The 55,923-nt window shown below is 67.9% G+C and carries 53 protein-coding genes, 6 pseudogenes and 2 CRISPR repeat arrays (1 of these 61 only partly in view); of the genes and pseudogenes, 24 read left to right on the forward strand and 35 right to left on the reverse strand.

The window, feature by feature from the left end; translation table 11 throughout:
* Positions 1-383: 383 nt before the first annotated feature.
* Positions 384-778: a CRISPR direct-repeat array (repeat unit 29 nt; unit sequence CGGTTCACCTCCGCTCACGCGGAGAGCAC).
* A 16-nt stretch (positions 779-794) separates the two neighbouring features.
* From cas2e to ACFYPA_RS34395, 7 genes are all read right to left on the reverse strand, one after another.
* Positions 795-1,097: a type I-E CRISPR-associated endoribonuclease Cas2e gene (cas2e, locus tag ACFYPA_RS34365; RefSeq protein ID WP_389136366.1), complete on the reverse strand. Its 303-nt coding sequence runs from the start codon at positions 1,095-1,097 to the stop codon at positions 795-797.
* A 54-nt stretch (positions 1,098-1,151) separates the two neighbouring features.
* On the reverse strand, positions 1,152-1,826 hold the full coding sequence (gene cas6e / locus ACFYPA_RS34370; RefSeq protein WP_389136368.1) for a type I-E CRISPR-associated protein Cas6/Cse3/CasE: 675 nt from the start codon (positions 1,824-1,826) through the stop codon (positions 1,152-1,154).
* The gene (gene cas5e / locus ACFYPA_RS34375) at positions 1,823-2,647 is read right to left on the reverse strand and encodes a type I-E CRISPR-associated protein Cas5/CasD (RefSeq protein WP_389136371.1); all 825 of its coding nucleotides are present in this window, start codon (positions 2,645-2,647) and stop codon (positions 1,823-1,825) included. Before cas5e ends, cas6e begins: the two co-directional genes overlap by 4 nt.
* Positions 2,644-3,819, reverse strand: a complete 1,176-nt coding sequence (gene cas7e, locus ACFYPA_RS34380) for a type I-E CRISPR-associated protein Cas7/Cse4/CasC (protein WP_389136374.1) — start codon at positions 3,817-3,819, stop codon at positions 2,644-2,646. Before cas7e ends, cas5e begins: the two co-directional genes overlap by 4 nt.
* A 25-nt stretch (positions 3,820-3,844) precedes the next feature.
* Positions 3,845-4,516: a type I-E CRISPR-associated protein Cse2/CasB gene (casB, locus tag ACFYPA_RS34385; protein ID WP_389136377.1), complete on the reverse strand. Its 672-nt coding sequence runs from the start codon at positions 4,514-4,516 to the stop codon at positions 3,845-3,847.
* A 60-nt stretch (positions 4,517-4,576) separates the two neighbouring features.
* Complete coding sequence (gene casA / locus ACFYPA_RS34390) at positions 4,577-6,154, reverse strand: type I-E CRISPR-associated protein Cse1/CasA (RefSeq protein ID WP_389136380.1); 1,578 nt, start codon at positions 6,152-6,154, stop codon at positions 4,577-4,579.
* A 65-nt stretch (positions 6,155-6,219) separates the two neighbouring features.
* Positions 6,220-8,946, reverse strand: a complete 2,727-nt coding sequence (locus ACFYPA_RS34395; protein ID WP_389136383.1) for a CRISPR-associated endonuclease Cas3'' — start codon at positions 8,944-8,946, stop codon at positions 6,220-6,222.
* Positions 8,947-9,692: 746 nt separating this feature from the next.
* Positions 9,693-13,990: a CRISPR direct-repeat array (repeat unit 29 nt; unit sequence GTGCTCTCCGCGCGAGCGGAGGTGAGCCG).
* 431 nt (positions 13,991-14,421) lie between these two features.
* Between ACFYPA_RS34395 and ACFYPA_RS34400 the strand changes: the two genes are divergently transcribed.
* The 4 genes and pseudogenes from ACFYPA_RS34400 (at position 14,422) to ACFYPA_RS34415 (ending at position 16,787) form a co-directional block, all read left to right on the forward strand.
* The gene (locus tag ACFYPA_RS34400; RefSeq protein WP_389136386.1) at positions 14,422-14,874 is read left to right on the forward strand and encodes a hypothetical protein; all 453 of its coding nucleotides are present in this window, start codon (positions 14,422-14,424) and stop codon (positions 14,872-14,874) included.
* 205 nt (positions 14,875-15,079) lie between these two features.
* Positions 15,080-15,790: a hypothetical protein gene (locus tag ACFYPA_RS34405; RefSeq protein ID WP_389136388.1), complete on the forward strand. Its 711-nt coding sequence runs from the start codon at positions 15,080-15,082 to the stop codon at positions 15,788-15,790.
* A gap of 227 nt (positions 15,791-16,017) precedes the next feature.
* Positions 16,018-16,176 (forward strand): annotated as a pseudogene (locus ACFYPA_RS34410) (ISAs1 family transposase); the annotation flags it as partial.
* A 53-nt stretch (positions 16,177-16,229) separates the two neighbouring features.
* The gene (locus ACFYPA_RS34415; protein WP_389136555.1) at positions 16,230-16,787 is read left to right on the forward strand and encodes an ISAs1 family transposase; all 558 of its coding nucleotides are present in this window, start codon (positions 16,230-16,232) and stop codon (positions 16,785-16,787) included.
* 389 nt (positions 16,788-17,176) lie between these two features.
* On the opposite strand, the gene ACFYPA_RS34420 is transcribed toward ACFYPA_RS34415, so the two are convergent.
* A complete protein-coding gene (locus ACFYPA_RS34420; RefSeq protein WP_389136391.1) occupies positions 17,177-17,575 on the reverse strand; it encodes a nuclear transport factor 2 family protein in 399 nt (132 codons plus the stop codon).
* 321 nt (positions 17,576-17,896) lie between these two features.
* Between ACFYPA_RS34420 and ACFYPA_RS34425 the strand changes: the two genes are divergently transcribed.
* The 5 genes from ACFYPA_RS34425 (at position 17,897) to ACFYPA_RS34445 (ending at position 22,930) form a co-directional block, all read left to right on the forward strand.
* Positions 17,897-18,853, forward strand: coding sequence for an ATP-binding cassette domain-containing protein (locus tag ACFYPA_RS34425; protein WP_389136394.1), 957 nt, complete (start codon positions 17,897-17,899; stop codon positions 18,851-18,853).
* Positions 18,850-19,530, forward strand: a complete 681-nt coding sequence (locus ACFYPA_RS34430; RefSeq protein ID WP_389136397.1) for a phosphatase PAP2 family protein — start codon at positions 18,850-18,852, stop codon at positions 19,528-19,530. The genes ACFYPA_RS34425 and ACFYPA_RS34430 overlap by 4 nt, the downstream gene beginning before the upstream one ends.
* 45 nt (positions 19,531-19,575) lie before the next feature.
* On the forward strand, positions 19,576-20,373 hold the full coding sequence (locus ACFYPA_RS34435) for an ABC transporter permease subunit (protein WP_359086955.1): 798 nt from the start codon (positions 19,576-19,578) through the stop codon (positions 20,371-20,373).
* Between the two features lie 151 nt (positions 20,374-20,524).
* On the forward strand, positions 20,525-22,189 hold the full coding sequence (locus tag ACFYPA_RS34440; protein WP_359086957.1) for a histidine kinase: 1,665 nt from the start codon (positions 20,525-20,527) through the stop codon (positions 22,187-22,189).
* A 99-nt stretch (positions 22,190-22,288) separates the two neighbouring features.
* Positions 22,289-22,930, forward strand: coding sequence for a response regulator (locus tag ACFYPA_RS34445; protein WP_389136400.1), 642 nt, complete (start codon positions 22,289-22,291; stop codon positions 22,928-22,930).
* Positions 22,931-23,069: 139 nt separating this feature from the next.
* Here the strand turns inward: ACFYPA_RS34445 and ACFYPA_RS34450 are convergent, their stop codons facing one another.
* The 3 genes from ACFYPA_RS34450 to ACFYPA_RS34460 all read right to left on the reverse strand — a co-directional run bounded on the left by ACFYPA_RS34450 (position 23,070) and on the right by ACFYPA_RS34460 (position 26,024).
* Positions 23,070-23,612, reverse strand: coding sequence for an SMI1/KNR4 family protein (locus ACFYPA_RS34450; protein WP_389136402.1), 543 nt, complete (start codon positions 23,610-23,612; stop codon positions 23,070-23,072).
* A gap of 147 nt (positions 23,613-23,759) precedes the next feature.
* A complete protein-coding gene (locus ACFYPA_RS34455; protein WP_389136405.1) occupies positions 23,760-24,347 on the reverse strand; it encodes an SMI1/KNR4 family protein in 588 nt (195 codons plus the stop codon).
* A gap of 27 nt (positions 24,348-24,374) precedes the next feature.
* Positions 24,375-26,024: an ISL3 family transposase gene (locus tag ACFYPA_RS34460; protein WP_389136408.1), complete on the reverse strand. Its 1,650-nt coding sequence runs from the start codon at positions 26,022-26,024 to the stop codon at positions 24,375-24,377.
* Positions 26,025-26,267: 243 nt separating this feature from the next.
* Between ACFYPA_RS34460 and ACFYPA_RS34465 the strand changes: the two genes are divergently transcribed.
* Positions 26,268-26,441, forward strand: coding sequence for a hypothetical protein (locus ACFYPA_RS34465; protein WP_389136410.1), 174 nt, complete (start codon positions 26,268-26,270; stop codon positions 26,439-26,441).
* A gap of 72 nt (positions 26,442-26,513) precedes the next feature.
* On the opposite strand, the gene ACFYPA_RS34470 is transcribed toward ACFYPA_RS34465, so the two are convergent.
* The 4 genes from ACFYPA_RS34470 to ACFYPA_RS34485 all read right to left on the reverse strand — a co-directional run bounded on the left by ACFYPA_RS34470 (position 26,514) and on the right by ACFYPA_RS34485 (position 30,139).
* On the reverse strand, positions 26,514-27,314 hold the full coding sequence (locus ACFYPA_RS34470) for a phosphotransferase family protein (protein WP_389136413.1): 801 nt from the start codon (positions 27,312-27,314) through the stop codon (positions 26,514-26,516).
* Between the two features lie 162 nt (positions 27,315-27,476).
* Positions 27,477-28,790: a radical SAM protein gene (locus tag ACFYPA_RS34475; RefSeq protein ID WP_389136416.1), complete on the reverse strand. Its 1,314-nt coding sequence runs from the start codon at positions 28,788-28,790 to the stop codon at positions 27,477-27,479.
* Positions 28,791-29,088: 298 nt separating this feature from the next.
* Complete coding sequence (locus tag ACFYPA_RS34480; RefSeq protein WP_389136418.1) at positions 29,089-29,610, reverse strand: ATP-binding protein; 522 nt, start codon at positions 29,608-29,610, stop codon at positions 29,089-29,091.
* Positions 29,603-30,139, reverse strand: coding sequence for a hypothetical protein (locus ACFYPA_RS34485; RefSeq protein WP_389136421.1), 537 nt, complete (start codon positions 30,137-30,139; stop codon positions 29,603-29,605). The genes ACFYPA_RS34480 and ACFYPA_RS34485 overlap by 8 nt, the downstream gene beginning before the upstream one ends.
* Positions 30,140-30,355: 216 nt before the next feature.
* Between ACFYPA_RS34485 and ACFYPA_RS34490 the strand changes: the two are divergent.
* A pseudogene (locus ACFYPA_RS34490) lies at positions 30,356-30,595 on the forward strand (XRE family transcriptional regulator); the annotation flags it as partial.
* A 96-nt stretch (positions 30,596-30,691) separates the two neighbouring features.
* Entirely contained in the window at positions 30,692-31,669 is a 978-nt protein-coding gene (locus ACFYPA_RS34495; protein WP_389136558.1) for an XRE family transcriptional regulator, read from the forward strand.
* Here the strand turns inward: ACFYPA_RS34495 and cutA are convergent.
* Both cutA and ACFYPA_RS34505 read right to left on the reverse strand, forming a co-directional pair.
* Positions 31,666-31,989 (reverse strand): divalent-cation tolerance protein CutA, encoded by a 324-nt coding sequence (cutA, locus tag ACFYPA_RS34500; protein WP_389136423.1) that lies wholly within the window; start codon positions 31,987-31,989, stop codon positions 31,666-31,668. The two genes, ACFYPA_RS34495 and cutA, sit on opposite strands and share 4 nt — an antisense overlap.
* A 616-nt stretch (positions 31,990-32,605) precedes the next feature.
* Positions 32,606-32,911, reverse strand: coding sequence for a restriction endonuclease (locus tag ACFYPA_RS34505; RefSeq protein ID WP_389136426.1), 306 nt, complete (start codon positions 32,909-32,911; stop codon positions 32,606-32,608).
* Positions 32,912-32,918: 7 nt separating this feature from the next.
* Here ACFYPA_RS34505 and ACFYPA_RS34510 point away from each other — a divergent pair, with 7 nt between their 5' ends.
* Positions 32,919-33,107, forward strand: coding sequence for a hypothetical protein (locus ACFYPA_RS34510; protein ID WP_389136429.1), 189 nt, complete (start codon positions 32,919-32,921; stop codon positions 33,105-33,107).
* Positions 33,108-33,330: 223 nt separating this feature from the next.
* On the opposite strand, the gene ACFYPA_RS34515 is transcribed toward ACFYPA_RS34510, so the two are convergent.
* From ACFYPA_RS34515 to ACFYPA_RS34525, 3 genes are all read right to left on the reverse strand, one after another.
* Positions 33,331-33,588 carry a hypothetical protein gene (locus ACFYPA_RS34515; protein WP_389136432.1) on the reverse strand — a complete coding sequence of 86 codons (258 nt, stop codon included), beginning with the start codon at positions 33,586-33,588 and terminating at the stop codon, positions 33,331-33,333.
* Positions 33,578-33,808, reverse strand: a complete 231-nt coding sequence (locus tag ACFYPA_RS34520) for a hypothetical protein (protein ID WP_389136434.1) — start codon at positions 33,806-33,808, stop codon at positions 33,578-33,580. Before ACFYPA_RS34520 ends, ACFYPA_RS34515 begins: the two co-directional genes overlap by 11 nt.
* A 199-nt stretch (positions 33,809-34,007) precedes the next feature.
* The gene (locus tag ACFYPA_RS34525; protein ID WP_389136437.1) at positions 34,008-34,865 is read right to left on the reverse strand and encodes an alpha/beta fold hydrolase; all 858 of its coding nucleotides are present in this window, start codon (positions 34,863-34,865) and stop codon (positions 34,008-34,010) included.
* Between the two features lie 176 nt (positions 34,866-35,041).
* Between ACFYPA_RS34525 and ACFYPA_RS34530 the strand changes: the two genes are divergently transcribed.
* Together ACFYPA_RS34530 and ACFYPA_RS34535 are read left to right on the forward strand one after the other, a co-directional pair.
* Positions 35,042-35,548: a MarR family winged helix-turn-helix transcriptional regulator gene (locus tag ACFYPA_RS34530; protein WP_389136440.1), complete on the forward strand. Its 507-nt coding sequence runs from the start codon at positions 35,042-35,044 to the stop codon at positions 35,546-35,548.
* 839 nt (positions 35,549-36,387) lie between these two features.
* Entirely contained in the window at positions 36,388-37,239 is an 852-nt protein-coding gene (locus ACFYPA_RS34535) for a MarR family transcriptional regulator (protein WP_389136443.1), read from the forward strand.
* A 186-nt stretch (positions 37,240-37,425) separates the two neighbouring features.
* Here ACFYPA_RS34535 and tpg read toward each other — a convergent pair whose 3' ends face one another.
* The 3 genes from tpg to ACFYPA_RS34550 form a co-directional block, all read right to left on the reverse strand.
* The gene (gene tpg, locus ACFYPA_RS34540; RefSeq protein WP_389136446.1) at positions 37,426-37,728 is read right to left on the reverse strand and encodes a telomere-protecting terminal protein Tpg; all 303 of its coding nucleotides are present in this window, start codon (positions 37,726-37,728) and stop codon (positions 37,426-37,428) included.
* A 70-nt stretch (positions 37,729-37,798) separates the two neighbouring features.
* Positions 37,799-38,560, reverse strand: a complete 762-nt coding sequence (locus tag ACFYPA_RS34545; protein ID WP_389136449.1) for a transposase — start codon at positions 38,558-38,560, stop codon at positions 37,799-37,801.
* Positions 38,561-38,604: 44 nt separating this feature from the next.
* Complete coding sequence (locus tag ACFYPA_RS34550) at positions 38,605-39,228, reverse strand: hypothetical protein (protein WP_389136452.1); 624 nt, start codon at positions 39,226-39,228, stop codon at positions 38,605-38,607.
* Positions 39,229-39,496: 268 nt separating this feature from the next.
* Between ACFYPA_RS34550 and ACFYPA_RS34555 the strand changes: the two genes are divergently transcribed.
* Positions 39,497-39,829, forward strand: coding sequence for a helix-turn-helix transcriptional regulator (locus ACFYPA_RS34555; RefSeq protein ID WP_359083154.1), 333 nt, complete (start codon positions 39,497-39,499; stop codon positions 39,827-39,829).
* On the forward strand, positions 39,826-40,647 hold the full coding sequence (locus ACFYPA_RS34560) for a hypothetical protein (RefSeq protein WP_389136455.1): 822 nt from the start codon (positions 39,826-39,828) through the stop codon (positions 40,645-40,647). The genes ACFYPA_RS34555 and ACFYPA_RS34560 overlap by 4 nt, the downstream gene beginning before the upstream one ends.
* On the opposite strand, the pseudogene ACFYPA_RS34565 reads toward ACFYPA_RS34560, so the two are convergent.
* Positions 40,639-41,088, reverse strand: a pseudogene (locus ACFYPA_RS34565) (transposase); the annotation flags it as partial. The gene ACFYPA_RS34560 and the pseudogene ACFYPA_RS34565 sit on opposite strands and share 9 nt — an antisense overlap.
* A gap of 53 nt (positions 41,089-41,141) precedes the next feature.
* Complete coding sequence (locus ACFYPA_RS34570; RefSeq protein WP_389136458.1) at positions 41,142-41,423, reverse strand: hypothetical protein; 282 nt, start codon at positions 41,421-41,423, stop codon at positions 41,142-41,144.
* Between the two features lie 221 nt (positions 41,424-41,644).
* Here ACFYPA_RS34570 and ACFYPA_RS34575 point away from each other — a divergent pair, with 221 nt between their 5' ends.
* The 4 genes from ACFYPA_RS34575 to ACFYPA_RS34590 all read left to right on the forward strand — a co-directional run bounded on the left by ACFYPA_RS34575 (position 41,645) and on the right by ACFYPA_RS34590 (position 45,785).
* Complete coding sequence (locus ACFYPA_RS34575; RefSeq protein WP_389136460.1) at positions 41,645-42,241, forward strand: hypothetical protein; 597 nt, start codon at positions 41,645-41,647, stop codon at positions 42,239-42,241.
* Positions 42,242-42,515: 274 nt separating this feature from the next.
* On the forward strand, positions 42,516-43,691 hold the full coding sequence (locus tag ACFYPA_RS34580) for a tyrosine-type recombinase/integrase (RefSeq protein WP_389136463.1): 1,176 nt from the start codon (positions 42,516-42,518) through the stop codon (positions 43,689-43,691).
* Positions 43,691-43,945, forward strand: coding sequence for a hypothetical protein (locus tag ACFYPA_RS34585; RefSeq protein WP_389136465.1), 255 nt, complete (start codon positions 43,691-43,693; stop codon positions 43,943-43,945). Before ACFYPA_RS34580 ends, ACFYPA_RS34585 begins: the two co-directional genes overlap by 1 nt.
* Positions 43,946-44,141: 196 nt before the next feature.
* The gene (locus ACFYPA_RS34590) at positions 44,142-45,785 is read left to right on the forward strand and encodes a tyrosine-type recombinase/integrase (protein ID WP_389136467.1); all 1,644 of its coding nucleotides are present in this window, start codon (positions 44,142-44,144) and stop codon (positions 45,783-45,785) included.
* Between the two features lie 96 nt (positions 45,786-45,881).
* On the opposite strand, the gene ACFYPA_RS34595 is transcribed toward ACFYPA_RS34590, so the two are convergent.
* Positions 45,882-46,205, reverse strand: coding sequence for a hypothetical protein (locus tag ACFYPA_RS34595; protein WP_389136470.1), 324 nt, complete (start codon positions 46,203-46,205; stop codon positions 45,882-45,884).
* Between the two features lie 116 nt (positions 46,206-46,321).
* Here ACFYPA_RS34595 and ACFYPA_RS34600 point away from each other — a divergent pair, with 116 nt between their 5' ends.
* Positions 46,322-46,906, forward strand: coding sequence for a DUF6262 family protein (locus ACFYPA_RS34600; RefSeq protein ID WP_389136472.1), 585 nt, complete (start codon positions 46,322-46,324; stop codon positions 46,904-46,906).
* 16 nt (positions 46,907-46,922) lie between these two features.
* Here ACFYPA_RS34600 and ACFYPA_RS34605 read toward each other — a convergent pair whose 3' ends face one another.
* On the reverse strand, positions 46,923-47,537 hold the full coding sequence (locus ACFYPA_RS34605; RefSeq protein ID WP_389136475.1) for a GNAT family N-acetyltransferase: 615 nt from the start codon (positions 47,535-47,537) through the stop codon (positions 46,923-46,925).
* Positions 47,538-47,674: 137 nt separating this feature from the next.
* On the opposite strand from ACFYPA_RS34605, the pseudogene ACFYPA_RS34610 reads away from it, so the two are divergent.
* Positions 47,675-48,166: pseudogene (locus ACFYPA_RS34610) on the forward strand (ATP/GTP-binding protein); the annotation flags it as partial.
* 257 nt (positions 48,167-48,423) lie between these two features.
* Here ACFYPA_RS34610 and ACFYPA_RS34615 read toward each other — a convergent pair.
* Positions 48,424-48,804: a profilin gene (locus tag ACFYPA_RS34615; RefSeq protein ID WP_389136478.1), complete on the reverse strand. Its 381-nt coding sequence runs from the start codon at positions 48,802-48,804 to the stop codon at positions 48,424-48,426.
* A 177-nt stretch (positions 48,805-48,981) separates the two neighbouring features.
* Between ACFYPA_RS34615 and ACFYPA_RS34620 the strand changes: the two genes are divergently transcribed.
* Positions 48,982-49,605 carry a site-specific integrase gene (locus ACFYPA_RS34620; RefSeq protein WP_389136561.1) on the forward strand — a complete coding sequence of 208 codons (624 nt, stop codon included), beginning with the start codon at positions 48,982-48,984 and terminating at the stop codon, positions 49,603-49,605.
* A 118-nt stretch (positions 49,606-49,723) separates the two neighbouring features.
* Here the strand turns inward: ACFYPA_RS34620 and ACFYPA_RS34625 are convergent, their stop codons facing one another.
* From ACFYPA_RS34625 to ACFYPA_RS34655, 7 genes and pseudogenes are all read right to left on the reverse strand, one after another.
* Positions 49,724-50,353 carry a class I SAM-dependent methyltransferase gene (locus ACFYPA_RS34625; RefSeq protein ID WP_389136481.1) on the reverse strand — a complete coding sequence of 210 codons (630 nt, stop codon included), beginning with the start codon at positions 50,351-50,353 and terminating at the stop codon, positions 49,724-49,726.
* A 698-nt stretch (positions 50,354-51,051) separates the two neighbouring features.
* Positions 51,052-51,288 (reverse strand): hypothetical protein, encoded by a 237-nt coding sequence (locus ACFYPA_RS34630; protein ID WP_389136483.1) that lies wholly within the window; start codon positions 51,286-51,288, stop codon positions 51,052-51,054.
* A gap of 426 nt (positions 51,289-51,714) precedes the next feature.
* Positions 51,715-52,329 (reverse strand): annotated as a pseudogene (locus ACFYPA_RS34635) (transposase); the annotation flags it as partial.
* Positions 52,330-53,054: 725 nt separating this feature from the next.
* The gene (locus tag ACFYPA_RS34640; protein WP_389136485.1) at positions 53,055-54,431 is read right to left on the reverse strand and encodes an ISL3 family transposase; all 1,377 of its coding nucleotides are present in this window, start codon (positions 54,429-54,431) and stop codon (positions 53,055-53,057) included.
* 28 nt (positions 54,432-54,459) lie between these two features.
* A complete protein-coding gene (locus ACFYPA_RS34645) occupies positions 54,460-54,660 on the reverse strand; it encodes a hypothetical protein (RefSeq protein WP_389136487.1) in 201 nt (66 codons plus the stop codon).
* 185 nt (positions 54,661-54,845) lie between these two features.
* Positions 54,846-55,070 (reverse strand): annotated as a pseudogene (locus ACFYPA_RS34650) (IS5/IS1182 family transposase); the annotation flags it as partial.
* Between the two features lie 79 nt (positions 55,071-55,149).
* Positions 55,150-55,923, reverse strand: partial view of a TIGR03620 family F420-dependent LLM class oxidoreductase gene (locus ACFYPA_RS34655; RefSeq protein WP_389136490.1) — the 3' portion only. It continues 108 nt past the right edge of the window; only the last 774 of its 882 coding nucleotides appear in the window; its start codon lies beyond the right edge, outside the window — the gene reads right to left on this strand; it ends in the stop codon at positions 55,150-55,152.

Below are 55,923 nucleotides of genomic sequence, written 5' to 3' on the forward strand. Positions count from 1 at the left end.
GCGCACCGGACAGCCCGCTCTTCCCCCTCATCACCGTCCAGGACGGCGAACAACTCCGCCTCACCGCAACAGGAATCCACTACAACCTGAAGTCCGCACCGGCAGAAGACAACACCGCCCGCCCCGCCCCCTACCGCCACGGCCCTGACCAGCGACCACACACCTCACGCTGTACCGACCGGCTACCAACTGACCTGCACCATCACCAAAAACATCAGCACCAAATCGGCACTCGTGTCACCACTCGAATCCCTGACCACAGCAAGCCGAACAGCAGAAACCCGATAACTACCGCACTGACATCACGATGCCGAACCACCACCGACAAAAACCCGCAGATCATCAGAGCACTAATCGTCTCCCTGCTCCGGCTGGCCGGTCGGCGGTTCACCTCCGCTCGAGCGGAGAGCACAGGTACATGCCGTTCGTGTAGACCTCCCACGGCGGTTCACCTCCGCTCGCGCGGAGAGCACAGGTACATGCCGTTCGTGTAGACCTCCCACGGCGGTTCACCTCCGCTCGCGCGGAGAGCACTCCGCAGCATCGACGAAGCCGGGGCCTACCCCCGGTTCACCTCCGCTCGCGCGGAGAGCACTCCTTCGCCTTGCGACCCTCTTCGATGAACGCCGGTTCACCTCCGCTCACGCGGAGAGCACGGAGTCTCAGCTCTGGCCGTCGCCGAAATCCTCGGTTCACCTCCGCTCACGCGGAGAGCACGGCCAGGATGATCCCGGTCGTCTGCGACATCACGGTTCACCTCCGCTCACGCGGAGAGCACTCTCTGACCTGGCATATTAGAAGAGATTTGCCATTTCTTGACTCTCCCGCTGAAAGGCGATCAGGGTAAGGGCGTCGAAATCGAGGGGTTCACGGCGGCGGGTACCTGCTGTGCGTAGTCGGAAGCCCTGTTCGTTGTCAGCAGGGTGGGCGAGCACGGCTGCGCCGTCACCGGCACAGGCGGCAGCGGCTGTCCAGAGTTCGTCGCGGACTTTGGCGGAGACAGTTCCGACATACAGCTCGGGTGTGACTTCGAGGAGCCAATGGGCGAGGGTGCCGCGCAACTGATCGGAGACCCCGCTGGCTGAGATGACGATCATCGAGGACGTGGGCAGTGTGCTTCAGGTGCTGTACCAGTCGTTCTAGTCCGTCGTTTACGACCGCTGGTGCATTGGCGCGAGCGTCAGTAGCCCGCATCCATATGCCTTGCCCCGCCCGATGCCGGCAGCGAGCCTCTCGCGAAGTAGGTCGGCGTCGAGGACTCGGGCGGTCCCGTCGAATTGTGTGCGGGAGTGCTGGACTCGCTGCTTTGCTGCGGGATCTTTGGGACCTCGGGAGCCGCGCACCGTGGCGAGTGGGTGGGCGTTGATGTGCAGTGGTTCCAAACCAGCTGCGGTGGACTGGCGTTCCCACCATTCAATGGCGGCGTTGCCGCTCAGGGCCACGACCGGTGGGAGCTTGTACGCCTCCCGCGCGGCGGCCCCGGGCTTGCGCACGGGACTGGCCACGCAGCGGTAGTTGACGACTGTCCCCTTGTGCAGGTTCGACAACATACCGTCGAGGGAGCGCGTTTCGACGTTGCCGTATGCGTCCGGCAGGCGTGTGTGGTCGGGCGCTTCGTGGCTCTGCAGGAGGATCTGCAGTCCACGTGGGGTTTCCTCGGCACGGAACAGGACTCCGAATGCGGCCCGGGCCGGGCCTTCGACCCCGTCGGGGAACATCTGCAGCATGCGTTGGTGCAGCCGGATGCCCTGGTCGTTGCCGCCGAGGTCCCGGTGGGCCTCGCGAGAACTGGGCGAGGGCACGATGCGGGTCAGCCACAAAGTCACCGGGGGTTCCTCTCCGGCTTGGCGAAATGGGTATCGATGTAGCTTTGGACCTTTTCCAGGTAGCCAGTGCCGAAGCCTTCGTACGTGGCATCCGGCAGGTGCACGGAACGCCGGTACAGCGGCCGGGGCAGATACTGGCGTTCCAGCGGTGCGAACGACATTGGTTCGTCGGTGACGTCGCCGCTGTGGTGGTCACCATCGCCCCGGTCTGGGGCATCGGAGCTCACCGTGAGAACTCCGAGGGGTCTGTCGCCGTAGAACTCGATCGGCTGCGGGCTGTTGCGCGGCCTTTTGGCTGCCAGTGGCATCCGTACCAGGTGGTGCAGCGGATCCTCCACAGTTCCGAGCAGTACCGGACCCTCTGGCGGACAGGACCGGCGGCCTAGAAAGAGAGGCCAGTGCGGGTCGCGCAGGGCAGCGGCGCACGCATGCAGCAGTTCTTCGTTGTCGGAGGTGAGTGTGAGGGTGAAAGCGGCGTCGGATAGGTACTGGCGCTTGGATACCAGAGTGCCCTTGGCCTTGGATCGGCGTTTCCCATCGACGGTGATCACTTTCTCATCGGCGGGTAGCCCACCACCTACCGTGTGGTAGTCGGACAGCACGACACCGGGTCGGTCGACTCGTACCGTCATCGACAGCGCCGTGAGGTCGGCCAGGGGTGCCTCGCGCTCCCGCCCGAGACCTGCGGCGAGCATGCCCACGACGCCGGATCGTGTGGGGAATCGGGCCGTGTCCCGCCGCATGTAGTTGCTGTGCGTGCCCCAGGACTGGAGTGGGCCTGCCAGGCGCAACAGCAGCCCGCGGGCGGGTTTTTCGGTCACTGCGGGGCCTTGGGGAGAGCCGCGTCGATGGAGGTGGTGACGAGAGCTTCGAAGGACGTGCGGCGCTCGCCCAGGTGCTCAAGCTTGTCGAAGTGGAGGGAAGCATGTGCCGCGTGCAGGACCCGCTCGGGTCCGAGGAGCGTGTTCGCGGCTTTGGAGTAGGCGTCGATGCCGGCCACGGAGCGTCCGACGTAGCCGCCGTGTGCGGCAGAACGTACGGGCTCCTCGAAGGCTGCGGCGAATGACAGGGGCCGGTCGGAGCGGACCGCCACGTGGACTAGGTGCGGGAGTGTGTGCGGGGCGGTGGAGTTCTTCTTCGCCTGTGGTAGCGATTCGATGAAGGAGAGCAGGAACTGGCCGGCGAGCTCGCGGGCTGCCTCAAGGCTGATGTCGTTGTCGTCGCTCAGATTCTTGCTGAGTTCCTTGAGATCGACTGTGGCGAACCTGTAGAAAGTGCCGGTGCTGAACTCGGCAGTGCCCATGTGTCCGCTGCCGGTTTCGTCGTCCTTCGCCGCGGTGACATCGTCGACAGCTGCGAAGTAGTCGAGTTCGACCTCGGTGGTGTGCGTGGTGAAGGCGTGCGCGACCTGGACGGCACCGTCGACACCGGCCTGGTCGACCTCGGCGAGCATGCGGCCGAAGAGGTTGATGACGCCGTTCCTCTTGAGGAGAACCTTGTCGATCTTCCCTTTCAGGAAGCTTTCGGGCTTGCTCTTTCCCTTGCCGGTGAAGTCCGTCGTGAGTGCGTCCCTGTGGGCTTCGGCGATGTCAGCCAGTTCTTCGACAGCGTCTTCGGGGAGGTAGATGAGTGCGTTGGTCAGGACCTTGTTCGTGATGGGCTGCTTGTCTTTCCCCTTGGCCACCTCCCACTTGATGCTGCTTCCCGCCGCAACATGCGCCCCCGCGCGCTCGGCAAGCGCCACATCCCACCCACGGTCGCGGAGCGCGTCGGCGACGCGCTCCCCGATGCGTCGTGTGCGCAGCGCGTTGTCGCCGAGTGCGTCCTGGAAGTGCTCGCGGATGGCCCGCTTCCAGGACTGGCTGGAGATGCGGGTACGCAGGGCGTCGCCGTACAGCATGGATTTCACCGAGTTGGTGTCGTCCCGGTTCAGGTTCGCGTAGGGAACGGGTTGGACGACGTGGATGTCGATGAAGCGGGGTTTGAGGTCCATCGGGGATCTCCTGTGGGTGAGAGGTTCAGTCCTGGTCGGCGCGGGCGGTGATGCGGTAGAAGTCCTGCAGCCAGCGGCGGCTGATACGCCCGGACTGGTACGGCCAGTCGACGAGGTCTGCCAGCAATTGCCCCCAGTCGATGGTGGCGCTGGTGGTGCGTACCTGGTTCACCGCTCCAGGCAGGTGCAGGTGGATGCCGCGGAGGCTCTGCCGCGTCAGGAGGTTGATGCGGCTCTCTGCGGCGCTCATCCGCATGGAGGCGCCCTTCGCCATGACGGCATGGCCCAGACTGGCACCGAATGAGGGGCCGTAGCGGGTGGGCTCGGGCGTGGCAGCCTCCTCGTCCGGTCCGTCCTCTTGAAGGACGTGCTTCTTGACCGTCCCTTGCTCGTCTGCAGCGTTTTCGTCGTCTTCCTGGTCGGACGCGAAGGCGTGTCGGGGCTGGGCCGCGATCAGGGCGGCCACTGTGTAGTGGGCCTGCGCTGTCTTGTCGTCGCAGCCCTCCGGCAGTCGCGGCGTCAGCAGCCGGTGCATGGCGCGGGTGCGCGAGTGGTCCAGGTCCCGGCGCAGACCCGCGCGCAGCGCTGCACGGGCGCCGGGGTCTGTGTGGCACAGGCGTTCAATGCGCGTGATGAAGTCGGCATACGTGGCGCGGGTGTTTGGGCGCTTGCTCGCTTCAGGGGGTTGGAAGGTCATGCCTGTCCTCGGATCGGCGGGCGGCGGTCACGAGTCCTTGGCCGCCCTTTTCGTCTTCGCTTACTTCATCGCCTTGTGTGGGTCTTTCAGGGCGGCGAGGATAATCGCCTTCGCCCTGGTGACGGCCCTCGCTCCCCGTGGGGTGTGCGTGGCGGAGGCGGTCACCGCCTCGTACGCGTCGAGTGCGTGCCGCCCGAAGGCCCTGCACGTAGCATCGAAATCGAAGCCGTAATTCTCGGCGCCGCCAGAGCGGTTCAGCTGCCGGAATCGCGACCAGAACTCGTCCTCCGCCGACGGCCAGTACCGTGCCATGACCGCGTCCACCCAAGCCCCCGGTTTGTTCTTTTTGTCATCGGTGAATTTCAGCCAGGCTTCCTTCGTGGCCTGCTCCAGCCGGTCCTCGAAGAGCTCGCCGAGCTCGCGGAGCTGGCGTACGGGCCGCTCGGTGCTCACCGCGTCTTCCTCGACTCGGGAAAGGAGTACCGGGGTCGTCGAGTCGACGTATTGGTGGTTGGCCGCCTGGCTGGCGTCCTGTTCGAAGCCGAGCGCGCGGACTCGCAAGTACTCACTGACGTCGAAGGCGTAGTCCATGACCTTCGGCTGGACGGGGCTGGAGTCGTTCAGTTGCTTGAGCAGAAGGGCATCGATGTCCCGCCACAAGGAACGGGAGGAGCGTGCGGGCCGGGGGGAGGTTTTCCCATTCTTGTCGATGTCCCAGATCAGATAGTCGTCTTCCGGCCGGATCCGCTCAGCGTTGTAGGCCCAGGTGATGTACGCGTCGGCGGTGTGCTTGCCGTCCTGGGTGGGGACAAGGTGGAGAGCGTGCTGCGAACAGGCGGTGAGCCGTGAGCAGGGGCCCTGTGGCTCGGGCATCGGCATGAGCGGGTCCGGGAGGTTGTCGCGCTCCCAGGGGCACGGATCCGTCTGGCGGCTGACGTCGCCGTCCGGCGGTGTCAGACCTGCCAGCAGCGTCAGGAAAAGGTTGTCGCACTCCGGGTGATACGACAGCGCGGCGCGCAGTGGTGAAGCCTTCGCGTAGTGGTGGCTCACATGGCCGACTGCACGCTTTGAGAGGCCGCCGGGGGCTCCCCAGTAATGCCAGGTCAGGAGCGACAGTGCTGTCTGCGAGAGGTTGGGGGGTACGGGGTTGTCATGGCTCCAGTGCCCGAACCAGGAGTGGTTGTTGCCCGCTGACCGGCTCATGACCAGCTTGTGGGTCCCGGCAGTTTGGTATCTGTCGCACTGGTCGGGGAGGCGGGGGTCCTGAAGCCAGGGACGATCGCGATCGAACAGGTCGAAACGGTGGGTCCACCGGTCGAAGTAGCCGGCGATGCCGGCCTTGTGGCCATCGGCGAGTTCGATGCTCTGCTCAAAAAGACCCTGCTGAAGGATTGCCTCCCGCCGATCGCCCCAGCTTCCGGGACCGGCCTCATCCAGAGCGGTGATCCGTGCCGTGAGCGCGTACAGCAGGCGCAACAGCGCCGAGTGAGCCGGAGCTTCCGGGATCAGCGGAGCACGGATTTCCTGGGCGTGCAGGAACAGACTCCTGAGGCCCACCTGAGGCGGGCCGGACTTTCCCTCCAGCCATGCGACCGGAATCCATGGCTGGTCGATCAGATTGGACGCAGGTGTAGCCACGCCCCTCCCCCCGTGGTCGGACTTCCACCGAATGTTAGAAGGTCGTACGGGGGCGGCGTGGGCGGTTACCGCAACTGATCAATTTGCAGGCCGAGTTCAGACATGTGTATTCGGTGGCTCGAGCTAGTGTGCACCCACTTACCGTCTTCCCGTTGCAGGTTCAGTCGCAGGACGTAGTTGAGGGCGGGCATGTTGCGCCAGGCAGGGTTGGCGTCGCCCTCCACGGCCTCCACGAGTCCCTTCGGTACCGGGATCAGATAGGGGACGAGCTGGCTGGGATTCGGTCTCCCCTTGGGACTGCGATCAAGTTTCGTCTCAAGGAGTTCGTCCTCCAGGAGATGCACTGGGTTGCCCTGCCGGTCGTACCCGGGGTACAGGCAGACCACATGCGCCATCTCCTCGCCGAGCACGGTGGAAAGCAGATCTGGCGTCAACCCCGGGTGTTCGCGGCTCAGCAGGCTGAGGTCGCCGTCGAGCTCCCGCGGTCCAGGCACCACGAGCCATCCGGCAGTACCACTGCCTCTGCGTTCACGAACCGTGCGCTCGTTGTCGAGTTGCTGGAGCTCACGTGCCGCGGTCTCCCCCAGCCTGTCGACGAGCTCGTGGCCGTACACCTCGTCCAGCAGCGCGGGCAGTTCTTCGGGCAGAGAAACCGTTCTGCCGATTCCCAGGAGCGTGTCAGAGCGCCGTACTAGCGCGGCGTCGTCGAGTTCGGACGCGTTGTCCGCGCGGAGCACCACCAGCCTCGAGCGATCACCCGTGCTCTGCACCGCGCGGGCCAACAAGTTTGCGAGCGGTGCCGGTCCAGAGATGACGAGGTCGAAATGCATGCCCCGGACATGTTCCAGCATCGACGTCGTCACCAGCACGGAGGGCCTGGAGACTCCACCGTGAGGGGCGAAGACAGTACGGCACACTGCGAGGCGCTGCCATCGGTCCTTGTTGCGCATCTGTTCATGGACCAGGATTACCTCGAGACCGGGCAGATCCTGTGTGAGCTGCTGGAACGTACGGATGGCCTCCACAGGCGTCGACCGGTAGACGGCGGCCCTTCCGTTGCCGGCTGCCAGCATCGGTGCAAGAGCCGCCTGGATTTCCCCATACGGCGCCCCGTCAACGGCCCTGATGTCAAGCGTGCTGGCGCGAGTGGCCCCGGCAGGCTGGCGGGGCAGGTGCCCGCCTCCGGACTGGGCATCCACGAACGACCACCCTGGTGACCGACGAGGCTGCATCATCGGCTCTCGCCCCCCTCCTGTGCCCCGGCGGTAAGCCGCCAGCATCGCGTCCACCGACCTGTCGGCAGCCGTCGCGGCCAGGACAACAGGGATCCGCAACGCGGCAGCCCACTCCAGGAACCGGAGCATCAGCTTCTGCCCCCAGGCACCACGGGCATGGGCTTCATCCACCACGACGACCTTGCCGGAAAGAGCAAACAGCCTCATCACGTTGAACTTCACCGGCATGACAGCCTGCAGAAGCTCGTCCACCGTCCCCGTGCCGACCGCAGCCAAGAGCGCGCGGTGATGGGAATTGAGCCAGCTGTTCGCTGTCAGAGTCCACTCCTCACCAGGCTCCGCGCTGACTCCATCGGGGGCATTGGCATGCGCCCACTGCTGCGCGGCCTCCGCCGGCTTCAACCGGGAAGAGCTGTGGAGCAGCAGCGACCGCCAGGGGCCGGTCAGTGCCTGCTCGGCGAACGCATGCACCTGCGCCATGTGGCTGTCAGCCGCTGAACCGGTCGGCAATGCGTAGAAGAGGCCGCGCGCGTTCGCCGCATACCCAAGGACTGCCGCTGCGCGAAGGGCCGCTTCTGTACGGTCCTCTGAGGGCGGAGCGGTCACGACCACCATGCCCGGCCCGTGTCCGGCTACTAGCTCAGGCACCTGGCGAGCCATGCTCGCCCCAAGACCCGTCTTCCCCACGCACGGGTCAGGATCCGGCGGCCGGGAGAAGCCCGTCCCAATCAGGTCCGTCTGCTGCAACAGGCGGGGCGCCGCCGTTCGGGCGATCTGCCAGTAGGCGTCCAGGTCTTCGGGAGTACCGGCCCACCCCTCTTCCCTGAGCCGGGCCCGGATCTCTTCTGTGATACTGGCCAGCCAGTCCGACAGCGTGACCAACCCCGTCAGAACAACAGCCGCTCCCGGCGTCATCCGCCCTTGCGGAACCGCCTTCACCCCAAGCACTCTGCGGACCTCGTCGAAGTGGATCCGCCGCTGCTCCTCCCAACTGCCCACCCCGATACCAGGGTGACGCGCGGCAGGGCACCTCGAGTCCTTGTCGTAGACCACAGAGTGGAAGCGACCACCGTGCCCACCCAGCAACTGGGCCACAGCATGACTGAGCTGGGACTGCGGACGCCGCCTGGACGAGGGATAGCCAATCTCCTTGAACATCCCCACCAGCCACCAGTGCGCCGCCGCTTCGTGCGACTGCCCGTCCAGCTGAGCGCCAGCACCGAATCCGTAGCCCGGCTCACGAAGCAGCTCGTGAGCCAGGAGCTTCTTGTCCGCACTCTTCGGTCCACCCCGGTGCAGCTGGAACGGCACACTGATCTTCCCTATGTCATGCAAACCCGCCCAGAAAGCCGCGAGCACGCGCGCCTGCTCATCCGAAACCTGCAGCGCCGACGCCACCACGCTCCGCTGGTGCGCGGTCAGCAGTTCATCCCAGACCACCTCAGCGACGGCCGCCGTGTCCAACAGGTGACAGATCAAAGGATGCGTGTGCTCCGCACCGCGGGCGCCCGTACCCAACCCGGCAGCCTTGCCCCAGAGGCGCGCGTCCAGAAACATAGTGCTCCTTGTCACGGGTTGGTGCAGGTGTGCTTCAGGAGAACACGGCAGAAAGGGCCTGGCCTGCAACGCCTTGCCGCGTCCCTTTGCAGACCGTTGGAGGGGAATTCTGACAACCGCAGGCGCGCCAACTTGTGCTACCCGTAGAGTACTTACTGCTGCACGCCTCCCTGGGGGTGCGCGGAATGCCATTGGCTCTCCAGCCACGGGGCATCGAGATGAACGCACGACCCTCTCGAGGGATGTGGCGCCACCTCGGCTGTGTCTGCGCCTGGAGATGCAATGTCGCGGTTCCTGCACAAGTTCGTCCTGCGTCGCAAGGTCCTCCTCGAGGTCTCACGCGTCGTGGTCAGCGCGGTAATCCGTGCCCTGATCAGCGAACTCGTCAGCTGGCTCTTCTGAGCCGACGGTGACGGATCCCAGGGGTCCGTCACCTTTTACATGCTGGCGATACATCCGCTGGCTGGCCGCTTCCGCACGGCGATGTGTCCCCCACTCCAGGTACAGGTTCCACACCCTTCTCCCTCGTGGAGTCAGCTTGCGCGAGGCTGTGCGCCGGTTGGGCACGAGAACTGTGCGGCGCGTCTCTGCGTCCGTTCCTTGAAACGTGAAGAGCGTCATCGTGCTCCCCCACGCGCGAGCGCAAGATGATTCGGCGTCTCATCACGCTCGGAGAGCAGGTGCCGGTGTTCTCATCGCAGGCAGGAAGGAGACCGCGAAGATCAGCCGGCCGGGGAGGAAGCGCCATGGTCTCCGCGCGAGCGGAGGTGAGCCGCTGTTCGGGGTGTCCGGCCTCATGCACCACTGGTGCTCTCCGCGCGAGCGGAGGTGAACCGCGCATCGCGGGCATGAAGGTGCTCATCCCGGCGTGCTCTCCGCGCGAGCGGAGGTGAACCGCCCGCGGCCCGTACACCAACGCCGACCCGTGCGTGCTCTCCGCGCGAGCAGAGGTGAACCGGCGCGGGCGGAGCTGCAGTCCATCGCGGACAAGTACTCTCCGCGCGAGCGGAGGTGAACCGTAGTCCACGCCGAGGTCGGCGCCCAGCCGTGCGTGCTCACCGCGCGAGCGGAGGTGAACCGACGCCGCCGCGCGGGTGGCCGGACCCGATCCGGTGCTCTCCGCGCGAGCGGAGGTGTACCGAGTGCGGGGGGCGCGCGGGTTGCATTCACTGCGTGCTCTCCGCGCGAGCGGAGGTGAACCGCTTGCCCAGCAGATCGCCGACGCGCAGAAGTTGTGCTCTCCGCGCGAGCGGAGGTGAGCCGCCGAAGTTCCCGGACGCGTTCGCGCCCGTCACGTGCTCTCCGCGCGAGCGGAGGTGAACCGCGGTCAGAGGGCTGGTTCCGGGTGGAGCTGTCGTGCTCTCCGCGCGAGCGGAGGTGAACCGACGTGACCCCGCACGCACCTGCGCCCCCGTTCGTGCTCTCCGCGCGAGCGGAGGTGAACCGGAGGAGGCTTCCCCAACCCTGCGAAAGCCTCAGTGCTCTCCGCGCGAGCGGAGGTGAACCGTCCGTCGAGAAGTCGGCGGTGATGGCGCTGGCGTGCTCTCCGCGCGAGCGGAGGTGAGCCGCCGGGAGCGAGGGGCGTTGTTCATGTGCGGCGGTGCTCTCCGCGCGAGCGGAGGTGAGCCGCACGGCGGGACTTCCCGGCACGTGGCGGCATGGTGCTCTCCGCGCGAGCGGAGGTGAGCCGGCCCGGGCCAGTGCGGTCAGGACGACGGTGCGGTGCTCTCCGCGCGAGCGGAGGTGAGCCGCGCGAAATCAAGCGGCTGTTGGCAGCCGGGGGGGCTCTCCGCGCGAGCGGAGGTGAGCCGCTCCTCGCCACAGCCAGCAGCCGCCCCGTGGGGTGCTCTCCGCGCGAGCGGAGGTGAGCCGCGGGTCCGTAGCGCGGCCAGGGCGGTGCGGGCGTGCTCTCCGCGCGAGCGGAGGTGAGCCGACCTTGAGGCAGATCGAGTCGAGTGCGTCGTGGTGCTCTCCGCGCGAGCGGAGGTGAGCCGGACCCAGGGCATGCGGTCGCCTGACGGCTGGTGTGCTCTCCGCGCGAGCGGAGGTGAGCCGAGGTTGTTGTTCCAGGCGCGGGCGGACTTGCCGTGCTCTCCGCGCGAGCGGAGGTGAGCCGGTCTGAACGTCGTCCTCGTGGAGCACGCCGGCGTGCGTGCTCTCCGCGCGAGCGGAGGTGAACCGCTCATCGCCGCGAAGGCGGCCAACGCCAAAGGGTGCTCTCCGCGCGAGCGGAGGTGAACCGCTGAACACCTTCTCCGGCATGGTGCGGAACATGTGCTCTCCGCGCGAGCGGAGGTGAACCGCACCGCAGCCCTTTCCGTGCTGCCCATGACCGGTGCTCTCCGCGCGAGCGGAGGTGAGCCGAACTCGGTGCGCGTGCTCAGCGCGATGGTGCGTGCCCTCCGCGCGAGCGGAGGTGAGCCGACCGGTGGGTTCGCTGTCACGACGCCGGTGACGTGCTCTCCGCGCGAGCGGAGGTGAGCCGACGTGGGACAGGGTTTGCGGGGTGTCGTCGCCGTGCTCACCGCGCGAGCGGAGGTGAGCCGGGGATGTCGCCGGGGACGGCTTCTTCTTCCACGTGCTCTCCGCGCGAGCGGAGGTGAGCCGCGGACGAACATCGTCTTGGACTTGTAGTCGTAGTGCTCTCCGCGCGAGCGGAGGTGAGCCGCCCTGGAGGCCAAACTCGGACCGGAAGAGCGCGTGCTCTCCGCGCGAGCGGAGGTGAGCCGACGCCAACGGGGTCCCCGACCACGTCCAGGCCGTGCTCTCCGCGCGAGCGGAGGTGAGCCGGTGCAGTCGTAGTACCGCAGCGCGGGGAGTTTGTGCTCTCCGCGCGAGCGGAGGTGAGCCGCCCTCTCAGCCTCCCGCGTGCTCAGCTTCGACGTGCTCTCCGCGCGAGCGGAGGTGAGCCGCGGATGGCCGGCAGGTTGACGGTGAACCGCTCGTGCTCTCCGCGCGAGCGGAGGTGAGCCGGGCTACGTGAGCGTCACCATGACGCCGACGTAGTGCTCTCCGCGCGAGCGGAGGTGAGCCGATCCGGCCCTCGCTCGTCGACCCCGCCGCAGGGTGCTCTCCGCGCGAGCGGAGGTGAACCGCCGGACGGCTCCGGGACGCTCACTGATCCGGTGTGCTCTCCGCGCGAGCGGAGGTGAGCCGCTCCGAAGCGACGTCCGGGGCCTGGCGCAGCAGTGCTCTCCGCGCGAGCGGAGGTGAGCCGTGCGGAGCGGCCGTCGTTGCCCACCACGAGCGGTGCTCTCCGCGCGAGCGGAGGTGAGCCGTCGCAGCCCGCCCCGACGATGTAGTCCTCGTCGTGCTCTCCGCGCGAGCGGAGGTGAGCCGTTCATCGAGCGGCCCGACGACGCACCGTGCGTGTGCTCTCCGCGCGAGCGGAGGTGAGCCGATCACCGTCGACCTGGCGAACCCGCGCACCTAGTGCTCTCCGCGCGAGCGGAGGTGAGCCGTCGCGCACGCGGGTGGTGGCCTCCACCGAGTCGTGCTCTCCGCGCGAGCGGAGGTGAGCCGTTGGAGGCGGCCCGTCAGGGGGACGGCACCGCGTGCTCTCCGCGCGAGCGGAGGTGAGCCGGCTCCCATGGCCCCGCCCGGTGCCTCGGTGACGTGCTCTCCGCGCGAGCGGACGTGAGCCGGCGAACTACCCGTCAACACTGCGCTCGACGGCGTGCTCTCCGCGCGAGCGGAGGTGAGCCGGCGTTGGCGGTGAGGGCGGAGTTCTTCACGGCGTGCTCTCCGCGCGAGCGGAGGTGAGCCGCAGGCGCGGTATGCGGCGGCCGTGCAGGAGCAGTGCTCTCCGCGCGAGCGGAGGTGAGCCGCGCTCCGGCGTGATCTTCAGCGAGGAAGAGGCGTGCTCTCCGCGCGAGCGGAGGTGAGCCGACCCGGATGTATGGACGGGACGCGGTGTACCGGTGCTCTCCGCGAGAGCGGAGGTGAGCCGACGATCTTCCCGGTGTCCATCGCATGCCGGATGTGCTCTCTGCGCGAGCGGAGGTGAACCGACCATCCCGATGGTGCTGTAGGGCCACTGGGCGTGCTCTCCGCGCGAGCGGAGGTGAACCGCGCCGGCCGTTGCTGCCGCCACCGCCCGCGGTGTGCTCTCCGCGAGCGGAGGTGAACCGCGCATCCTGATCGCGGGTACATCTGGGTCGGGGTGCTCTCCGCGCGAGCGGAGGTGATCCGGTGGCGGACGGGTCGTCGTCCGCCGGGCGGTAGTGCTCTCCGCGCGAGCGGAGGTGAACCGCGTCCGGATGCTCCACGCAGGGCTGTTCCGGCGTGCTCTCCGCGCGAGCGGAGGTGAACCGGTCACCGCGGTACGGGGCATCGACATCGACCGGTGCTCTCCGCGCGAGCGGAGGTGAACCGTGGTGCCGCGAGGGCGTTCCCGCCGAGCTCCTGTGCTCTCCGCGCGAGCGGAGGTGAGCCGGTCGAAATGGTCGTGGGCTACACCGAGGAGGGGTGCTTTCCACGCGAGCGGAGGTGAGCCGAGCTTCATGGAGGCGTCGATGGCGTCGCTGTTGTGCTCTCCGCGCGAGCGGAGGTGAGCCGTGGCGGAGGACCTCCATGTAGGTGGGGGCCGCGTGCTCTCCGCGCGAGCGGAGGTGAGCCGTGGCGGAGGACCTCCATGTAGGTGGGGGCCGCGTGCTCTCCGCGCGAGCGGAGATGAGCCGTGGCGGAGGACCTCCATGTAGGTGGGGGCCGCGTGCTCTCCGCGCGAGCGGAGATGAACCGGTGGCGCCGGACTCGCGGCGGACCATGTCGAGGTGCTCTCCGCGCGAGCGGAGGTGAACCGGACACGTCATTCAGCTTGGGGGGTAGTTGCTGTGCTCTCCGCGCGAGCGGAGGTGAGCCGGGGTTCGGGGAAACCCACCCGCCCCGGGTGTAGTGCTCTCCGCGCGAGCGGAGGTGAGCCGTCCCCCGGCACCGCAGACTTCCCCGGCGTCACGTGCTCTCCGCGCGAGCGGAGGTGAACCGAACCTGCTCGGGGCCTACCACCCGGCGCGATTGTCCTCTCCGCGCGAGCGGAGGTGAGCCGGTGACCTGAGCGCTCTTGACGCTCTTAAAAGTCGGGAAAACCCTCGCTGAACAGCTTCGCACTGTCAGACAAACTTATCGACCTCGGCGAGCGACCAGGTCGTCCAACTGTGGCAGGAGCGCGGAACTGGTGAAGTAGGTGCGGCGGGCTTCGAAACCCGGCTCGTGGAAATCGTCGTAGTCAGGAGAAATGGCCCTCGGCCCCAAAGGAGCCCGTAGAGGGCTCCTCAAGCCGCCCCGGCCGGCCTCTTCGTCCCGACACGGACGGGTGAGTCGGGCGCACTGCCCCGCAGCGGGCCGGTGTTTTCCTCGTCCGGGGCACCAGCGGCCGGTACGGCATACCCGCCGGCACACCGCAGTCGGCACGTCGCATCGAGGTTACCTGCAGGTAATCCGTGCGACGGAGCGCACGCCAGGCAGCAGACTTCCAGCATGTCCACAGACTTCAACGGGATGATCGAGTGCAACCCGCTCGCCCACCTCTACGGACCCGACGACGAGGACGCCGAATGGCAGTCCGCTATCGAAGTCTGGCTCCTGAACTCCGGCAACGCCTACGACGCCCTGGCCGCGCTCTTCGGCGTCCGCAACTCCTACGGCTTCCGCCCCCTGGCCGAAGACCGCGGACTGCCCAACGACATCGCCGAAGGAACCCGCACTCGGTTCGGCGGCGGGGGTGGTGGTGATGACGTGTTCGGCACGACGTGGATCACCTGGGCAGAGCTGGCGAGGGCCGACTGGCAGGAGACAGACAGCTCCGGCTCACTCAGCCGACAGGCCGTCGCAGGACAGGCCACGCACTGGGGGCCTGTATGGACGGTGATGCGCACCCTCGCCGACCTCTACGGCCCGGACAATGTCCGGCTCGTCATCTGGTTCTACTGAGACGCCGCCGACCATCTATGGCCGGCGGATCCGGTGCACACCCAGGGCTTCGGCGTAGTCGGCGGGCGTCCGTATTGTGATCACTTGAGACGAAGAGAGGGCGAGCGGACGGTTCCTGCTCACGTCCGTTGCGCCTCGGAGCCCTTGAGTCTCTCCCGCACCGTCGGGTGGAGCGAGCCGACTGCGCTAGGAGATGATCCCGTGCGTGGCTGAAGAGGCAGGTACAGATGCGGACGACGCTTGCGCATGGGCTGAGCGACTGGGTTGGGCGTTCGGACTTATAGCGGAAGATCCGGCTGCGAGAGGTGCAGCGCTCGTCCATCTGGCGGAGGCCCAGAAGAAAGTCACGGACGCGCGCGCCCGATTCAACGAGATGTGGCGGGTGACGCGGACCCTGGTAGCGGATGAGTACCGGGAGCCGGCCTTTCTGCAGGCGCGCCAGAGGTACCAGCAAGCCCAGAGACGGTCGCTGCCTGATGGGGTGTGGGGTCGTCCTGTGGACGGGGATCTGGCAGCGTGGCCGGGGCTGCCCTACGTGTTGCTCTTCCTGGAGTGGGAGGCGAGGTACCCGCTGGAGTGGACGCGGCATGCGAGGGCGTGGGGTACGAAGCAGAGCCTGATCCAGGCGGTGGCCCGTGCTCGCCAGGAGGACGCGATCAAGGCGAAACTCACCGACCTGATCGAGATCGTCGTCCACCGGGCGTATCGCTGCAAGGATCGCGAATACGTGCGGGTTGCCCGGGCTGTCGACAGCACTGACCTACGGGGCAGGCTCGGTAGGGCAGCCGCTTCGGACAGTCCGTGGGCCCGGTGCCATGCCGGGTATGCGCTCTGGCTCCATGACTGCCCTGACCTGCCGAACACTCGTCATGTCTGGCAGACCCGGGTGGCAGGCGAGGCTGCGGCGTTGATGTGACCTTGGGACGATGCTGGGAAGGTCCCATGATCATGGAGTGCCCAACGCCCTCGTGACCTGCTTGTAAGACCGTGCCTGCCGACGCATCATCCCTGATTCCGCCTGCCCTCGACCGGCTCCGCGAGCAGTCCGACGTCGGGCCCCGGGAGGTGCCCGGCCTGCTGGGGCGGCTGGCTCAGGTGCCCGATCCGCGCGATCCGCAGGGCGTGCGCCATGCCCTGGCCGTCGTGCTCACCCTTACCGCGTGCGCGGTGCTGACCGGCGCGACCTCGCTGCTGGCGGTCGGCGAGTGGATCGCGGACGCGCCGCCGCACGTGCTGGAGCGACTCGGCGTGAGCCCTGATCCAGTACTGCCCCGGAGGCTGGTGCCCTCGGAGGCGACGGTCCGCCGGCTGCTCGCCCGCATCGACGGCGATGCCCTGAACCGGGCGGTGGGCGAATGGCTTGCCGACCGCCGCCCCGAGAGCACCGGGCTGCGTGGCTGTCCGTGGACGGCAAGTCCTTGCGCGGTGCGGCGAAGGCCCAGGGGCGAAGGATCCACCTACTCGCCGCGGTGGAGCACACCACCGGGCCCGTCCTGGCCCACCTCGACGTCGGCGAGAAGACTGGTGAAGTCGCCCGCTTCCAGCCGCTGCTCGACACCGTCGCCGACCTGGCCGGAACCGTGGTCACCAGCGACGCGCTCCACACGCAACGCGAGCACGCCACCTACCTCCTGGGCCGCGGAGCCCACTACATCGCGATCGTAAAAGGCAATCAGAAGAGACTGCGTAGGCAGCTGAAGGCCCTTCCCTGGAACGACATCCCGCTCGAGGGCCACACCCGGGGCACCGGACACGGCCCGCGCAGAGCTCCGCCGGATCAAGGCCGCCACCGTGAACAATCTGCTCTTCCCCGGCGCCCGCCAGGACGTCCAGATCAAGCGCCGCCGCACCGACCGCAAGACCGGCAAGACCACCATCGCGACCGTCTACGCCGTCACCAGTCTGACCGCTGAGCAGGCCACCCCCGTCCAACTCGCGAGGCTGATGCGCGACCACTGGAAGATCGAGGCCCTGCACCACGTCCGCGACACCACCTTCGCCGACGACGCCTCCCAGCTGCGGACCGGCAACGCACCCCGTGCGATGGCGACCTGGCGCAACCTCGCTGTCGGCGCCCTCAGGCTGAGGGGCGTCAAGAACATCGCAGCCGGCCTCCGCCGCAACGCACGCGACGCCCGCCGACCCCTCGGTTTTACATGATCATAAAACGGGCACCCGCCGACTACGCCGAAGCCCTGATGTGCGGGGTGAAGAGTTCCCCGAATGGTGCGCGGGCAGGCGTGGGCTCCGGATCAGCTGGATTGTGCATGGTTCTGAAATCCCCCGTCAATTACTCAAGTAATCAAACCAGTGGCGCGAAGAAGAATGTCTCGCGTAGCGAGAATGTTCCCGTCGCGGTCACGCTGAAGAAATCGGCAAAGCGCAGCGATGCATTCGACCCGTCACGCAGCCCTCCTTCGAAAGCGCCGCGCACGGCCACTTCACGACCCTCGCAGACGAGTGTGGTGATCGAATGGGTTCCGCTCTCGATGACGCGTTCGTCCCGGTAGAAGCGCTCCAGCTCGGCATGGCCGTTGAGCTCTGCGTATCCAGGCCGTCGGTACTGCGCGGTGAGTTCGAACAGCTGGAGCAGCCCAGTGATGTCATCGGCGTCGACCAGGCTGTAATAGGGGCGTACGGATTGCGTGGGTGACGATGGCGAAACGGCGGGTCGGGTGGGGCCCGTAACAAACTCATTCATGCGCTCGGACGTGCTCCCTGGATGAAGGATCTGTCTGCGTATGGCGTGGCGAGGCAGCAGGGAAAGGGCGAAGTGGAACCGGTTCGGACATCATCGCCGAAAGGGAACCGGACCGGCGGTGAATCCCGTCGTCTACCGGCAGTCCACTCTGCGATGCCTTCCGGCCGTTCGGCAAGAGGTGCCAGACATTTGCCGAAGGTTTCGGCCGAAGTCCTGACTGAAGTAGGGGTGCTAGCTGGCCTTCGTGCACTGTGGAGACCCCTGCCCGGCCCCTACGTTTCGTTACGTGACGATGAACGTGAAGACACAGGGAGCGCATAGATGATCACGCTGCAGGGGCTGACCAAACGGTACGGCGACAGCGCCGCGGTCGACGGCCTCTCCCTGACGGTCCCGGCGGGCCGGGTGACCGGGTTCCTCGGCCCCAACGGCGCGGGCAAGTCCACCACCATGCGCATGATCATGGGCTTGGACCGCCCCACCGAGGGCCATGCCCTGGTCAACAACCGGCCCTACGAGCAGCTGCGCCACCCGCTCCGCGAGATCGGCGGGCTCCTGGACGTCAAGGCGGTGCACCCCAGTCGGAGCGCCCGCAAGCACCTCAAGGCGCTCGCCCAGACGAACGGAATCCCGACGGCCCGGGTCGACGAGGTCCTGGAGTCCGTCGGCCTGACCTCGGTGGCCGATCACCGCGCCGGATCGTTCTCGCTCGGCATGAGCCAGCGCCTCGGGATCGCGGGCGCACTGCTTGGCAACCCGGGCATCGTCATGTTCGACGAGCCGGTCAACGGCCTCGACCCGGATGGTGTGCACTGGATCCGCGGCCTGATGCGCGGCCTGGCAGCCGAGGGCCGCACGGTCTTCGTCTCCAGCCATCTGATGAGCGAGATGCAGCTGACGGCCGACCAGCTGGTCATCATCGGCAAGGGCAAGCTGATCACCGAGACCACGGTCAAGCTACTCATCGACGCCAGCTCCCTGAATGCCGTCAGGGCCCGCGGTCCCGAGACCCCCGCGTTGGAGCGCCTGGTCGCCCGCCTCTTCGAATGGGGGGTGCCCGTCCGCTGGGAGAGCGCCAACGAACTGCACATCAACGGGCTCACCGTTGACCGGGTCTCCGACCTGGCGTACGAGCTGGGCGTGCGGCTGCACGAGGTGCGCACCGTCGAGGCCTCCCTGGAGCAGGCCTACATGGAGCTCACCGCCGACAGCGTCGAGTACGGAACCCGTGCCTCGCGCCCCGCACCGGCGCCGGATGTCAACGGAGGCCGCGCATGACCGCCACCCTCGTACCCATGGCGAACGCCGGACCCGACTACGGCGTCGGCGTGTACCGCGACATCACCGAGTGGGCGGCCGGTACCCCCGGCTGGCTGCAGACGTTCGGCGAGCTCTTCACCGAGGGCGGCATCCTGCTGTTCGTCGGCGTCATGGTCGTCCAGTGGTGGCGGGCCCGCAAGGGGGACGACCGCGCCATGGCGTACGCGCTGCTCGCACCGCTCGCCGTCGCGGTGGTCTACGCCCTCAGCGAGGCCATCAAGGTATGGCTGCACGAGGAGCGGCCCTGCCGGGACATCCCCGGGGTGCGGGCCATCGCGGAGTGTCCGGCCACCGGTGACTACTCCTTCCCCAGTAACCACTCGGTGATCGCCGCCTCCGCAGTGGGCACCTTTCTGATCAGCTGGCGCCTCATCGGTGTCCTGCTGCTGCCGGTGGCGGTCCTGGCCGCCCTGTCCCGGGTCTACGTCGGCGTCCACTACCTGCACGACGTCGCGGCCGGCGTGATGCTCGGCCTGCTGCTCGCCCCGCTGGTGCTCTTGGCCCTGCGGGCACCCGGCACCCACCTCGTCGCGGCCCTGCGCCGCAAGCCGTCATTGGCCCTGGTCCTCGGCACCTCGCCCGTCCTGGTGCCGCCCGCCACGCAGCACGCCCCGTACTCCGTCACGCGCAGCTGAACAGCGGCGCCCCCAGCAACTCTCCTCATCTGAACGGGAACTGTCATGACGACATCGACCTATCCGTCCGCCGCGCCCGGTGCGGCGCAGGCGACCGGCGGCGGATTGCCCGGCGCCGTGGCAGCCGAGTGGACCAAGCTGTGGTCGGTCAGGTCCACCTGGTGGAGCCTCATCGGCGGCGGTCTGCTGATGCTGCTCACCGCGCCGATCATCGGCTCGACCATGGCGAACAATAAACAGAACAGCGCCGGAGTCGCGGTCAGCGAGGTCGCCGTCAACACGGTCTACGTCGCCGAGTTCGCCCTCATCGCCCTGTCGATGCTGGTGATCACAGCCGAGTACACCTCAGGCAGCATGCGCACCACGCTGCAGGCCGTGCCCAGGCGCGGGCAGATGCTCGCCGCCAAGAACATCGTGGTCGGCGCCGTCAACTTCGCCGGCGGTGTCGTGCTCTGCCTCATCGGCGCCGGAGTGTCTGCCGTGACGCTGGGCGACAAGGCGATCGCCGACGGGGGAGAGATTCTCGCCACCTCCCTGCGCATGGGCGTCTACCTGGCCCTGATCAGCATGCTGACCATCGGCGTCGCCATCGCGGTGCGCAGCGCCGCGGGCACCCTGACGATCGTGTTCGTCGGCCTCACCGTGATGCCGGTGATCCTGCAGGCCTCCGACATGTCGCCGCTGGTCTGGCTCTCCGACCGGATGCCCAACTCGTCCGGCACGCACTTCATGAACGCGGACACCAGCCCGTACAGAGCGGGCACGGCCTTCGTCTTCCTGCTCCTGTGGTCCGTGGTGATCACCGCGGTCGGCCATCAGGCACTGCGCCGCCACGACGCCTGACCCCCTGATCACGTTCCGGTCGCAGAACCGGGGCGTGCGGGTGTTGCGCATTCAACATCCCCCGTATGGATGCGCAACACTCTTCCGACACCATGGCAGTTGACCCATGGCACCTGCTACGCCGCTGGTCGGCTTACTTAGGGTGAACACCGTGACCTGCATCCCTCCCCATCTGCGAACACTCGCCGACTGGCTGGCCCCCACCGAGCGCTCGCCGAGGCCCAGACGCTGGATCTCGGCCTCGCTGCTCACCTGGGTCGCGCTCAACGTCCCCGCCCTGCTGCTCGTCCAGAGCATGAACGCGGTGGAGCACCGGCCGCTGCAACTCCTCGTCGGCGCCGCGGTGATCGGCGCCGCCGTGCTGCTCTACTTCCGGCTGCCCCTCGTCTCGTTCGTACTGTGCCTGGGCCTGTGGTGGTTCGTCGGGGTCATGCAGAACGATGTCGGCTCCATCGTGGTGTCGCCGTACCTGCCAGCGGTGTTCATCAGCAGCTACACCGCAGGACGGTTGCCGATGCGGCCGGCCTCGGTGCTCGCCTCGGTCGGCGTGGTGATCCTGACGGGAACCGCGGTCACAGCCTTCGCCGGGCTGACGTTGCCGATGTGGTTCGTCCTGGTGACCTCCCTGATCTTCGCCTGCCAGCTGCCGTGGCTGATGGGCCGCTACGCACGCCAGCGCAGCGAACTACAGCACGCCGGCTGGGAGCACGCCCGCCAGCTGGAACTCCAGCAGCGCATCAGCGTGGAACAGGCCCGGCTTCGCGAGCGCACCCGTATCGCCGAGGACATGCACGACTCGCTGGGCCACGAGCTCAGCCTGATCGCGCTGCGCGCGGGCGCCCTGCAGGTCACGCCGGACGTCGACGAGCGCTTCCGGGACGCGGCGGGAGAGTTGCGGGCCAACGCAGCCAGCTCCCTGGAACGGTTGCGCGACATCATCGGAGTCCTGCGGGAGGACGACGCCCCGGCCCGGATGGAGCCCGCCCAGCCGGACATCGGCGACCTGGTGGAGCGCGCCCGCGACAGCGGAGTGCACGTAGCGTTCGACCGCAGCGGCGATAGCAGGAGCCTCGACGACATGACCGACAAGGCCCTGTTCCGGGTGGTGCAGGAGTCGCTCACCAACGCTATGAAGCACGCGCCCGGATCACGCATCGCGGTCCGACTCGCTTACGCTGTCGACGAGGTGACGGTCACCGTACGCAACGGATCCTCGCCGCAGCGGCCAGGCCGGCCTGCCGTGCAAGGCCGGCGCGGACTGATCGGCCTGGAGGAGCGGACCCGGCTCGCGGGCGGCGCCCTGCACGCCGCCCCCCTGCGCGACGGCGGCTTCGAGGTGCAGGCGAGCCTGCCTCGTACCCCGCCCGCCATGCGCCAGGGCGCCAGCACCACGGCGCCGATCGACACCCGTGCCGAGACCACCGAGGACAGCCTGGCGCACGCCACCACCCGGCTGCGCCGGCGCTTCATCTCCCTGGTGGCCCTGCCGCTCAGCTTGTGCGTATGCCTGGCCGTCGGCATGCTCGGCTACTACGCCTATCTGTCCTCGTCGTCGGCGCTCGCCCCGAAGTTCTACGATCGGATCGAGCTCGGCAGCACCACGCGCCAGATACAGCGCCTGCTGCCCGACAACGAGATGAGCGATCCGCCCTCCGAATCGCTCCCCGAGCCCGAGGGCGCCGACTGCCGCTACTACCGAGCGAGTTCGGCGCTGTTCGTACGCGTCGACGTGTTCCGGCTCTGCTTTCAGGACGGCGATCTGACGCGCAAGGACGTCATCACGGCCAAGTCCCGCGAACCCGTCGACCACGATTGACCGGCCGGGCGGACCATCCCCCGCCTCCGCGTACCCAGGTCCCCACTGAACAGGGAGAGCACGATTACTGCCATCCGACTCATTCTTGCCGACGACGAGATGATGATCAGGGCCGGCGTGAAGGCCATCCTCTCCGCCGATCCCGAGATCCATGTGGTGGCGGAGGCCAGTAACGGCGCTGAAGCCGTCGACCTGACCCTGAGACACCGCCCCGACGTGGTCCTCATGGACTTCCGGATGCCGGTGATGGACGGGCTCGCCGCAACCGCGGAGATCAAGCGCAAGGTCCCGGAGACCTCCGTCCTGATCCTCACCACCTTCTCCGAGGACGAGTACGTCGCCCGGGCCCTGGGCGACGGCGCCGGCGGGTTCATGCTCAAGTCTGGTGATCCCCGGGAGCTGTTGACCGGTGTACACGCCGCCGCACGGGGCGCCGCCTATCTCTCGGCCGAGGTCGCGGGCCGTATCATCGCCGAGCTGAACCGCGGCTCCGCGGGCCAGCGCATGGTGCGCAACGCCGCCTCGCGCGAACGCGTCGAGACACTCACCGAACGCGAACGCCAAGTCCTCGCCCTCCTCGGCCAGGGCCTGTCCAACGCCGACATCGCCAAGCGACTGCACGTCGTGGAAGGTACGGTGAAGAGCTACGTCAGCTCCATCCTCATGTCCCTCGATGTACGCAACCGGGTGCAGGCAGCGATCATCGCGTACGAGACCGGTCTGGCGGAAAAGGAGCTGTGACGCCGATGCCGCGCCCGGACACGGTCCGCACTGCCCTGGAGCGCGCCCGCGCGGCCCAGCGGGAAGCGGCGGGCTGGAGCCAGTCGAGGCACCCGGGATTCGAACAGCCTGTGACCTGCGACCGGTCAATATGAAGCGTTCAGTCCCACCCGTCGTCGCCGGTGTGCCAGCGCTGCACCCACTCCTTGAAGCCCCATGCCGGTTCGCCGGGCGCCGGGCTGGCGCCGACTTCGGCGATCATCCACACCTCGCCGCGATGGGGGCCGGTGGTCAGCAGGAGCCAGAAGGACGGTCCGTCCTCGGCCCCGAGAACGATGGACCCCTTGGTGAATGCGGCGTTGATCCGCGGGTCCTCGGGGTCGACACCCTCCTCGTCCTCCCAGGACCAGGCCGCTTCCAGAGGGAACGGTTCTCCCGGCTGTCGCGGGCCGAGGTATGGCCACGTGTCCGGCAGCCAGCCGAGCGGCTGGAGACCGCCGTCGCCGGCGGGGCCGAGGCTGGACCCGTTGGCGACCTCCGCGACGAACGTTCTGTACGGCTCCGGGAGAACCACCCGGTTCTCCTGCTCCCAGGCCGCGACAGCTTCATGCCTGAGCGCCGGCTCTCGCCACTCAGGCGGAAACGCGGAGCGCAGGAAGCCGAGAGTGGCTTCGGCGGGACGCTGATCACGTGTGTCTGTCACGGCAGCATGCTGGCAGAAGGGGCTGACAGCCCATCCCGACTGCCCCACTTGCTGTGCTGCCCAGGCCATGAACATCGAACAGGGCTGAAAGCAGGTGCCTCCCGAAGTGGGGTTCTGGCTCACGTTTCGTGGAGTGGTTACGGAGAGTCAAATGTTCGGTGCCATGCGATGCCTGTTGGGGTGGGCACGAAGCTGGGGTGAGGTGAGTTCCAGGGCCCGGTTGTCGCGTCCGGCGCTCATGTGGTTGAGCCAGCGTTCGTACCAGTCGAGGAAGTCGGTGGCGGAGGAGACGTTGGGGCCCCAGAACCCGTCACTGTTGCCGATGAGGACTCGGCCGGTGAGGGGACCGGTCACCGCGATGACGCACACATCGGTGCAGCCCATTTCGATGACGTGGAGGAAGAGGCCGCGTCCGCTCCCCCCGGGTTCTGCATCGTCGAATCCGCGGGGTGCCCCCGGTTCCTCACGCGGGTTCATGACCAGCAGGGAACACTGCTCCAGCGGCATGAGGCCGTAAAACGGCGCCGCGCCTGAGCCGCTGATGTGCGTGAGGAACTGCCGGTAAGCATCGGGCAGGGCGATGTCGTGCTCGGCCTCGAATGCAGCGACGCGTCCTTCTGCCAGCTTCGGACCGAGGCGGAACTTGTGATGCTCTTCTCCGAAGGAGTGGCTGCGGAGTGGTTGGAACGGGATCGCGGCCAGCTTGCGACGCAGGCGGGGTATGCGGGGATCCATGGTGCATCTTCTCTCGTCCCCGGCACCCTATGGGTGGTTGTGGTCAGCTGGCCAGAAGAACCTCTTCCTCAGGAGAGCGAAGCCGGCCCGGCCGAACGTCTGGCGTTTGAGCATCTTGATCCGGTTGACGTGTCCTTCAACGACCCCGGAGTTCCAGGGCAGGGTGAGACCGGCGATGACGGCATCACGGTCACGTTCAATGCCCGCTGCGAGGGTGTGGAGGCTGGGGAGGTCGTCTTGCCGGACGGCGTCGAGCCACAGCGGCAGCCGTTCGCCCTGGCGCTCGGTGAGCATCTGGGCGAAGGACCGGACGTGACCGGTGAGGGCGTCGAGTTCGGGGCAGTTGGCCAGCACGGCTTTGAGTCGCAGGTGGTCGATCTCCGGGAGGGTCTCGGGGCGCCGGAGGATCCATCCGGCGGCAACGCGGGGTGACGATGGCCGAGCTGTGACGGTGCCAGGAGAGAGCCCCTTCTCCCGGAAGTAGGCGCGAACCCGCTGGTAGCTGCCCTGATAGCCGAGTGGCACAATTTCCTCCCACACTGTCCAGGCGCTGGTGCAGCCTTGGTTCCAGCGGTCGTCCAGATAGGGCTTGAACGCATCGAGCTTGGACGGCCGGCCCTGCCACTGCCCATGGAAGAGGTCCTCCGGGGTGGCTGCGTCGGCGAAGAGCTTGACGGTGCGCGAGGTCATGCGGAGCTGGCGGCCGATCGCCCTCCGGCTGAGCCCCCCTGCCAGCAGTTCGTGGACGGTCGCGTGCTTGTCGCGGGTGCGGTCGGCGAATCGATGTCCGGGAGACCACGGCGAGCCGGACGAGTCTTCGTACTTCTCCGGCTCGGGGGCAGCCTGGGTGGGATGTGGCGCCAGGACCCGCAGGCATCCGCGGTGGTCTGCGACGCAACGCTCGGCGGCCTCGCTCAGGTTGTGCCAGAGGTGCCACCTGTCCGCCACCTGCACCGCCTGGGGCGCCCCGGCGGTGGCGCCTTCGGCGAAGAACGGTGCCCGATCGCGGCAAACCACTTCGACCCCTGGCCGCTTCGCGAGCCAAGCGGCCAGGCTGGAGGCTTCCCGGTCGGGCAGCAGGTCCACCGGACGCCGGCTTTCGACGTCGACCAGGACGGTCCCATAGTGGTGGCCTTTGCGGGTCGCGTATTCATCGACGCCGACGACGCGCGGGGCGGGTACTTCCGGGTCGGGCAAGGCTTCGACCAGTCGAAGTACCGTGCTGCGGCTGACGGACAAGCCGAAGTCTTTCGCCATGCGGGCCCCGGCCCGACCGGCGAGCGCGAGGCCGACCGCGGCCAGCGTCGACCGCGGGCGCTCGGTTCGTCGGCCGTATCGACGAGTCAGCCCCGACATCTGCTCGGCGAAGGTCCGGTGCCCGCAGGAGATGACCGGACAGAGGAACCGGCGGACGCGTAAACAGAGGACGACCCGCCTGCCCCCATTGGGCACATCAGCGGGAAACCGCAGGTAGGACCTGTGAACGCGCCGAGACCAGCTCCCGCAGCCAGGGCAACCGGACCCGACCACCGTACTTCGGGCCTCGATGCGTACCGCCTCGTCGTTCACGTCGACCGACAGCACAACCACGTCTGCGATTGACGGAAACAGCAACTCCCCCAGCCCGAGCACCACTTCTTCCACGGGCCGAACTGTCAGCCACATGTTGATGTTCACAGCTGAAGAACCTGCCCGAAACCGCCTGTGGACAGCGGACAGTCAGCACCGCCGGAACCTTCGCAGCCGGGTTACGCGGTCTGGTGGGCATGCCTAGCCGGTGCCAGGGGCGACCGGACCCACGACCCGACCGCCGGTCGGTTTAGGCAATGGCAGGACCCGCCAGCGCACGGCGCAAACCACTGGTATTGAAGGCTGCGAACTGTTCCCCCGAAGTCGCAGTTGAGGCTGTCCTCGTTGTGCATGGACATCGAGACCGCCACCCGCGCCCTGGGCACCGGCCGCACCCTCGCATCCCAGCTCGCCCGCACCGGAGAGTTCCCGTGCACCGTGATCCGGACCGGCCGCGCCTTCCGCCTCGTCACGGCCGACCTCCACCGCGTCCTCCAGGTACCAGGCGCCCCGAGCGCCGCCTAACCCCCCGGGCGGCAGAGCGACGACTGCCCCGGCACCCTGTCGCCTGGTGCCGGGGCAGTCGCCTGCACGGGGTCAACGGCACACGAGCGCGTCGGCGAGGGCCGCCGCCTGCCCCGCCATCGCCTGCTTCCACTCGGCGCGGTCCTCGTCGGCGATCTCCCGCCACAGTGCGGCCGTCGCTCGGCCGAGCGCGCTGCGAGCCTCCGACGACGCGGCGCGCCAGGAGGGAAAGCGCGCCGCATAGGAGAGCGCGGAGTCCGCCGAGTGCCCGGCCTCCATCAGGCGCAGCGCCAGGGCTCCCGGATCGATCCAGGCCGCCCCACGCGTCGGCCACGCCCAGTCCACGAGCCGCGCCCGGCCCTTGATGACGAGGACGTTGTCCGGCGCGAAGTCGGTATGCAACAGCGTCGTCCCCGCGAACAGGTGCAGCGTGCCCGGAGGCGCGTAGTCCTCCCACCGGTCCACCGCGTCCTTGATCTGAACGCCGGCCGGGGCCGTCACCCCTTGCAGCTCCGCGAGCGCGGCCTCCACGAGCGGGAGGTCAGCGGACCCGGGCGCGTAGTCGGCGTGCCGACCCTCGATCACCTCGTATCCGAGGAGGCTCCAGCCGTCTAGCTCCAGGTGCCAGTACAGGCGCGGGCAGGACGCCGGTAGGTGCGGCGCGACGGCCGCCTCCCGCCGCTGTGCGCCCACCTGCGGATGGTCCACGGGGATGCCCTTCACGAACACGCTGCCACCGTCCGTCTCCAGGACAGAGGCGATGCCGGAATTCATTCCGCCGGCCACAGTGACGGCCTGGTGCACGTCACCCGTCTTATCGGCCACCGCTTGGCGGACGTCGCCGGGGAGCTGCTCGAAGGGGATACGGCTCATCGACACGCGCGGGTCCTTGGGGTCCTTGGGAATGGGAGATGCCGCCCTAGCCAGGGTACGGCCGGGGCGGCATCACAGGGTCTATCAACCGGGATGCGGGCGTCGCCCGCCCGGGTCTAGTAGGGCTGGTCGTCACCGGCCGAGCAGGAGCACTCGGCCCCCTCAGCGGCCGTGTCCAGGTCGGCGATGATCTGGAACTCGTCGGCCCCGATCATCGCGGGAGGGAGCGGTACGGGCAGGGCGCCGACCGGCCCGGTGGGACGTCGGCCGATGGTAACCGGCACGGGCCGAGACGTCGGGGCGAGCGTTGCGGTGTGCGGAGTCATGATCCGTAACCTCCATGTTGACAGTAGAGCTCTCGACGGTCCCCCGCCTCCTGGTAGAGGTGGCCAGCGGTCGACACGTGCGACACGCGCCGACCTTCGTGCAGCCAGAGCATCCACCGGTGCGAAGCTGTAGGGACTCGGCGATCACGCCGAGTCGGGTCAGGGCGTCAACGCCCTCGGTGACGAGGTTCACGTTCGGGTCCCGGCCGACCTTGCATACCGACGCGACGCCGTGCGGGTTCACGTGGAAGAACGTCCGCCCAGCGTTGCACCCGGTGAAGACGCTTCGCGGTTTGAGATCGGCGAGGGACTGTGAGGCGAGAGGGTTCGCGCCGCCGTCGATCGTGGGCGACATGTTCGTGAACACCTCGTGATGGAAGCCGTACGACGCGGCCAGCGCCGCCATCGCGTCGACCTCGTGCGCGTTGTCGTCCGAGACGATCACGTTCAGCCGCACCGGCAGACCGTCCTCCCGCGCGGCGTCCAGGCCCGTGATCCACCGGCCGAACGCGCCACGGTTCTTCGTCACGCGGTCGTACGTCTCGGCGGTCGCCCCATAGACGCTGACCGTCAGCCGGTACGGCCGGTGGCGGGCGAACAGGTCCCGGATCGGCGGCTTCCGGAGCGACGACCCATTGGTGGAGACCTGGACCATCATCCCGAGCTGGTGCGCGTAGACGTACGCGGCGGCGAACTGCTTATCGATCAGAGCCTCGCCGCCAGTGATCTGCAACCACAAGACGCCGGCCTTCTGCATGACCCGGAGCAGGCGTTGCTTCCCCTCCCAGCGGAGGCCGGCGAACACCTTGTCGGGGAGGTAACAGAAGTCGCAGTCGTAGTCACACCCGAGGTTGATCTCCCACGATGCTCGGGCGTACCCGTATGCGGACCGCTCACGCACGAGGAGAACGTCCCCTGCTGGGCAGGCCGGGACGTCCATGCCCCACGCCTGTCCCGCCGCGTCGGCCACCCAGGCCGGGACCGGCAGGCCCTCCCGAACAGCGGTCGCCAGCTCCTCGTACCGTGCCTCCGGGATACGCACACCGGACGCCCGGCCCGGCCGGAGGAGTAGGTGTTGCGCGAGGAACGGGCTCGCCACGAGTCTGGGCACTGAGTCCGCCTCTGCCCGGGTGCTGGTCGTTGTCGTCATCAGAACCTCCACCGTTGGTCGAACCGATGCGGCGCCAGCGCCGCGGCTGTTGTACGCGTAGATCAGGGCCTCCAGCCGCCTCACGCACGGCTCGCAGGCGTGGAACGGGGCGCATCCGTGGTCCTGGCTCTGGACCGGGCCGAGCCATGCAACGGGCACGTCGTCGGCGCCGCAGCGCCAGCACAGGCCGATGGCCAACGTCGTCGTCGCCACAGCTATCCCCGGGCGATACCGACGACGAGCGCCACCAGGAGGGCGAAGAGAAAGAGGATGTAGACGACCTGGCGGCCGGTGTCGGTCACAGCGCCGCCCTCCTGGTGGCGTCGAGTTCGGTCCAGACGCACTTGCCCCAGGGCAGGAGACCTGCGCCCCAACGGCCTCGAGTCACCGACTCGATGATCGCGAGACCTCGGCCGGACTCGTCCTGTCCGTCCGCCTCCCGAGGACTCGGCAGGGTCGTAGACATGTCCGTCACCGCGATCCGCACGGCGAGCACATCGAGCCGCGTCACGGTGACCCGCACGTTCGCCCGCCGCGCGTGGGCGACCGCGTTCGACATCAGCTCGGTGACGAGGAGGTGCGCCTCGCCCTCGACACAGCCCAGACCCCAGCAGCCGAGCGCCGAGGACACCAAGCGCCGCGCGTCACGCGCGCACTCGGCGAGCCTCGGCAGCGTGATGGTGTACGCGGGCCGGTCATCCGCGAGGCGCAGCTCCGAGATCGACGGCCGCCTCACACCGCCCGGGAGAGCGTCGGCAGCGTCCCGTAGCTCAGGCGACGTCGTCGCGTCCTTCACGGAACCGGCGAAGACCTCAGACATAGATCCCGCCGCCCAGCCGGACGGCAGCGCGGCGGCCCGCGATGGCGAGCGCCGACAGCGGCTGCGCCCGGCACAGCACACCGGGGCCCTCGAGCGGCACCGCCCACCACGGCCGTTCGGCCTCGGGCTCGGTGAGGTGCGGGGAGGGGATCAGGATTACCGCACGGTAGTGGTGGCATATGGAGCCGCGGGTACGCCACGACATCGCGATGGGCGCCGAGACGAGCGCCGTGTATGAGCCCTCCTGGCCGAAGACACCGGGGCTGCAGAACAGTGGACCGCCTTCGAGGTGCTCGGCCAGGGGGCGCGCGCACGCGTCCGGCCCGGCGAGGCCGAGCGCCCCGTGCACCAGGCGCCCTGGAACCATCACCGCCCCGAACAGGACGCCGGGCTGCAACCACGTCGCGCCCTTGTCCCTCCAGTCCGAACGGCTCTGCTTCATGTCCGAGGAGGTGGATAGCAGCCAGTGACCGGCCGCGAGCTCCCGCTCTCGTCGAAGGTTGACCACTCCGTCAGCCGCTTGCTTCATGGCGTCAACTCGACGGGGGTTCTCTGGATACGCTCGAACACGGCGACTCCTCATCAGTCGTCGCCCCGGGCCGGTGGGCGTCACCGCCCCCGGGGCTTTCGCGTTCGAGGGTGGCGTTCGTGCGAAACGCCCGCGTCCCTGGCGGGGGTATACCCACGATGGGTAGGCACCGTTTCCGATCACCGTGCACACTCGCGACAGCAGGAGGCGTGCCGCATGACCTACCAGCCACCAACGGTCCTCCCGGGCGATCTACTCGACGACGATGACGTGCAACGCGCCTTAGGTGCACACGACTTCGGGGTGGTATTCCGGATCGCCCGCGAGCGGGCCGGGATCAGCTACTCCAAAATCGCCGCAGCGTGCGACATCAAGCCCGACAGGGTCGGGATCCTTGCACGCGGGCAAGGGCGAATTACATCGTTCGAGAAGGTCGTGCAGATCGCGGACGCGCTACGCGTCCCCGGGTACCTAGTAGGTCTCGCTCCCCGCCCCTGGGAGACGGCCGACGCTCCTGCTGGAACGCCCCACGCAGAGAACGGACCCATGCACGTGCGCCGCCGAACCCTACTCAGAGCCGCAGGCACCGGCGGGCTCGCCGCTGCCCTCCCCACCCTCCACCGGCCACGGGCTGCCCAGCACATCACCAACGCCTACGTGGCCAGCCTCCAGGAGCGCACTGCCCGCCTGCGACGCCTGGACGAAGTCCTGGGCGGCGGCGACACCTACCGCGTCTACCTTGGTGAGGTCCAGTACACAAAGGACCTCCTCGGCCGGAGCACTTTCACCCCCGAAAGCCGGCGCCGCCTCACCGCGCTCCTCGCCGAACAGGCGCAGCAAGCCGGCTGGGCCGCGTTCGACGGCGGCCGGACCCAAGACGCCGTGGCGTTCTACGAGGAGAGCGGGACCGCAGCGCAGGACGCGCAGGACTCCGACCTCTACGGCAACAGCCTCGCGTTCCTCGCCTACAAGACCCTCGCGGACAACCGGCGCACCGCCGCGACCTTCGCCGAGGACTCCTGCGTGACCATCACCGACCGGACACCCGCTACGGTCCGGGCCCTCCTCCACGAACGGCTGGCGTGGGCCTGCGCCGTCAACGGCCAGGCCATTGGCACTGAACGCGCCCTCGCCGCCGCCCGCCAAGCACTCGACGACGCGCAGCCCGAGGAGCCGCAACCGGGCTGGTCCGCGTGGGTCGACCACAACGAACTGGACATCATGACCGGCCGCTGCTGGACCGAGCTCCGCCGCCCCCTGCGCGCGGTCCCCATCCTCACCAACGCGCTCAACCGCTACGCCGACGACCACGCCCGCGACAAAGCGCTCTACCTCACGTGGCTCGCCGACGCCTACCTGACCGCCGGTGAGATCGAGCAGGCGGCCGAGACGACCGCCCGCTCCCTTCAGCTCTCGGTCGACGTCGCCTCCGTCCGGCCGCGGCAGCGCATTGCACCCCTGCTTGACCGTCTGCGCCCCCACTCGGACACCCCGCAGGTCCGCGAACTGCTGGAGTACGTGGACAGCTAGGGCCCCTCCACCGAGTCCCTGACCCACTGGAGACAGCGGTCAGCCCCCTGGGTGATCGGTACAGCGCAGACCTCGGGGTTGTCCCAGGGGTGCCCTGCGAGGAGGTACGCCTCCAGCTCCGGGTACCGGCCGGCCGTCGTCTTGAGGAGGACTTGCCACTCCTCACCCGTGCCGTACTTGCCCAGGTGCCAGAACACGCTCGTTACCGGCCCGATGATCTGGGCACCCGCGGCGAGCTTCTTCTGAACCGCAGGGCCTGCAAGGTCGATCGCCTGCTGCTTCGTCTCCGTGGCTGTTGAGACCTGCACGTATTCAGTCATGGCCGCGAGCCTAACCAGACCACGCCAAGTCCAGAGGCCGCTTCATCCACCCAGGCGTAATTGCAGGTGGGGGACGCATCCCCCCGTATCGCAGACCGGTATGCGAATACGACTCCCACCCGCGGCAATCGAACTCACAGACGTACTCATTGAACTCCAACGACAGGCCTGGACCGAGCAGCAAGAGGGTCGACTGGCCGTCGAAACCTCGATACGCGTGCGCGAGGCAATCACCGCGTACGCCAAGGCGACCGACCAGCCCCGGGCCCAGGTCGAGCAGGAACTGAAGAAGGGCATCCGGTACCCCGACGGGCCACCCCCCTGCTTCCTGGTCTCACAGCCGGCTGCGCCCAGTCGTCGCCCGGGTCAACGCAAGGATCCGCCGGCTGATAGACGAGGAACACGATGAGGAGCAGCGCGCCAAGGAGTACGGGCGTCTCCTCCTCCAGTGGGCCGAGGACACCCGGCCCGGCGCCCTGATCGCTGCAGCCTGACCCCGTCCCCCGGGTTGCCCGGACAGCAGTGCACCCCGTACCGGGAGATCTCCGGACGGAGGGCCCTGGGCGAAGAGAGTCCCCGGGCTGTTCTGTTTCTTAGGCGGCCGGCCGTGACTGGGCTATCTGCCCTTGCGAGGTGCCGGGATCTTCGGCAAGAGCTCCCATAGCGGGCGTCCGCCGCTGGCCCAGGTCGCCACGGTCCGCCGGTCGGCCAGGTGCATGTGCAGCTGCGCGGCCAATGGCGCGCAGCGTGTGGAGAACCGGCCGTTGGTGATGACCAGGACCACGTCGGCGCCGTAGAGCTGGCGGGCGCATCCGTTGACCCGCTGGAGGTCCGGGGTCCCGACTGCCGAGCCCCGGTCACCGTCCTCGCGGTGTACGGGCCGCGCGAGCACCAGTGAGCTCGCGGCCGCTATCGAGGGCACCACCGGGTTGCTGGAGCGGCTGGAGGCCGTACGGGACGCCTCCCTGCGCCAGCCCGCCGCCCGGGACATCTCGCACGCCGACCTCGCCACGGCGATGCACCTGGAGAGCCGGGCGACCGCCCAGTCCCGTCGGCGCACCCTGCTGGCGAAGCCGGTCGGCGAATTGGAGCAGTGGGCCACCGGCACCACCGGCTGATCCCTTGCAGCGTCGCCGTGCAGCAGACGAACAACCGTTTGCTGCGCGGCGACGCTGCTGCGTGCAGCGCGGACTGCTACCCGTGCAGCAGCCGTGCGGCGCCCGGGTCGGCCTTCGAAATGTCATCGCTCTCCGGCACCCACGAACACATCCAGCAGCAACCCGAGCAGCAGACACAGCAGCGCCCCGGACCCAAGCGGATCCGGGGCGCTGCTCTTCTTGATCAGGCTTCGACGTACGCCACGATCGTGATCGTCCTCAAGGCGGTGACGAAGAAGATCACGCGGACTCCGTCGACCTCGTCCGCGTAGTCGCGCAGCAGGGTGCCGGGTACCTCGGTGCCCAGCTCCGGGTTGACGCTGATGGCGACGATCGCGCGGTCCAGGCGGTGCGTCTCGGACGCGGTGAGCTTGGCGAGCTGGGTGAGCGCGGGCTCCACCATGATGACGCGCGAGCGGCGCGCGCCGTGCTCAGGCGACACGCGGCTGCTCGTCCGCGAGACGGGCGAGGTGGGCGTCCCGGGCGGTCTCCCACGGCACGCCGGACTCGGGCGCCGGGTAGCCGTTGGCGGCGATCTCCTCCAGGACCGTGGCGAGGACGTCCGTCTTGGCGCGCTCCGCGGCCGCGTACGCGCGGGCCGCTTCGGCGGCGTGCTCATCGAGGGGCTGTCGGGCGGGCGCGGGGGCCGGCTGCTGGCTCATCCGGGGCTCCTGGGCTGTCATCTGGTGTGTGTCACCACGGTAGCGCCGGGGCAGCTCCCCGGGCCCCGGTACGGACGAACCGGTGCCTGACACCGCACGTGGGCTACGCCTGGGGCTTCTGGGATCCGCTCTGCAGGGAGACAGCCAAGAGGTACTGCTGCTTGCGTTGGTCGAGCTCACCGGCGGTGGCGGGCGGAGGTCACGTGAGGAATGCGGTCACCGTCTTAATGAACCAGTCGGGGTCTTCCTCGGCGACGAAGTGCCCGGTCGGGGCGAGTGCGCCCCGGACGCTGTCGGCGTGGTGGGCAAGGGCCTGAGCGGTGGAGGTTCCGGACCGGGTGGAGCCGATGGCGAGCACGGGCATGGGCAGCTTCCGCTCGGCGAGGAGAGCTCGGTTCTCGCGGCCGTCGTCCAGGAGGGTGCGGTAGTGCTCAAACCCGCCGCGCAGCCGCTCGCGACCGGTGTACGCCCGGGCGTAGGTGGCGAGGTCGTGATCGCTGAAGGTGCCCGGGGTGGACATGGCCGTGAACGTGGCGGTGAAGAACTCCAGTTCGTGGCCGTCGAAGAGCATTTCGGGAATGCGGGGGGTCATGAAGAAGCCGAAGTGCCACATGCCGCCCTCTGCGACGTTCATGACCTCTTCCAGATCGAGGCCGGGCAGGGGGGCGTCGACCAGAATCAGGTGGGAGATGTCCTCGGGGTGGGCGGCGGCCCAAGCGAAGGCGACCATGGAGCCGATGTCGTGGCCGGCCACGGCCACGGGCCCGGTGAGGTTCAGGGCGGTGAGGATGCCGCGTATGTCGTCGGCCTGGTTGGTCTTGGCGTAGCCGCGTTCGGGCCGGTCGCTGTCGCCGGTGCCGCGCAGGTCGGGTACGACGACGGTGTGGTTCTGGGCGAGGGCCGGCATGACGCGGGCCCAGGCGCGTGAGGTCTGGGGCCAGCCGTGAAGCAGGACCAGAACCGGGCCACTGCCGCCGACCGCGACTGCCAGGCGGGTGTTGTTGGTGACGATCTGCTGCACGGAAAAGCCGTCGGGATGCCAGTCGGCGGTGCTCATGACAGTGGTCCATTCATCGAGGCAAGGGTCAGCAGGTGTATGGAGGGGAGGGCCGTACCGCGGCGCTCTCGGCGCGCGGTACGGATCTAACGGCGCCTTTCCGCATTCAACTATGCATGGCAGATGTTCTGCATGCAAGAACATCTGTCGCCGAGCGCATGTAGTACGGTAGGCGGGTGAGCGCATCCATGTCCGAGAACAAGAAGCCGCGCGCCGAGACAGAACCTCTGGCGCTGGACACCGACCTGGGCTGGGCGATCCGCATGGTCTCCGCAGCATTCCGCCGCGTCGCCACCGACTCCGTCGCGGACCTGCCCGGCGGAGCCCGCGGCTACCTGGTCCTCATGGCACTGGCCGGTGGCAGCGAGCCGCCCTCCCAGCTCGCCCTGGCTAAGGAGGTGAGCCTCGATCGCACCGTGATGACCTACCTCCTCGACGACCTCCAGGCCCACAATCTGGTGACCCGCAAGCCGGACCCACGCGACCGACGCGCCCGCCAGGTCCTCATCACCGACACCGGACGCGCCCGTCTCACGGAAGTACGACACAGCCTCGGCGCCGCCGAAGCACGCCTCCTGACCGACCTCGACCCCAAGGACACCGAGCAACTGCGGACACTGCTCGCCCGCGTCGCGCAGACCGCCCAGCGCGAAGTCTTCGCGCCCGACGAGACGGAATGCTGAAACTCACCCCTCGTCCAATGGAGAGCTGGCGACAGCCCCCGAAGCCGGATCTGTCCACCGGCGGAGAGCCACGCTGAATCCCCTGGGGTGACGATGCTGCCGGAACTGAAGCGTTTCGCTCCTGCGCCAGGATGACTGACCTGCGGCGGTCCATCTTCACTGTCACCAACCGGCGTCGGTCCACCTTCAGTGGCACGCGGTCCAGGTTCGCTGACACAGGACAGGTATTTATGACATCCAACTCAGGCGTTTGACAACGAACCCAGCCGCCCCAGATAACGAGTTGGACCGCACACTACGGCTACTGACCGGCGGTTTTTTAGGGGGAAGGGACGGCGTTCGCCGCGAAATCGACTGACGGGACTGACGGGCGGGGTGCCCACTGCATGACGAGCTCAGTACAGCGTGCCTAAGCCCCTGCACCGCCGCGCAATTCCAACCAGGTTGATCAGGGACACCATGCGGGCCCTGGTTGGCTCCGAGACCGCAGCAACGAGCCGACAGCACCAGCTGTCGGCTCGTCCGCGTTTCCCGCCACGCTGTGGCAGAGCCGTTCCCACCGGTGAGCCGAAGCTCAGGAGTTGTCACCAGCGGGACCGGCTGAGTTGGTGAATTTGGTGAATGGGGACGGCCGAGGCAGCCCGGTTGTCACACGTGAGGCATCAGACTTTTGTCACAGGCGCTCGTTCGGCAGTCTTCTGTCACCAGGCTGAACCTGGCCGCTCTCGCTTACACAGCTGCGCAGACGCCAACCCTTCCGCACTCCTCCCTTTCGGTCGCCGATGAGTTCTGGTGTCCCGGACGGTCCAAGTCGGCACACCTGACGAAGGGAGAACCCCATGGGCGAGACGGGCTTGCATCCGAGGACTCACCTCGCACGTCGCATGTTCGAGCTCCTGGAGCCGATCTGCCTGGTCACGTTCCTCGCGGACGAGTGCAACGAGGAACTGGCCGCACTCGGTCACCGCACCTACTGGGACGGCTACTTCGCCAGCCGCGCCGCACCCCTGGGGCGGGTGCCGGCCCACGTCGTGCACGCAGCCTTCTACAACTTCGCCGACGGGGAAGCCGCACGGCACATCCCCAGCGTCTGGGAGACGATCTCGCCCGAGGCCTCCGTCGCCGCGCGGGAACGGGGCAGCGCGGCCTCCCTACGGCGCATCCTCGGTGACGAGCTGGCCGGGTCCCCGGGTTTGGTGCGCGCCGCGGACCTGACGACCAAGGCCGCGACGAGCGCCCCTATCGAAGGCCGGGTGATGTACGCCGGCATACGCACCCTTGAGGTACCCAGCGACCCCGTCGCCCGGCTGTGGCATTCCGCGACCATGCTGCGCGAGCACCGCGGCGACGGGCACATCGCCGCTCTCGTCGGCGCGCGCATCGGCGGTACGGAGGCCCACGTGCTCTCCGCTCTGGAGCAGGGCCTCCACCCCCCGGAGTCGTTCGGACGCATCCATCACCTGCCGAAAGAGCGCCTGGCCGCGGTCATGGGCGGCATGCGCGAACGCGGACTCGTCGACACCGACGGCCACTTCACCGACGCGGGCCGTGCGACCAAACAACACATCGAAACCCTCACTGACGAACTCGCCATCCCGCCCTACGACGCCCTGTCCCCCGCCGAACTCGACGAACTGATCACCAGCCTCGAACCCATCACCGCGACCCTGGTGGCCACAGGCTCGCAGTGACACACGGAAATTGCCACAGAGCTCCGTGATCGGAAACGCCCTGGCGGGCGCAAGGGCCCTCTATCGCGTTTCCGTCACAGCATGCATCCAACGGCAACCGCGTAGGTGACACCAAGTCTGCCTATGTGACAACTGCCGTGCTTCGGCTCAACAATGCCGGGGACCAGGCATCTTACGCGGGCCGCTCTACAGCTCGATGTTGAGCCGCTCTACGTCGGTGAACTCCACGCCCAACCCATGCGCGCGGCTGTTGTTGGCGCGGAAGTACATCTGTGCGAGGCCGTCAGCCGCGATCTGCCAGAGCTGGTCCTCGTTGGCACCCTGCTCCCGTGCGCTGAAAAGCTGGTCAGCCCACTGGGGCGGCAGGGCCTGGGTGATGTCCCGGATCCGGGCATCGTCGGTCCTGCCCCCGGCGGACTCGAGCCCACCCCGGCCGGGACCGCCAAGCGCGGAGCCGGTGAACCGGTCACGGGCATGGTCCTCACCCACGGCTAAGGGCTGTCCCGTAAATGATCTCTGAGTGGCTTCGGGCATGGTGGGCTGCTGTCCAGCGGGTGGTCTATCCGGCGAGGGTGAGGTTGTGCATCCGTGCGATGCCGAGCATCGCGTGGTGGACGCCATCACCTTTAAGGCGGCAGTCGCGGAGGATCTTCCAGGTCTTCATGCGGGCGAAGACGTGCTCGACGCGGGCGCGGACCTGCTTGTTGTTGTGGGCCTGCTTCCAGCCGGGCAGTTCCTCGCCCTTGCGGCGTCGATGGGGCATCACGAGTCCGGTGCCCGGATAGCCACCGTCGGCGATGGTCACGGCCGGCCCGACGACGGCCTTCGCACCGGACTCCTCCCACGCCTTGCAGTCGTTACGGTTGCCGGGCAAGGGCTTGCCGACGACCACGACGAGGCGGGTGTCGGCGTCGACGACGATCTGGTGGTTGGTGGAATACCGGTAGTTCTTCGACTGCTCGGCGACGGCGTGATCGCGGGTGGGCACCAGGGTGCCGTCGACGATCAGCACCGCGTCCTTCGCGAACCGCTTACGGGGCTGGAGGGCGAGCATCGGCCCGAGGTGGTCGATGATCCGGTCCGCGGCCGACTTGGACACCCCGAACAGTGGAGCCAGTTGGCGCATCGTGAGGTTCGTGCGCCAGTAGACCGCGACCAGCAGGGCCCGGTCCTCCAACGGAAGGCTCCACGGCCGGCCCTTGCGGACCGCGTCCGCACCCTGGCGCCGCAGAACCGTCACCAGCTTCCCTAAGGCGCGAGTACTCAGCCCGGAGAACGGAGCTATCAAGGAAGATTCCGACGCCGTGATCACCCCAGCCATACCAAGATCTTTCCACGGGTGTGATCAGCGGTATGGCCCACCTCTCAACTGCCACTCAGCGGAGAGGCCCACGCGGGGTCGTGTCGGGGTCTCCTCGTAAGGTGAGCCAGCAGATGCTCCGCCGCGAGGGAGACAGTGTCTTGCGGCGCGCCGATTGCAGTCAGGGCGGCGATAAGCCTTGCCGGTGCCGTTTCCGGCACATCCGGGTCGGCGAGGAGGGGAAGCAGCAGCAGGAAGCGGGTGGCCGTGTCCTGGACTCCTTCGTCCGCAACGGACAGGCTGTCAGAAGTCCGGATCAGTTCGCGCCATGTCAGCCCAGTGCCCGAGAAATCTCCGTCCCAACTGGCGACCGGCTCGGCGTAGCTTCTGCCTGGATGGGTGAGGAGGTAGTCGGTGCCGTAATCGCCACCCAGGTTGCGGTAGATCACCACGGCTCCGGGACCGTCTTCTGCCGGCACCCTGAACACTGGCCAGTACTCAGGATCGAAGAGAATCTCAGACAGGGCATCGACATCGGCGCCGTCCTCACCGAACCACTCCGGCACCGGGCGCTCGGCATACCCCCCGCTGCTGCACATCGCCAAGAGGTAGTTCGACCAGAAGCCCGGCTGGACCAGCAGTGACTCGCCCGGCACCAATGGGCCGACGTCGTATCCCTTGATCAGCACCCCTCGATCCTGTCACCAGCCACCGACACGGTCCGATCCGGGATCGGCAAGGGGGCGCCGTCCAGTTACGGGACAACCCTTAGGCAGTTTCGTTTGGATCATCGTGCGGTGGGGGCTTGGGGAGGTGCCCGGGGTGTAACTCCGGTCAGACAGGCGGCCCCGGCAGTGAACCCCAAGTGAGCACGCGTACTCGCTTCCCGGGCGATACGACAGTGTTCAATAGTCAGGTGAACGTACTATGGTGGTGCGTATGGCTGACCGTAGATCCATGCAGGAACCGACCTTGCTCATCCTCACTGCACTGGCCGACAAACCCCGACACGGCTATGGGCTCGCTCAGGAGGTTCTGACGATTTCTCAGGGCCGCGTACGACTGCGCACCGGGACGCTCTACGGGTCTCTTGAACGCCTTCAGGAGGAAGGCGTGATTGAGGTCTTCTCGGAGGAGCGGGTCGAGGGGCGGCTCCGGCGCACGTATGCGCTCACCCGCACCGGACGGGACACCCTCGCCGCAGAGGTCCGGCGCATCACCGCCAACGCTCGCGAGGCCACCCGACGCCTCAAGCAAGCCACCATCGAACCGACGGGAACCCCCGCATGAACGCCACCCAGCACTCCCCCCGCGTCCTGTCGCTCTACCCACGCCGTTACCGGACAAGCCATGGCGCCGAAATCCTGCAGATGTACCGGGATGCCACCGAGGGCGCCTCAGCGGCTGCGGGACGCCTGGAGCAGCTGAACATCGCGGCCCACGCGGTGCGGGTACGGACGTGCACCGGCTCCGGCCAGCGGGCCGGCCGCTTCCTGGTGGCTACCGCCCCGTACGCCCTTGCTGCCGCCGGGTCGATCGCCGCTACCGGACTGACGACCGCCGTGGCAGGAGCCATACGTGACGGGGGTGCGGCGGGCGTGACCCTCCCCGGCGCAGCGGTGTACGTGGCTGTGCTGGCGGCCGGGGCGATGGCCTGTCTGGGGCGCTGGTCGATGGCCAGGGTCTTGGCGGCCCTGTCCGTCGTGGCACTGCTCGCAGGGTGCCAGGGGTCTGCCTGGCTGGTCCCGCTGCTGGCCCTGGTGACGGTGATGCCTGCGGCGGTCTCTCCAGGAAGAAACGACCGCCGACTGGCCCTGGCCTTCGCCGTCATCACCTGGCTGCCTTCTCTCTGTGCGGCCATCTCCAGCGACGGCGACTTCTCTCTCGGACTGGTCCAGCAACTGGGTCCTGTCATGCTGGTGATCGCCCTCCGCACAGCGGCCCCCGACGTCCGTCCCCGGCACATCCTCGCCATCCTGCTGGCCGACGCACCATGGGCAACGACAGCGACCGGCTCTCCGATCGGAGCCGCCATCGTCATCACAGCCCTCTTCTTCGCCTGGGGAGTCGGGCGCCTGTCTCGCGGGCGGCTCCCTGTCACCACCTGAAAAGGCTGGTTCGTTGGATCGGCGGGCTGACCCCAGGAAGATGCCCGCGACGTGGAGTCCGGCCAGATAAATCGTGGCGGTCTTCTCGTAGCGGGTGGCGATACCGCGCCATTGCTTCAAGCGGTTGATGCATCGCTCGACGGTGTTGCGTTGTCTGTATGCCTCGCGGTCGAAGGCCGGGGGTCTACCGCCTTGGCTGCCGCGCCGCAGCCGGTGGCCCCGTTGGCCGGCCGGGACGGGGATCACGGCCCGGATGCCGCGCTTGCGCAAGTGCTCACGAATGGCGCGTGAGGAGTACGCCTTGTCGGCCAGAACCGTGTCCGGCCTGGCCCGGGGCCGCCCGTGCGGGCGAGGAACGCGAAGTTGAGCCATCACGTCAGGGAAAGCAGGCGCGTCGCCGGCCTGTCCAGCGGTGAGGGCGAAAACCAGCGGCCGACAGTGGGCTCGTCCAGGAGCGGGCGCAGCGCGGCGGGCACCTCGTCGATGACACCGGGTCAGACCTGTTTGTCGTCCGTGCCGTACGGGCTCATCTCCGACTCGTGGTCGAAGCCGCGGACGAGCACATCGGCCGGGGTGAAGAGGACGGAGAAGTCGTCACCTGAGCCGTTGTCCATCAAGGCCGCCTCCGTCCCAGGCCCCCAGGTGGTGGAGAAGGAGTAGCGGGAGAACCGCGGGTCGCGGCAGATCGCCTGGTCCAGCACGGCCAGCGCGCGCAGGTGCGCGCGGAGCTCGGCGGGGCCCGGGAGGAGGTCGGCGGTCGTGTGCACGGTGTCCATGGGCTCATGTAAGCAGCCGGCATTGACATCCAGGGCGGCAGTTCAGCCACACCCGCTCTCTCACTCAGGGAACGAAAAGCCCAGCTCACGCAGGCGGGGCAAGCACACTGCGACGTCATCTCCATCAACGGCCCCAGCGACCGGCTCAAGAACCGGCTCGCCGCCATTGAGCGAGACCAGGAAAGCCCAGCCTAATAGTTCGTGTGGTCGACAATGAGCACATGGACGTCCCTGAACTGCTCGAATCAGCTTCCCTGCTGGTTCCGGAAGAGACCGCCACCGAGAACGACTGCACGGTGCGAGACATCTGGGACTACCTCGTCCATGACGAGTGGGAGATGGCCCTGGGCCTGCTGGAGGAGCTCGGGGACGCCCGCTCGCTCCCTCTGGCGTTCTGGGAGAAGCTCGGCGAAGCGGCTGAGCAACTCCGTATGGAGCGGAGCGCGGCCTGGTGCCATTGGCGGTGCTCCGAGATCCGCAACGGCGTGATCCGGGCGGATCTGACGCTCCGACCTGCCGCCGAGGCACGACGCACGACGCCAATCTCCGGCGCCGGTGTCCTGCGACCCATGTGGAACATCGGACACCTCTCACCCACCGGTGGACGTGCGGTCAGCATCGCCGCGATCTGGGTTGAGAGCATGCCCATTCTGGAGCCCGGCGGGCGAGCCACGGTTCGCCTCGTTCCCCTGACTCCCGCCCACTGGATGCACGTCCAGCCTGGCCAGCAGATCACCATGCACGAGGACCGAACCGTGGCCGGCACTGCTGTCATCCTGGAGGTTCACCTTCCTGCCACCGCCATGCCCACGCGATGACGTGACTGGCTCACGGCCTCCCTGCTGGCGCACGTATCTCCGTACTTGGTGGAGCACTCACATGAGTACGCCGACACACAACACCATCGATGTCACCAGCGCCGCCTGTCAGGTGCTCATCGAGGCCCGCACGGACCTGGTTTTGGTCGACTTTACCGACCGCCCGTAGTTCTGCCCGTGATGTCCGTCTGGGACTGTGACCAGCACGTCCTGGGCTTGTTTACCGACCGTGTCCGGGGCGTCTGTCATGTTCTGGAGTCGGTACGGAGGACGAGTGGCACGGCACGTGGTGGTCGGGGACCTGAGGGTTCAGCAGATCGAGCGGAGGGACGGACGACGGTCGTGGACGGTCGTGTGGCCCGAGGGGATAGTCCACGCGGAGGCGGACCGGTTCCTGCGTCTGCATGAGGGTTCGGGCACGCAGAGGACGTACGCGTATCTGCTGGTGGACCATCTGCGGTGGCTGGAGCGCGAATGCCTGGCCTTCGGCACGGTCCAACTGCGGGATCTTGAGCGGTACATGGGCATCATGGGTGCCGAGGTCCGCATGCCGCTCGGCGAGCCGTGGCGGGTCGGCAAGCGCCCCTACGGGCGGTCCGCGCTGTCGACCGCGGCGGCTTGCCTGAAGGGCTTCTACCTGCACCAGTCCTCCCTTGGCGTGAACGGCGAGCTCGGCAAGAAGCTCGATACGTCCCGGCTTCCGTCGCGGGTGGACCGGCGTCGCTCCTTCCTCGGGCATGTGAAGTCCTCACTGGCCGCCAACCCGCTCGCACCCTCGGGGCCGCACCGTCGGCATCCGAAGATGCTCCCGGACGGCGCGAGGGAGAAGCTGCTGGTCACGGTGAACGCGGCCCGGGACCGGCTGGTCGTCGACTGGCTCGCGGACGGCGGACTGCGGATTGGTGAACTCTGCGGGCTGCTCCTGGTCGACCTGCATCTGCGCGAGAACGCGGCCTGCGGCGAGTGCCGCACCCCTCACCTGCACGTCTGCCACCGGCAGGGAAACCCGAACCGGGCCGAGGCGAAGACCAAGCACGACTGGCGGGTCGAACACGGCACCGTGACCGGCGGGCTGATCAAGCGGGTCAGCCCGGCGATGGTGCACTCCTACTTCGAGTACGTCACCACCGAGTACCCACGCGGCGCCGGGCACGGCATGCTCCTGGTCCCGCTGCACGGCGCCGACGCCGGGCAGCCGTGGGCACCGGTCGGGGCCCGCCGGATGCTCGGCCGGGCCGGGAAACGCGCTGGCCTGGGACTCGTGAAACCCCACGCCTTCCGGCACACGTTCACTTCCGCGGTTCTCGACGCCGCGAACGGCAACACGCTGATCGCCCGGGACGCCGGCGGCTGGGCGTCAGCCGCGATGGTCGATGAGGTCTACGAACATGTCGACGTCCACGACCCGGTGTTCGACGCCGCACTGCGCGCGGTCTGGGGTGAGGCGTGATGAGGCGGCAGGAGTACCTTCGGCCGCTGTTCGACGAGCGCCCGGACCGGGTCGGCCGCGACCGGCTGGAGATCCTGACCACGCTGATCGGCGGCCCGTCCTTCGACCCGGTCTACCGCCCAGACGTGATCAAGATCCCGCGTGGGCACGCGATCTACCGGTGGGAGTGCACCGTCGCCCAGCTGCGAACGCACCCGGACAGGCGGGTCGGACCTGTGCTCGGAGCACCAACGGCAGTGGACCTGTGGCAGTGAGCGCGGGGTGGGCCGAGCCGCCTTCGTGGCCGCCGCCAAAGGGTTGGAGAGGCACGTCGGAGCGGAAGCTGCCCTCTGCCGGATCTGCCCTGGACGGCCTGCGGCACACAGTGAACTGCGGCTTTGCCAGCGGCACCTGAGCCGGTGGGTCACGCTCAAGAAGGAGGGAGATGACAGCGACTCCTTCGCCGCCTGGGTGAGCGGCGAACAGCCGTGCCCCGGCTACGGGCCCTGCGGCGCGTTCGTCTGCCTGGATCTGGCCGACTCCCCGCTGGGGCTGTGCTCGTGGCACGGCAGCCACTACCGCCGTGACGACAGGCCCGGCGGGGCCGCGATGCCGGCCAATTGGTGGCAGCGATACGAGAAGTTCGGGAAGACGGTCCCGATCGAGTACGGCGACCAGGCGGCATTCCGAAGCTGGTGCGCTGCCGTTCCCGCGCATCCGTGGCCGGGGCAGATCAATCTGCGCGGGCTGCGGCCCCTGGTGCGAGCCGAGATCCAGTGGGGACTGTTCGTCCACACCCGCCGGGCGAGGCCCAGCCGGTGGGATCTGGGCTGGATCCGGTCGCTGGTGGCCACATGCCGCACGCTGGAGGTGAACTCGCTGGTCGACTTCGAGTTCGGGGCCGGCGGTTCGCCCGGGTTCACCGGAGCGATCGCCAAGGAGATCCTGCACGAGCTGAGACTCGTCTATTTCACTCCGGCCGAAGCCAAGGATGCCGGCTTCCTGGAAACCGAACACTTCGGGGTGCTGTTCCCGCATCGCATGAGCCATTTCGACCTGACGAGTATCCCGCAGCGCTGGTTGCGGGACCTGACCTGGGACTATCTGGCTGATCTACTGCAGTCGCCACGCTGCCCGAGATCGGGTGGCCCGTTCGACGGCTATCGTCGGGCAGCGCTGGAGCTGGGAGTGTTCCTGGAGCTTGAGGCTCCGGACGGTGGTCATGACCCCGCCGTCCTTCGAGGTGAGCAGGCCCAGCGGTTCGTCGCCGATCAACGTCACCGTGAACGCGAGGGCCTGGAATCGCTGGCGGTCAAACGGCCCGGCGGGGCCGCAGGCATCGTGACCACGACCACCCGGTCGGTGGTGTTCAACGCGATCCGCAAGCTGCTGCGTGACGCGTTGGACACCGGCGTCGCCGACAAACTGGGCCTGGACAGGGAGTTCATCATCGGGTTCCCCACGGCCGGTGCCACCACGGGCAGGACCGCACGCCGTCCCTTCCCTGACGAGGTCGCCCAGGCGCTGGCCGCCGAAGCCAGCCTTGCAGAGCTCGCCACCACTTATGACCTCAATGACAACGGGGCCCGTGACATCTGGGAGACGACCGTCACCACCGGCCGCCGCATCGGCGAAGTGATCAAGGTGCGGTGGGACTGCATGGGCCGCTACGGCGGGCTCGCGATGTTCTGGCACGACCAGACCAAGGTCGGCAACTACGACGCCGCGATCCGCATACCCGAACGCCTCTACGAGATCCTCGCCGAGCGCCAGCGCAAGACCCTGGACCGCTTCACCGCCCGCTACGGCTACCGGCCGACCGGAACCCAACGCGCCGGGCTGGCCCTGTTCCCCACGACTTACCGCAGCCACGACGGGACGGTGGCGCTGACCCACCAGTGGTTCTACAGCCGGTTTAGGCCCTGGGTGGACGCCATGGACCTCGGCCACTACGTCCCCCATCAGGCCCGTCATACCCTGGCCACCAGCCTGTTGCGGCACGGCGCCACCCTGACCCACATCCGCCGATATCTGGGACAGGTCAGTGATCGGATGGCGGAGCACTACGTCCATCTGACCAGCTCCGATCTGGAGAACGTGCTCCAGCACGTCTGAGTCGCCGGTCCCGGTCCCGGCCATCCCGGCGAACTCCTGGCCGGGGAGACCACCCCGCTCACCCGCCAGCAGGCACAGGCTCTGGCGATCGACCTGTCACGCCGCAGCACCCCGGCCGAGGGCGGGTTCTGTACTTTCCAGCCCGTCGTCGACGGCGGCACCTGCCCCTGGAACCTCGACTGCCACAACTGCGACAAGTTCGTACGCTCCGGCGCCGACCTGCTGTATTGGCGGCGCAAGCGTGAGCAGTGGCAACTGCTGGCCGAGGGTGCCCCCGATGACGCGACCGCCGACTACCTCCACCGCTACTTCGAGCCCACCGCCCGCGCCATCGACGGCCTGGAGAAGGCCCTGGCCGGCCTCGGCCTCCTCGATGACGCCCTCGCCCTGGACCTGCGCAAACCCCAGGACTACTTCCACCGCGTGTGGTCCACCGCCTTCCGCGCCACCGACCTCGCCGACGCGAGCAACGACGAGCCGGGCGAGTACAGCGATACGTACACAGCCGACGGCGACGAACCCGAACAGGACGCTGCATGAACACCGCCACCACTCCTGAGCCCCGCACCGCGGCGGCCCTGGCCGCCCGCCGCAGCAAGACCGAAGCCGCCCTTGAGCGCGTCCACCAGGCCATCACCCGGCTCCGACGCGAGAAAGCCCAGGTCAGCGTCGCCGCCGTCGCCCGCCGAGCGGACGTCTCCCGCACCTTCCTCTACGACAACGCCGAGGCCAGAGCCGCCATAGCCACGGCGATGACCCAAGCCGGCGAACGCCGGTCCCGCACACTCACCAAGCACGACGACGAACGCGAGGCAACCTGGCGCGAACGCGCGCTGAACGCCGAGGACGCCCTCAAGACCGCCCAGGCCGAGATCCTCACCCAGCGCACCCGAATCGGCGAACTCCTCGGTCAGATACGCGACCTGGAAGCCGAATGGACCCAGGACGCCATCCAACGGATCACCGCCGAGAACACCACCCTCAAACAGCGCGTCCGCCAACTCACCACCGACAACCGCACCCTCGACGAACGGCTCAAGGCCGCCCGCTCCAACCTGCGCTTCCAGGACCGCCGCATGGCCGACCTCGAAGCCCAGATCATCGACTCAACGGAGCGCTGAGCCACCTCGGCCGAATTCAGACAGCGGTCTCCCCGGCCAAGGCCGGTGCGACCGCGTCGCCGAGGCGGACGCTGAGCTGAGAACCCAACTCCCGGAAACCGAGCGCGAGTGCCACACGCCTCGACGGATGCGGCCGTGCTCGCCATTGCGGAAGCAGCCCGGCGTCACGTGCATGCGCCACCGCCGCAGACGCCACGACCCGCGCCAGCCCTCGGCCTCGATGCCCCGGCGCAACCAGCACACTTAGGTGAGCCACCGACTGCGGCCAGACTTGATAGCCCGCCGCGGCAACCACGTCGTCACCCTCGCGGAGGACGAATGCGGGAGAGGTGATGTCTTCCAGGCCGGCTTCCCCGGCGTCCTCTTCACCAGCACGAACCAGGAGTACGGCCAGCTCATCATCGCCGCACACTACCGTCTCGACAGCGGCGGCTCCTCGCGCAGGCAGGAAGCCGGCGCGATCGAGATAGAACAGGGACGCAGGACCAAGAACGTCGAGGACCGGCAACACCTCGCGCAAGCGGTCCTCGTCGACGAGTTCCTCAGCGGACAACTTCATTGAAGCGCCTGCCATCAGCTTGGCGACCTGCACGCTCGGCACGGTGACAATGCCGGCGACGCCGAGGACCACGATCCCCGTCCACAACGGCGGACACAACCGCGAGCCAGGAGAGACCACGACGTTCGCCCCCGACTCACCGTCGCGAACATGTAGTCTATGAATCGTCGCAGTTCAGAGCCGGTATCCGAGCTCCTGCGGTCGGTAAAATCGACGAAATCCACCGCCTCAACCCCCGCACCACCACCGGCGCGGAAACCGCCGACCTCCTCAAAGACCTCACCGAACGCGCCCGCGCGACCTTCGTATACGCGGGCATCGACGTCACCACCACCGCCCTGTTCTCCGGAGTACGCGGAGCACAACTCGCCGGGCGGGCCTCCCTGGTGGAGTGCGGAGCATTCCCCGCACGCCTCGGGAAAAACGAACCCTTCCGCGAGCTCCTCACGGGCGTGGAAGCAGCACTCGATCTACGGGCACACCAGCCGGGCACACTCCCCCGCCACGCCGCCTACCTCCACCAGCGGACCGCAGGACGCATCGGGAGCCTGACCCGCCTGATCCGCCAAGCAGCCATCACCGCCATCAGCGACGGAACCGAACGCATCACCAAAACCACCCTCGAAGCGATCCGCTTGGACCACCTCGCCGAAACCCACCACCGCCCCACCCCGAACCGGCCCACCACACCCCACCGGTAACCCCCGAGCCGTCCGACAACCTCACGCCACACAACGCTGTGACCAGGGAAAACACACACCGTCCCTTTAGAAGACGGACCACACGAGGGACACGGAAAAACTCTCAACGAAAACGGGAGAACCCCAGCACACAACAACGCCTGCACCTCAACTACACCCCCACGAAACGACACCCTGAGACAGGCCCGATTCAAGACGACAAACAGCCCCGTCGCCTGCCATGACAAGCGACGGGGCGCACCATGTCTGGCCTGGCGCTACTGGCCGTTGGCCAGGAGGTGGTCGGTCAAGCTTTGCACGGCCACAGCCGCGTTGCCCGGCTGCCGCGTCTCGTTGTAGTAGCCGATGACGATGCACTGGTTCGTCTTGCCCAGGCCGACGCCAGTGGCACCCTTCTTGCCGTGGATCGAACGTTCCTCGCCCTTGACCCCCATGTACTTCACGCCAGCGACGGTGACGCCCCTGGGGAACACGTCAGCCGGATTCTGGAACAACGCGACGATCGCCTGCCCCTCACCAACCTTGAGCGCGAACCCGGCGCTCTGGGCCCATGTGGTCCCGTCGAAGCCGATGATGGCCCCCGCAGTGCAAGCGCCCGACTTTACGAGGTGCTCATCCACATATGTCTGCCAGGACATGACGCATCCCTTCCTTGTGCACCGCGCGAGTCGCCCGGTGCGGACCACGAACCCCGACACCCTCCCCCCAATCGGGTGCCCACCGTCGTGATACGACGATCTATGGCTTGAACCTGACGAACTATCACTCGCCAGGAAGAGGGCGAACGTCGCCCGACCCGGCACCGGCCACCGGTCATTGCTGCACCGCCGGGCCAGCCCCTTGACTTCGCTCCGCACGACTTCCGAAGGATCTTCATCACTGACGCAATCCGCAGCGGCCTGCCGCCCCATATCGCGCAGGTCCTCGCAGGTCACTCCGACATCAACACCACGATGGGCTACAACGCCATCTACCCGGCGGACGCCATCGAAGCCCACCGCGCGTTCATCGCCCGTCGTCGATCGCTTCGTCCCAGCGAGGAATACCGGACCCCGACGAACGAGGAGTGGGACGCCTTCCTCGCCCACTCCGAGAAACGGAAGGTGTCCATCGGTACCTGCGCACGCGCCTTCGGAACCCCATGCATTCATGAACACGCTTGCGTCAGATGCTCACTCCTCCGACCTGACCCGGCACAACGGGCACGGCTTGCCGAGATCTGCGACAACTTGATCGCCCGAGTCACCGAAGCCGAGACGGAAGGCTGGCTCGGCGAGGTCGAAGGTCTCCAGATCAGCCTGGCTGGCGCCGAGGAGAAACTCAGCCAGCTCGACGTGCAGATCTCCCGGCAGCAGGAGTCCGTCGACCTGGGAATTCCCACCTTCCGGGAGATCGTTGCTCACACCACTGCAGTGGCCACACCGCCGGAGCCTTCGTGACCTGGACGGTCGTCACTTCCGGCGAGGCTCAGTGGACGCCGGCACAGAACGCGGCGCTTCGGACGAGCTTCATCCACGCGGATGATCTACACCATCCCGACCCAGGCCGGGCCACGCTCTACGGGCGGCGGGCCAGCAAGTGGGTGTCGAGGAAGCCCCGCTCGGACGCTGGGTCGTGGAGCAACCGAGCCACCGTGACAAGGCCGACACCGGCCAGCAACTCGGCAAACTGCTCCGCCGGCCAGCTATAGGCGGGCGCCACCTTATGATCGAAGCGGACCGGCTCCGGCCCCTCGGTCCCGAAGAAGGACACCAGGAGCAGACCCCCTGGCGTCAGGACACGCACCTGTTCGGCCAGCAGTGCGGGCAATTCTCCAGGTGGGGTATGGATCATCGAGTAGTGGGCCAGCACTCCGCCGAGCGCGCCGTCCTCGACCGGCAGGGCCTCCATTCGCGCTTCGTCGAACCGCAGCGTCGGATGGGCCCGCCGGGCGTGGGCGACCATAGCCGGGGAGAGGTCGAGCCCGAAGGAGTCCAGCCCCAAGTCGTGCAGCATGGCTGTCAGATGCCCGGGTCCGCACCCGACGTCGGCGGCCCGCAGGTTCCCCGTGCCACGCACGAGCTCGGCGAAGGTGCCGATCATGTTCCGCGCGAACGGCTGCGTCTCCAACCGATTAGCGAACATCGACGCGTACAGCTCGACGACCCCGTCGTAGGCCGCCCTGGTCTCATCCTGGTGTTTTAACACGGGCAGGAAACTAACACCCGCGCCGTTCGCAGCCGTTCCCCGGCCCCACACCAGCCCTTCCCCTCGGGACTGATCGTTCCATCACCGGATCACGGGACGCCTCGGTAGTTCGGAGAAGGCCTGTTCTGCTACGACTGCAACCACGTGGAGGCCGTCCCCCCGTCACCCGCGTTGCGCTGGGCCTCCACACCATCGAGCAGGGCTGGTTCCAGTCGTACTGGGATCCCCCCAGCGGCAAAGTTCTCCTGGTACTGGGCCTACGAGAATCGCTCGACGACCCCCAGCTTCTGCACCACCCCGCCGGCGCGGGCCGTCGGACGTACACCGCTGCGGCCTCGGTGCTCTCGCATCTGCTACACGCTGGCCCGCGCGTCACTCGGCGACGGCGTCTTCGTTCCTCGGCAGCGGCCCGGCCCGCCGCTGCGGCCACTGTTCCGTTGGGGCATGACATGCGTTGGCCGCTGGGTTGAGCAGTACGGACGCGCCCGTTGACCACGGCGAAGAACCCGGTGCCGACGGGGGTGCGGCACCGGGTTTCTGATGCAACCCTAGCGGCCTGGCAAGCCGCAGCGGAGAACCTACTCGGAACCCGCTTCGTCCTTCCTCCGTAGCGCCTCCGCGACAGCGACACGCGTCCGCTCGTCGGCCCCGCGCAGCTTCTCTTTTGCTTCGTTGACCTGTTCGTGCAATGCGTCGACTCACTTGTCCTGGTCGTCCAGACGCTTCGTCATACGATCGAGCTGCTTCTCGAGCCCGGCCTGAACAGTGGCGGCCGCGTCCGTCGCCGCCTTCACCTGCGTTTCAGCGTCCCGGTGGGCCTGCTGCGCGATCTTCTCAGCTTCGTCGGCCCGCTTCTCTGCGGCCGCGACCTTCACGCCGGCCTCTTCGACCTGCTTTGCCGCGTCGGCCAGTCCCTTGTCGAGCGCCACGGTCATTTCTGCGACGGTGTGCTCGGCCTCGAGTTTCGCCCGCCCAGCCTCGTCCGGCTCGGTACTGGTGGGCTCGCGTATTCAACTGTCGCGGGTTCCCCGGGGAGCCCAGCCCACTGGTAACCGGTCGTGATTGCCGGCGGCGTATCGGTTCCAGGTTCCGCCGGTCTCTCGGATGAGTCGGCTGGTGGTCTTCTCGTGGTAACCGAGGGCGTCCGCGACGACGGGGGCGGGCAGTTCGAGGAGCCTCGCAGCCGAGAGGGCTGCTGAGCTTGATCATCATTTAATTGGCCCGAGAGATCCTGCCTCCGCCGAACCGGCCCCTCCCTTCCTGAGCTCGCGCACACGGCCGATCGAGACCACGGACCCGCCGATAGATGCCGTTACGCGACTCCGGCCAACTGCGACGCTAAGGGCGACCGAGGTTAGGCGTCATCTCAGGCGACGTGCAGTGGGGCGGCTCAGCCACCGGTAGAGCTTTTTTGGACCTCGAATTAAGGCACGCACGGTGACGAACGCGGCTGCGAGGTAGAGGTAGAAGTCGACCACTCGGCTATCGCGTTCGAAGCAGCGGCGGAGCTTGCCGTAGCCGTTCATCCAGGACTGGGTGCGTTCAACCACGCAGCGCATGCCGACTTGGATCGGAGCGGGCACGCCCTTGCGGGCGATCTCGCCGTTGAGGCCGCGGTCGTCGAGGACCTGGCGGCTGGGCTCGCCGTCGTAGGCCGAATCGAGATGCACGGTGGCATGGGTGGGCAGGTTCCCGACCTGGTGCTTGGCGGCTTCGATGGTTGGTTCGAGCAGGTCCGAGTCGTGCCGGTTGGCGCCGGCTGAGGCGAGGCCGAGCGGTATCCCGCCGCCGTCGACCAGGGTGGAACGCTTGAGCCCTTACTTGGCCCGGTCCACTGGCGTCGGCCCTGCCTTGTCGCCTTTGCACGGGGCCTTAGGGTGACAGCCGTCGACGGACAGCACGGACAGCTCCAGGCCGATCATCTTGTCGTATGTGTTCAGCGCGATGCGGTGCAGTTCGTGTGCCAGTCCCAGGTTGCTCCACTCTCTGAGTGGCTCCGTCCACGAGAACGGGGTTCTGGCACAGATATTGGGGAGCCATCGCAGAGCGTCACCTGGAGGCAGCCCATATTCCGGGCGCTCTCGCGAGGAGTGCTGGCATTGTGTGAACCATGGCAGCGATAAGAAACACACCCGAATCGGACAGCCCTGAACGCGGCGTCTATCTGTCCTTGGAGGAGGCAGCGTGACTGTATCAGGCGAATCAGGTGGGTCCGGAAGACCTGCCGATGACCGCTGCCCAGGCACTCGCAGCTGGGGCGGACACTCCCGCCCTGTGCGAGCTCGCCGGCCTGCCGCGTCATGCCGACCCCCGGGACATCCGGGACACGTTTGAGCAGGTCCTCGCAGAATTGGGGATTGCGTTGCCCGATCACCGCCTGGCCCAACGGTACGCGTTGCGCAGGCTGGCCACGCGGTTTGCCGCCGGGGAGGCGGGGCTCGCTGAGTTGGCGTCAGACGAGTGGTTGGAGGTGGAGGTCGAGGCCGCTGAGGAGCAAGCTTTCGTGGCGCTCCTCCCGCCATGCACGTGCTGCATCGAGTACACGCTGGGGCTCGGCGAGGTGGCATGGGAAGCACAGCTGCGGAACGCGGCCCGTGCATTGGTCTCGCAGGTCTCGCACCCCACTGTCGGGCCAGGTATTTAACGCGTGGCATCAGGCAGCGGGTTCTGACGTACGACGCCTGGAGGCTGGCGCGGTCGGTCACTGAAGCAGGATCAACTTGCGCAGGAGTTCGAATCCGGCGCGTCCGTAGAGCTGCCTTTTGATCTTCTTGATGCGGTTTACGGCGCCTTCGATGCTGCCGGAGCTCCAGTCGAGGGTGAGCCCGGCTGCCACTGCGCCGAGGTCTCGGAGCAGGTGGAGTGCGAATCCAGTGAGGCCGGGCAGCTGGCTCGCCTCGACGCCGACGATCCAGGTGGGCAGTATTGCACCGCGGCGGTCGGTGAGCATCTCGCCGAAGGCGCGGACATGTCCGGCAGCCTTGTCCAGTTCGGGGCAGCGGGCCAGGACATCCTTCAGACTGGCCCGGTCTTCCTCGGTCAGGGTCGTGGGGTGACGGGTGAGCCAGCCGGTCACCTGCCGCACTGTCGGCGGCCGGGGCGGCACCTCGGACGGAGCCCCGCGCAAGGTGGCGATGTGGGCTCGGACCATGCCGTAGGTGACGGGAGCCCGCTCGGCGAGCAGCTCGCCATGCAGTCGGGTGACGCTGATACAACCCTCGGCGAAGCGTCGCTCCAGGTAGGGCTTGTAGGGGTCCAACCTGCTGGGCCGGGGGCGGTTGTCGCGGATGGTGTCCTGCCAGCGTGCGGCGTTCGCGTACCGGAGCACGGTGTTCAGCCCCCAGCCCAGGTGCCGGGCGATCGCCCGGCGGGAGTGGCCCTGGGTGAGCATCTCGTGGACCAGGGCGTGTGCGGCCTTCTTCCGTTCGGCCCGTCGGCCGATGGGCGCGGAATCGTCTTGCGACCGGCCGGAAGCCCGTCCGGTCGCTTCCGGCTGCATGCCGCTGGGCATCGGGTTGCGCAGGCAGTCGCGGTGGGCGGCGACGCAGGTTTCCACGGCCCGGCCGAGGCCCTGCCACAGATGGAACCGGTCGGCGACCTGCAGAGCGTCGGGGGCTCCGCGTCGGGCGCCCTCGGCGTAGGCGCCCGCCCGGTCCCGGCAGATGACCTCCACGCCGGGGTGGCGGTTCAGCCAGGCGGCCAGCGGCCCGGCTTCCCGGGTCGGGAGCACATCGACCACCCGGTGGTCTTCGACGCTGGTCAAGACGGTGGAGTAGCTCTGGCCGCGACGGATCGCAAAGTCGTCCACGCCCAGCACTCGCGGCGTACTGAACCGCGGATCGGGCAGTGCCATGACCCTACGTAGCAAGGTCATTCGTCCAGCGCCGACGCCCAGTTGGGTAGCCAGCCGGGCGCCGGCCCGCCCGGCCAGGGCGAGCCCCACTTGCTCCAGAGCGTGGTTGAGTCGCTTGGTGAACCGTGCGTACGCAGCGGCAAGCCGGGAGAACGGCTCGGCGAATGTCCGGCGCGGGCAGTCCGCCGACCCGCAGATGAAGCGCCGGACCGTCAGCCGGATCACAGAACCCTGCTCAGCGAGCGGAAGGTCCTTACCTGCGCTGATATCGGTCGTGGACTCGCTCCGAGAGGCGACCGCAGTCCGGACAGGAAAGGGCGGCCGCGCGGCCTCTTGCCACCACCTCGACCATGCCAAACGCGGCCGAAACCGCCTCGACCACCACATCGTCGATCCCATCGAACACCAGCGAGTCCCAGAACGGTGCATCGGTCTGCATGACCAGCACCATCACCGTCCACAGCCGATCGCAGCAGCGGCGGCAGATACCTGAGGGAGCGTCACTTCTGATCGTCGGACGACAAGGCGTACGCGGTCTCACGCGATACTGGCCCCTCGCAATCGAACATCCGGGTAACGCTCTGCGACCGCTCCCCAAGATCTGTGCCAGAACCCGGAAGTCATGAACAGAGCCACTCTGAGCCTGTAGCGGATGGTCCAGTCCGAGCAGTCGGCGGTGGCGACTCGTTCGTATCCGGAGCCGTGTACCAAGGCTTCGACGACCAGTCCGAACACTGTCCTGTCTGGAACGCGTCGACGGTGGCAGCCCAGCGGATGCGTGGGGTCGAACTCGGGTCGCTCGGTCAGGAGAGCCGAGAACTGTTCCCAGAGAGGCTCAAAGAGAGACGACGGCACACAGGGCAAGACATCTCCTCGGCTTGTTCGGCGAACAGGGCGGCGAGAACGGCAGAGCCGCGCCTGTTCGCCACGTTCCCGGGCCGGGTCAGGGCAGCAGGTGTACTGCGAGTTGCTTCCACTGCTGCGTGGGCGGGGTGTGGGGTGTGGTGGTGAGGAGGTGGAGGTTGACGTGGTCGGCCCCGGCGTCAAGGTGCTCGTGGACGCGGCGGGCGATGTCCTTGGCGGTGCCGTGGGCCACGAGTGCGTCGACGAGTCGGTCGTCGAGCGCGTCCACGTTCTCGTATCCCAGGGCGGGGAGCAGGGTGCGGCGGTTGGGCAGGGCGGCTGCTGCCGTGGTGCGAGCCAGGGCGGCGGTGTGCGGGCGGTCCGGGCCCAGCACGCACAGCTGGGTGACGGCCAGGAGTCCGGTGGGGCCGAGTACTGCTCTGGAGGTGCGGGTGTGTTCGACCGGCATGCCTAACGGGTTTGCGCCCCAGGCTCGTTCAGCGGCGAGTGCGAGCATGCCGGGGTCCAGGGCCGTGAGTACGCGGTGGGGTGAGGGGCCCGTGGCTGGCGGCCCGAACGGAGCGGCGTCCAGTGCGTCGAGGTAGGCGCGCATGGTGGGCAGTGGGGGGCAGTAGCGGTGGCCGCGGATGTCTTCGGCGAGGCTGGGGTGGCTGTCCCACAGGCCGAGCAGGAAACGTCCGGGGAATGCCTCCTCAAGGGTGCGTTGTGCGGCGGCGGTCGTCACGGGGTCGCGCGCGTAGATATCCGTGCTGCCGGCCGCCACCACGATCCGGCGGGTCTGTGACAGCAGGATCCCGGCCTGCGCCATCGCTTCCCGCCCTGCCGTCTCGGGGAACCACAAGGTGCCGAAGCC

Origin of the sequence: Streptomyces sp. NPDC005775, assembly GCF_042871565.1 — a bacterium.
Classification (GTDB): Bacteria; Actinomycetota; Actinomycetes; order Streptomycetales; family Streptomycetaceae; genus Streptomyces.

Excerpts from the sequence above, each read along its gene's own strand:
- ACFYPA_RS34535 (WP_389136443.1), top strand. The coding sequence starts at position 36,388 with ATGGGCGAGACGGGCTTGCATCCGAGGACTCACCTCGCACGTCGCATG.
- ACFYPA_RS34435 (WP_359086955.1), top strand. The coding sequence starts at position 19,576 with ATGACGACATCGACCTATCCGTCCGCCGCGCCCGGTGCGGCGCAGGCG.
- ACFYPA_RS34615 (WP_389136478.1), bottom strand. The coding sequence starts at position 48,804 with ATGTCCTGGCAGACATATGTGGATGAGCACCTCGTAAAGTCGGGCGCT.
- ACFYPA_RS34600 (WP_389136472.1), top strand. The coding sequence starts at position 46,322 with ATGAACACCGCCACCACTCCTGAGCCCCGCACCGCGGCGGCCCTGGCC.
- ACFYPA_RS34475 (WP_389136416.1), bottom strand. The coding sequence starts at position 28,790 with ATGACGACAACGACCAGCACCCGGGCAGAGGCGGACTCAGTGCCCAGA.
- ACFYPA_RS34395 (WP_389136383.1), bottom strand. The coding sequence starts at position 8,946 with ATGTTTCTGGACGCGCGCCTCTGGGGCAAGGCTGCCGGGTTGGGTACG.
- cas2e (WP_389136366.1), bottom strand. The coding sequence starts at position 1,097 with ATGATCGTCATCTCAGCCAGCGGGGTCTCCGATCAGTTGCGCGGCACC.
- ACFYPA_RS34545 (WP_389136449.1), bottom strand. The coding sequence starts at position 38,560 with ATGGCTGGGGTGATCACGGCGTCGGAATCTTCCTTGATAGCTCCGTTC.
- casB (WP_389136377.1), bottom strand. The coding sequence starts at position 4,516 with ATGACCTTCCAACCCCCTGAAGCGAGCAAGCGCCCAAACACCCGCGCC.
- ACFYPA_RS34430 (WP_389136397.1), top strand. The coding sequence starts at position 18,850 with ATGACCGCCACCCTCGTACCCATGGCGAACGCCGGACCCGACTACGGC.
- ACFYPA_RS34630 (WP_389136483.1), bottom strand. The coding sequence starts at position 51,288 with ATGACCGTGGCGCTCGACAAGGGACTGGCCGACGCGGCAAAGCAGGTC.
- ACFYPA_RS34465 (WP_389136410.1), top strand. The coding sequence starts at position 26,268 with ATGGACATCGAGACCGCCACCCGCGCCCTGGGCACCGGCCGCACCCTC.
- ACFYPA_RS34555 (WP_359083154.1), top strand. The coding sequence starts at position 39,497 with ATGCAGGAACCGACCTTGCTCATCCTCACTGCACTGGCCGACAAACCC.
- ACFYPA_RS34560 (WP_389136455.1), top strand. The coding sequence starts at position 39,826 with ATGAACGCCACCCAGCACTCCCCCCGCGTCCTGTCGCTCTACCCACGC.
- ACFYPA_RS34480 (WP_389136418.1), bottom strand. The coding sequence starts at position 29,610 with ATGTCTGAGGTCTTCGCCGGTTCCGTGAAGGACGCGACGACGTCGCCT.
- ACFYPA_RS34425 (WP_389136394.1), top strand. The coding sequence starts at position 17,897 with ATGATCACGCTGCAGGGGCTGACCAAACGGTACGGCGACAGCGCCGCG.
- ACFYPA_RS34400 (WP_389136386.1), top strand. The coding sequence starts at position 14,422 with ATGTCCACAGACTTCAACGGGATGATCGAGTGCAACCCGCTCGCCCAC.
- cutA (WP_389136423.1), bottom strand. The coding sequence starts at position 31,989 with ATGACTGAATACGTGCAGGTCTCAACAGCCACGGAGACGAAGCAGCAG.
- ACFYPA_RS34525 (WP_389136437.1), bottom strand. The coding sequence starts at position 34,865 with ATGAGCACCGCCGACTGGCATCCCGACGGCTTTTCCGTGCAGCAGATC.
- ACFYPA_RS34570 (WP_389136458.1), bottom strand. The coding sequence starts at position 41,423 with ATGGACACCGTGCACACGACCGCCGACCTCCTCCCGGGCCCCGCCGAG.
- cas7e (WP_389136374.1), bottom strand. The coding sequence starts at position 3,819 with ATGGACCTCAAACCCCGCTTCATCGACATCCACGTCGTCCAACCCGTT.
- ACFYPA_RS34585 (WP_389136465.1), top strand. The coding sequence starts at position 43,691 with ATGAGGCGGCAGGAGTACCTTCGGCCGCTGTTCGACGAGCGCCCGGAC.
- ACFYPA_RS34445 (WP_389136400.1), top strand. The coding sequence starts at position 22,289 with ATGATGATCAGGGCCGGCGTGAAGGCCATCCTCTCCGCCGATCCCGAG.
- ACFYPA_RS34415 (WP_389136555.1), top strand. The coding sequence starts at position 16,230 with ATGGCTTGCCGACCGCCGCCCCGAGAGCACCGGGCTGCGTGGCTGTCC.
- ACFYPA_RS34575 (WP_389136460.1), top strand. The coding sequence starts at position 41,645 with ATGGACGTCCCTGAACTGCTCGAATCAGCTTCCCTGCTGGTTCCGGAA.
- ACFYPA_RS34455 (WP_389136405.1), bottom strand. The coding sequence starts at position 24,347 with ATGGATCCCCGCATACCCCGCCTGCGTCGCAAGCTGGCCGCGATCCCG.
- ACFYPA_RS34420 (WP_389136391.1), bottom strand. The coding sequence starts at position 17,575 with ATGAATGAGTTTGTTACGGGCCCCACCCGACCCGCCGTTTCGCCATCG.
- ACFYPA_RS34485 (WP_389136421.1), bottom strand. The coding sequence starts at position 30,139 with ATGAAGCAAGCGGCTGACGGAGTGGTCAACCTTCGACGAGAGCGGGAG.
- ACFYPA_RS34470 (WP_389136413.1), bottom strand. The coding sequence starts at position 27,314 with ATGAGCCGTATCCCCTTCGAGCAGCTCCCCGGCGACGTCCGCCAAGCG.
- ACFYPA_RS34520 (WP_389136434.1), bottom strand. The coding sequence starts at position 33,808 with ATGAGCCAGCAGCCGGCCCCCGCGCCCGCCCGACAGCCCCTCGATGAG.